General features: G+C 67.7%; 52 protein-coding genes, 1 tRNA gene and 1 riboswitch (2 of these 54 running past the window's edge). Of the genes, 36 read left to right on the forward strand and 17 right to left on the reverse strand.

The features are described from left to right. Positions 1-68, reverse strand: a riboswitch (SAM riboswitch) (it extends 46 nt beyond the left edge of the window). A gap of 108 nt (positions 69-176) precedes the next feature. From hisN to ACZ5Z0_RS14980, 4 genes are all read right to left on the reverse strand, one after another. Next, a complete protein-coding gene (hisN, locus tag ACZ5Z0_RS14965) occupies positions 177-989 on the reverse strand; it encodes a histidinol-phosphatase (RefSeq protein ID WP_464109103.1) in 813 nt (270 codons plus the stop codon). 95 nt (positions 990-1084) lie between these two features. Continuing rightward, the gene (rsgA, locus tag ACZ5Z0_RS14970; RefSeq protein ID WP_464109104.1) at positions 1085-2200 is read right to left on the reverse strand and encodes a ribosome small subunit-dependent GTPase A; all 1116 of its coding nucleotides are present in this window, start codon (positions 2198-2200) and stop codon (positions 1085-1087) included. Beyond that, positions 2184-3587, reverse strand: coding sequence for a 3-phosphoshikimate 1-carboxyvinyltransferase (gene aroA / locus ACZ5Z0_RS14975; protein ID WP_464109105.1), 1404 nt, complete (start codon positions 3585-3587; stop codon positions 2184-2186). The genes rsgA and aroA overlap by 17 nt, the downstream gene beginning before the upstream one ends. Before the next feature lie 7 nt (positions 3588-3594). Then, a complete protein-coding gene (locus ACZ5Z0_RS14980) occupies positions 3595-4143 on the reverse strand; it encodes a DoxX family protein (RefSeq protein WP_464109106.1) in 549 nt (182 codons plus the stop codon). A 248-nt stretch (positions 4144-4391) separates the two neighbouring features. Between ACZ5Z0_RS14980 and ACZ5Z0_RS14985 the strand changes: the two genes are divergently transcribed. After that, complete coding sequence (locus ACZ5Z0_RS14985) at positions 4392-5210, forward strand: sigma-70 family RNA polymerase sigma factor (RefSeq protein WP_464109107.1); 819 nt, start codon at positions 4392-4394, stop codon at positions 5208-5210. Beyond that, positions 5207-5479: a mycothiol system anti-sigma-R factor gene (rsrA, locus tag ACZ5Z0_RS14990; protein WP_464109108.1), complete on the forward strand. Its 273-nt coding sequence runs from the start codon at positions 5207-5209 to the stop codon at positions 5477-5479. The genes ACZ5Z0_RS14985 and rsrA overlap by 4 nt, the downstream gene beginning before the upstream one ends. A 90-nt stretch (positions 5480-5569) precedes the next feature. Here the strand turns inward: rsrA and ACZ5Z0_RS14995 are convergent, their stop codons facing one another. The 5 genes from ACZ5Z0_RS14995 to ACZ5Z0_RS15015 form a co-directional block, all read right to left on the reverse strand. After that, positions 5570-5644, reverse strand: coding sequence for a 50S ribosomal protein bL37 (locus ACZ5Z0_RS14995; RefSeq protein ID WP_369299106.1), 75 nt, complete (start codon positions 5642-5644; stop codon positions 5570-5572). 96 nt (positions 5645-5740) lie between these two features. Further along, positions 5741-6352, reverse strand: a complete 612-nt coding sequence (locus tag ACZ5Z0_RS15000) for a PadR family transcriptional regulator (protein ID WP_464109109.1) — start codon at positions 6350-6352, stop codon at positions 5741-5743. Next, positions 6352-7179 carry a DUF4097 family beta strand repeat-containing protein gene (locus tag ACZ5Z0_RS15005; protein ID WP_464109110.1) on the reverse strand — a complete coding sequence of 276 codons (828 nt, stop codon included), beginning with the start codon at positions 7177-7179 and terminating at the stop codon, positions 6352-6354. The genes ACZ5Z0_RS15000 and ACZ5Z0_RS15005 overlap by 1 nt, the downstream gene beginning before the upstream one ends. A 101-nt stretch (positions 7180-7280) precedes the next feature. Beyond that, complete coding sequence (locus tag ACZ5Z0_RS15010; protein ID WP_186372146.1) at positions 7281-7880, reverse strand: GDSL-type esterase/lipase family protein; 600 nt, start codon at positions 7878-7880, stop codon at positions 7281-7283. Between the two features lie 132 nt (positions 7881-8012). Next, positions 8013-11831, reverse strand: coding sequence for a multifunctional oxoglutarate decarboxylase/oxoglutarate dehydrogenase thiamine pyrophosphate-binding subunit/dihydrolipoyllysine-residue succinyltransferase subunit (locus ACZ5Z0_RS15015; protein ID WP_464109111.1), 3819 nt, complete (start codon positions 11829-11831; stop codon positions 8013-8015). A 261-nt stretch (positions 11832-12092) separates the two neighbouring features. On the opposite strand from ACZ5Z0_RS15015, the gene ACZ5Z0_RS15020 reads away from it, so the two are divergent. The 6 genes from ACZ5Z0_RS15020 to ACZ5Z0_RS15045 all read left to right on the forward strand — a co-directional run bounded on the left by ACZ5Z0_RS15020 (position 12093) and on the right by ACZ5Z0_RS15045 (position 19080). Continuing rightward, complete coding sequence (locus ACZ5Z0_RS15020; protein ID WP_464109112.1) at positions 12093-13565, forward strand: GuaB1 family IMP dehydrogenase-related protein; 1473 nt, start codon at positions 12093-12095, stop codon at positions 13563-13565. A 266-nt stretch (positions 13566-13831) separates the two neighbouring features. Further along, positions 13832-15193, forward strand: coding sequence for a hemolysin family protein (locus ACZ5Z0_RS15025; protein WP_464109113.1), 1362 nt, complete (start codon positions 13832-13834; stop codon positions 15191-15193). Beyond that, positions 15190-16251, forward strand: a complete 1062-nt coding sequence (locus tag ACZ5Z0_RS15030) for a hemolysin family protein (RefSeq protein ID WP_464109114.1) — start codon at positions 15190-15192, stop codon at positions 16249-16251. Before ACZ5Z0_RS15025 ends, ACZ5Z0_RS15030 begins: the two co-directional genes overlap by 4 nt. A 104-nt stretch (positions 16252-16355) precedes the next feature. Then, positions 16356-17312, forward strand: coding sequence for a metal ABC transporter solute-binding protein, Zn/Mn family (locus tag ACZ5Z0_RS15035; protein WP_464109115.1), 957 nt, complete (start codon positions 16356-16358; stop codon positions 17310-17312). A 64-nt stretch (positions 17313-17376) separates the two neighbouring features. Then, complete coding sequence (locus ACZ5Z0_RS15040; protein WP_464109116.1) at positions 17377-18192, forward strand: metal ABC transporter ATP-binding protein; 816 nt, start codon at positions 17377-17379, stop codon at positions 18190-18192. Continuing rightward, positions 18193-19080 carry a metal ABC transporter permease gene (locus ACZ5Z0_RS15045; protein ID WP_464109117.1) on the forward strand — a complete coding sequence of 296 codons (888 nt, stop codon included), beginning with the start codon at positions 18193-18195 and terminating at the stop codon, positions 19078-19080. Positions 19081-19225: 145 nt separating this feature from the next. Here ACZ5Z0_RS15045 and ACZ5Z0_RS15050 read toward each other — a convergent pair whose 3' ends face one another. Then, positions 19226-19699 (reverse strand): Fur family transcriptional regulator, encoded by a 474-nt coding sequence (locus tag ACZ5Z0_RS15050; protein ID WP_464109118.1) that lies wholly within the window; start codon positions 19697-19699, stop codon positions 19226-19228. A 105-nt stretch (positions 19700-19804) separates the two neighbouring features. Here ACZ5Z0_RS15050 and ACZ5Z0_RS15055 point away from each other — a divergent pair, with 105 nt between their 5' ends. Further along, positions 19805-20461 (forward strand): MBL fold metallo-hydrolase, encoded by a 657-nt coding sequence (locus tag ACZ5Z0_RS15055; protein ID WP_464109119.1) that lies wholly within the window; start codon positions 19805-19807, stop codon positions 20459-20461. On the opposite strand, the gene cds1 is transcribed toward ACZ5Z0_RS15055, so the two are convergent. Further along, on the reverse strand, positions 20458-21555 hold the full coding sequence (gene cds1, locus ACZ5Z0_RS15060) for an L-cysteine desulfhydrase Cds1 (RefSeq protein WP_464109120.1): 1098 nt from the start codon (positions 21553-21555) through the stop codon (positions 20458-20460). The two genes, ACZ5Z0_RS15055 and cds1, sit on opposite strands and share 4 nt — an antisense overlap. Before the next feature lie 48 nt (positions 21556-21603). Between cds1 and ACZ5Z0_RS15065 the strand changes: the two genes are divergently transcribed. Then, entirely contained in the window at positions 21604-22464 is an 861-nt protein-coding gene (locus ACZ5Z0_RS15065; protein WP_464109121.1) for a sulfurtransferase, read from the forward strand. A gap of 6 nt (positions 22465-22470) precedes the next feature. Here the strand turns inward: ACZ5Z0_RS15065 and ACZ5Z0_RS15070 are convergent, their stop codons facing one another. After that, on the reverse strand, positions 22471-23820 hold the full coding sequence (locus ACZ5Z0_RS15070) for an HNH endonuclease (protein WP_464109122.1): 1350 nt from the start codon (positions 23818-23820) through the stop codon (positions 22471-22473). A 236-nt stretch (positions 23821-24056) separates the two neighbouring features. Here ACZ5Z0_RS15070 and ACZ5Z0_RS15075 point away from each other — a divergent pair, with 236 nt between their 5' ends. Together ACZ5Z0_RS15075 and ACZ5Z0_RS15080 are read left to right on the forward strand one after the other, a co-directional pair. Continuing rightward, complete coding sequence (locus ACZ5Z0_RS15075; protein ID WP_464109123.1) at positions 24057-25217, forward strand: NAD(P)-dependent alcohol dehydrogenase; 1161 nt, start codon at positions 24057-24059, stop codon at positions 25215-25217. Beyond that, on the forward strand, positions 25214-25642 hold the full coding sequence (locus tag ACZ5Z0_RS15080) for an HIT family protein (protein WP_464109124.1): 429 nt from the start codon (positions 25214-25216) through the stop codon (positions 25640-25642). The genes ACZ5Z0_RS15075 and ACZ5Z0_RS15080 overlap by 4 nt, the downstream gene beginning before the upstream one ends. A 13-nt stretch (positions 25643-25655) precedes the next feature. On the opposite strand, the gene hrpA is transcribed toward ACZ5Z0_RS15080, so the two are convergent. Continuing rightward, a complete protein-coding gene (gene hrpA / locus ACZ5Z0_RS15085; protein WP_464109125.1) occupies positions 25656-29642 on the reverse strand; it encodes an ATP-dependent RNA helicase HrpA in 3987 nt (1328 codons plus the stop codon). Between the two features lie 114 nt (positions 29643-29756). Then, complete coding sequence (locus ACZ5Z0_RS15090) at positions 29757-29924, reverse strand: hypothetical protein (RefSeq protein WP_464109126.1); 168 nt, start codon at positions 29922-29924, stop codon at positions 29757-29759. Between the two features lie 81 nt (positions 29925-30005). Between ACZ5Z0_RS15090 and ACZ5Z0_RS15095 the strand changes: the two genes are divergently transcribed. Continuing rightward, on the forward strand, positions 30006-30971 hold the full coding sequence (locus ACZ5Z0_RS15095) for a GlxA family transcriptional regulator (RefSeq protein ID WP_464109127.1): 966 nt from the start codon (positions 30006-30008) through the stop codon (positions 30969-30971). Here the strand turns inward: ACZ5Z0_RS15095 and ACZ5Z0_RS15100 are convergent. Further along, positions 30968-31264, reverse strand: a complete 297-nt coding sequence (locus ACZ5Z0_RS15100) for a protealysin inhibitor emfourin (RefSeq protein WP_464109128.1) — start codon at positions 31262-31264, stop codon at positions 30968-30970. The genes ACZ5Z0_RS15095 and ACZ5Z0_RS15100 overlap by 4 nt on opposite strands. 42 nt (positions 31265-31306) lie before the next feature. Continuing rightward, a complete protein-coding gene (locus tag ACZ5Z0_RS15105) occupies positions 31307-32368 on the reverse strand; it encodes a M4 family metallopeptidase (protein ID WP_464109129.1) in 1062 nt (353 codons plus the stop codon). 113 nt (positions 32369-32481) lie between these two features. Here ACZ5Z0_RS15105 and ACZ5Z0_RS15110 point away from each other — a divergent pair, with 113 nt between their 5' ends. Together ACZ5Z0_RS15110 and ACZ5Z0_RS15115 are read left to right on the forward strand one after the other, a co-directional pair. Further along, positions 32482-33456 (forward strand): cation diffusion facilitator family transporter, encoded by a 975-nt coding sequence (locus ACZ5Z0_RS15110; protein WP_464109130.1) that lies wholly within the window; start codon positions 32482-32484, stop codon positions 33454-33456. Between the two features lie 109 nt (positions 33457-33565). Continuing rightward, on the forward strand, positions 33566-34171 hold the full coding sequence (locus tag ACZ5Z0_RS15115; RefSeq protein WP_464109131.1) for a cysteine hydrolase family protein: 606 nt from the start codon (positions 33566-33568) through the stop codon (positions 34169-34171). A gap of 84 nt (positions 34172-34255) precedes the next feature. Here the strand turns inward: ACZ5Z0_RS15115 and ACZ5Z0_RS15120 are convergent. Then, a tRNA-Arg gene (locus tag ACZ5Z0_RS15120) sits at positions 34256-34331 on the reverse strand. Between the two features lie 170 nt (positions 34332-34501). Here ACZ5Z0_RS15120 and argS point away from each other — a divergent pair. The 21 genes from argS to ACZ5Z0_RS15225 all read left to right on the forward strand — a co-directional run. Beyond that, on the forward strand, positions 34502-36166 hold the full coding sequence (gene argS / locus ACZ5Z0_RS15125) for an arginine--tRNA ligase (protein WP_464109132.1): 1665 nt from the start codon (positions 34502-34504) through the stop codon (positions 36164-36166). A 5-nt stretch (positions 36167-36171) separates the two neighbouring features. Beyond that, entirely contained in the window at positions 36172-37662 is a 1491-nt protein-coding gene (gene lysA / locus ACZ5Z0_RS15130) for a diaminopimelate decarboxylase (protein ID WP_464109133.1), read from the forward strand. After that, entirely contained in the window at positions 37663-38979 is a 1317-nt protein-coding gene (locus ACZ5Z0_RS15135) for a homoserine dehydrogenase (RefSeq protein ID WP_464109134.1), read from the forward strand. Beyond that, entirely contained in the window at positions 38980-40086 is a 1107-nt protein-coding gene (thrC, locus tag ACZ5Z0_RS15140) for a threonine synthase (protein WP_464109135.1), read from the forward strand. 2 nt (positions 40087-40088) lie between these two features. Next, positions 40089-41075, forward strand: coding sequence for a homoserine kinase (gene thrB / locus ACZ5Z0_RS15145; protein WP_464109136.1), 987 nt, complete (start codon positions 40089-40091; stop codon positions 41073-41075). A 309-nt stretch (positions 41076-41384) separates the two neighbouring features. Next, the gene (gene rho, locus ACZ5Z0_RS15150; RefSeq protein WP_464109137.1) at positions 41385-43514 is read left to right on the forward strand and encodes a transcription termination factor Rho; all 2130 of its coding nucleotides are present in this window, start codon (positions 41385-41387) and stop codon (positions 43512-43514) included. 202 nt (positions 43515-43716) lie between these two features. Continuing rightward, entirely contained in the window at positions 43717-44790 is a 1074-nt protein-coding gene (gene prfA, locus ACZ5Z0_RS15155) for a peptide chain release factor 1 (protein ID WP_138768890.1), read from the forward strand. Positions 44791-44824: 34 nt separating this feature from the next. After that, a complete protein-coding gene (gene prmC / locus ACZ5Z0_RS15160; protein ID WP_464109138.1) occupies positions 44825-45724 on the forward strand; it encodes a peptide chain release factor N(5)-glutamine methyltransferase in 900 nt (299 codons plus the stop codon). Next, positions 45721-46440: an L-threonylcarbamoyladenylate synthase gene (locus tag ACZ5Z0_RS15165; protein WP_464109139.1), complete on the forward strand. Its 720-nt coding sequence runs from the start codon at positions 45721-45723 to the stop codon at positions 46438-46440. The genes prmC and ACZ5Z0_RS15165 overlap by 4 nt, the downstream gene beginning before the upstream one ends. 1 nt (position 46441) lies before the next feature. Next, the gene (locus ACZ5Z0_RS15170; RefSeq protein WP_464109140.1) at positions 46442-47353 is read left to right on the forward strand and encodes a glycosyltransferase; all 912 of its coding nucleotides are present in this window, start codon (positions 46442-46444) and stop codon (positions 47351-47353) included. Positions 47354-47359: 6 nt separating this feature from the next. After that, on the forward strand, positions 47360-48319 hold the full coding sequence (locus ACZ5Z0_RS15175) for a glycosyltransferase (protein ID WP_464109141.1): 960 nt from the start codon (positions 47360-47362) through the stop codon (positions 48317-48319). Between the two features lie 99 nt (positions 48320-48418). Then, on the forward strand, positions 48419-50287 hold the full coding sequence (locus ACZ5Z0_RS15180) for a polysaccharide biosynthesis protein (RefSeq protein ID WP_464109142.1): 1869 nt from the start codon (positions 48419-48421) through the stop codon (positions 50285-50287). Continuing rightward, positions 50287-51309, forward strand: a complete 1023-nt coding sequence (locus ACZ5Z0_RS15185) for an MraY family glycosyltransferase (protein WP_464110800.1) — start codon at positions 50287-50289, stop codon at positions 51307-51309. Before ACZ5Z0_RS15180 ends, ACZ5Z0_RS15185 begins: the two co-directional genes overlap by 1 nt. An 81-nt stretch (positions 51310-51390) precedes the next feature. Then, the gene (locus tag ACZ5Z0_RS15190) at positions 51391-51876 is read left to right on the forward strand and encodes a hypothetical protein (RefSeq protein ID WP_464109143.1); all 486 of its coding nucleotides are present in this window, start codon (positions 51391-51393) and stop codon (positions 51874-51876) included. Then, a complete protein-coding gene (locus ACZ5Z0_RS15195) occupies positions 51869-52198 on the forward strand; it encodes a hypothetical protein (protein WP_464109144.1) in 330 nt (109 codons plus the stop codon). The genes ACZ5Z0_RS15190 and ACZ5Z0_RS15195 overlap by 8 nt, the downstream gene beginning before the upstream one ends. A 91-nt stretch (positions 52199-52289) precedes the next feature. Continuing rightward, positions 52290-53090 carry a F0F1 ATP synthase subunit A gene (atpB, locus tag ACZ5Z0_RS15200; protein ID WP_138768899.1) on the forward strand — a complete coding sequence of 267 codons (801 nt, stop codon included), beginning with the start codon at positions 52290-52292 and terminating at the stop codon, positions 53088-53090. A gap of 80 nt (positions 53091-53170) precedes the next feature. Further along, complete coding sequence (atpE, locus tag ACZ5Z0_RS15205) at positions 53171-53389, forward strand: ATP synthase F0 subunit C (RefSeq protein WP_211882710.1); 219 nt, start codon at positions 53171-53173, stop codon at positions 53387-53389. Between the two features lie 53 nt (positions 53390-53442). Then, positions 53443-53994 carry a F0F1 ATP synthase subunit B gene (locus ACZ5Z0_RS15210; protein WP_138768900.1) on the forward strand — a complete coding sequence of 184 codons (552 nt, stop codon included), beginning with the start codon at positions 53443-53445 and terminating at the stop codon, positions 53992-53994. Beyond that, entirely contained in the window at positions 53994-54821 is an 828-nt protein-coding gene (locus ACZ5Z0_RS15215; RefSeq protein WP_464109145.1) for a F0F1 ATP synthase subunit delta, read from the forward strand. The genes ACZ5Z0_RS15210 and ACZ5Z0_RS15215 overlap by 1 nt, the downstream gene beginning before the upstream one ends. An 83-nt stretch (positions 54822-54904) precedes the next feature. Continuing rightward, positions 54905-56542, forward strand: a complete 1638-nt coding sequence (gene atpA, locus ACZ5Z0_RS15220) for a F0F1 ATP synthase subunit alpha (RefSeq protein ID WP_138770419.1) — start codon at positions 54905-54907, stop codon at positions 56540-56542. A 76-nt stretch (positions 56543-56618) separates the two neighbouring features. Next, positions 56619-56858, forward strand: partial view of a F0F1 ATP synthase subunit gamma gene (locus tag ACZ5Z0_RS15225; protein WP_138768902.1) — the beginning only. 654 nt of this gene lie beyond the right edge of the window; only the first 240 of its 894 coding nucleotides appear in the window; its start codon is at positions 56619-56621; its stop codon lies beyond the right edge, outside the window.

The following is a 56858-nucleotide window of genomic DNA, read 5'->3' on the forward strand; positions in this document are numbered from 1 at the left end:
GGGGCACCCCACCGCGAATGGAGGGTTGCCGGCCAGCAAACCGGGGTTTTGCGCTGGCACTCGTGACCTGTTTCGAGCGTAGGCCATGGCCGCTGCCGCAGAAAAGGAGCGGCAGGAATGTGAAGCGTTTTGTTACGGGATGCGCCCGGGAGCCGCCCGGGAGCCGCCGGAATGCCCTAGAGCAGGTCGTCGAGATCCGGGTTGAGGCGCTTGAGGACTTCTGAGTGCAGGATCGAGTTGGTGGCCAGGGCGTTGCCGCCGAAGGGGCCGTCCTCGCCCTCGAGCGAAGTGAAGCGGCCGCCGGCTTCCGTGACGATCGGGACCAGCGCGGCCATGTCGTAGAGGTTGAGTTCTGGCTCGCAGGCGATGTCGACGGCGCCTTCTGCCACGAGGCAGTAGGACCAGAAGTCGCCGTAGGCACGGGTACGCCAGACTTCCTCGGTGAGGCCGAGGAACTCGTCGAGGTTGCCGCGCTGCTTCCAGCCGCCCAGGCTCGAGTAGGACAGCGAGGCGTCCGAGAGCTGGGAGACGTTGGAGACCTTCAGCCGGGTGGCGGCCGCCAGGGACCGGCCCGTGTACGCACCGGCGCCCTTGGCGGCCCACCAGCGCTTGCCCAGCGCGGGGGCGCTGACAACGCCGACAACGGGCTCGCCTTCGTCGACGAGGGCGATCAGGGTGGCCCAGACGGGGACGCCGCGGACGAAGTTCTTGGTGCCGTCGATCGGGTCGATGATCCAGCGGCGCGAGCCGTGGCCCGTGCTGCCGAATTCCTCGCCGAGAACCGCGTCGCGCGGGCGGGAACGGGACAGCTGCCCCCGAATGGCTTCCTCGGCGGCTTTGTCGGCGTCGGTGACGGGGGTAAGGTCCGGCTTCGTCTCGACCCGAAGGTCGAGCGCCTTGAAGCGGCTCATGGTCTGGGAATCTACGGAATCTGCCAGTACATGGGCAAGGCGCAGGTCATCGTTGTAGCTCGAAGCGGGTTGGCTCATAGTTCCAAACTACCGTCAAAAGCCGCCGTAGACCGGGAGGCCACGTCGCTGCCTGCTGAGGAGACCCTGCGAGGAGACCCTGCTAGGAGACGCTGCTAGGAGACGCTGCCGAGTTCTTTGGTTTCCTGCGCTTCAAGCCGGGGGTCGGTGCCGAGCAGCCGGCGCAGCGAGGCGAGCCGCGCAGGACCGGACGCCCCCGCGTGGCCGTCCTGCACCCATGCGTCCACCCCGCAGTTGACGGCGGCGGAGTCGTGTTTGCAGCCGCGTTCGCAGTCCTCGGTGCCGGGCGCCAGGTCGGGGAAGGACCGCAGGATCCGGTCCGGGTCCACATGGGCCAGGCCGAAGGAACGGATCCCGGGGGTGTCGATGATCCAGCTGCCGGCGGGCGCGTCGTTGACCTTCAGCGCCAGGGCGGAGGAGGAGGTATGGCGGCCGCGCCCGGTGACGGCGTTGACGCCGCCGGTGGCACGTTCGGCCCCGGTCAGGGCGTTGACCATGGTGGATTTTCCGACGCCGGAATGGCCGAGCATGACGGTGACTTTCCCGTCGAGGTAGGCCCGCAGCTGGGAGACGGCGGCCTTGTCGAGCCTGGCGGACAGACCGTCACCGGAGCGGGCGTCGATGCCGGAGGCCGCCGAATCCGCGGTCTTGGAAATGATCACCGGGAAGTCGAGGTGCTGGTAGTTGGCGAGGAGTTCCGCGGGATCCTTGACGTCGGCCTTGGTGACGAGCAGCAGCGGCTCGATCCCGGCGTCGTAGGCCGCCACCAGCGCACGGTCGATGAACCCGGTGCGCGGTTCCGGGTTGGCTGCGGCGACCACGACGACCAGCTGGTCGGCGTTGGCGACGACGGCGCGTTCAATCGGGTCGGTGTCGTCGGCGCTGCGGCGCAGCAGCGTCCGGCGGTCCTGGATCTTGACCAGCCGCGCCAGGGTGTCGGGTTCGCCGCTGACGTTCCCGACCAGGGAGACGAAGTCGCCAGCCACCACGGGGTTGCGGCGCAGTTCCCGGGCGCGGGCGGCGATGATCTTGCGTTCGTCCGCGGTGCCTTCGCCGACGACGGCGGTGTACCGTCCGCGGTCAACGGTGACGATCCGCCCGGTGACTGCGTCGTCGTGGCTGGGCCGGTCCTTGGTGCGGGGCCGGGTGCCCTTTTTGTTGGGGCGGATCCGGACATCGGACTCGTCCCAGGAGTCAGTGCTGCGTGCCACCGGCGGCGTCCTTCTCTGCTGTGGTTCCCTGCGCCAGCATGGCTTCCCAGAGTCGCGGGAAGTCGGGCATGGTCTTCGCCGTGGTTCCGATGTCCTCAACCTCGACGCCGGGCACGGCCAGGCCCAGGATGGCACCGGCGGTGGCCATGCGGTGGTCGGCGTAGCTGTGCACGACGCCGCCGTGCAGCGTGGCCGGCCGGATGATGAGGCCGTCGGCGGTTTCTTCGGCGTCGCCGCCGAGCCTTGTAATTTCCGCGACGAGGGCGGCGAGCCGGTCCGTTTCGTGGCCCCGGAGATGGGCAATTCCGCTCAGCCGTGACGGTCCGGTGGCCAGGGCGCAGAGCGCGGCGACGGTGGGGGCCAGTTCGCTGGTCTGGTCGAAGTCGCCTCCCTTGATCTCATGCCCGCCGGTGACGGTCAGGGTGCCGGAGTCCAGCGTCACCGTCGCGCCCATGGCGGCCAGGATGCCGCGCCAGAGGTCACCGACCTGCGTGGTCTCGGCCGGCCAGTTGGGGATCCGTACGGTCCCGCCGGTGGCGAGGGCGGCAGCGAGGAACGGCCCGGCATTGGAGAGGTCCTGTTCGATCCGCTGGTCAAAGGCGCGGATCGGACCGGGGGAGACAACCCAGTGGTTCGGGACGGAATCGTCCACCGCCACGCCGACGCCGCGCAGCACGGCCACCGTCATGTCAATGTGGTCCAGGCTCGGCACGGGCGTCCCCGGGTGTTCGGAGCTGCGGTGCTCCAGGTGGAGTCCCTCGGTGAACCGGGCGCCGGCCAGCAGCAGGGCGGAGACGAACTGGGACGAGGCGCTGGCATCGATGATGAGGTGTCCGCCGCGGACCTCCCCAGTGCCCCGGACCGTGAACGGCAAGGACGCTGCGGCGCCGCCATCGGGGGCGCTGACCGCCACGCCGAGTCCGGCCAGGGCCTCGATGATGGTGTCCATCGGGCGTTTGCGGGCGTGCGGGTCGCCGTCGAACCGGGCCTCGCCCCGGCGCAGTGCGGCCAGTGGCGGCACAAAGCGCATGACCGTCCCGGCCAGCCCGCAGTCAATCGCGGTGTCCGCTGCGGCCGCGCCGCCGGTGATGGGGCTGATCTCTAGGTCCGGGCCGTAGGCGCCGTCTCCGGGCACCTCCGTAATGGTGGCCCCCAGGTGCCGCAGGGCCTCGATCATCAGCGCGGAGTCCCGGGAGTGCAACGGGGCGCGCAACCGGGAGGGGCCGTCCGCGAGGGCGGCCAGGACCAGGTACCGGTTGGTCAGGGACTTGGAACCCGGCACGGTGACGGTGGCATCGACGGGGCGCTCGGCGAAGGGCGCACGCCAGTGCGGACCGCCGCCGGCCGGAATGGAAGAGGCTGCTGCGGTGGGGGTGGTGCCAGTCATTGCCGCGCTAGGCTCCGACGGCGTGGTCGACGGCCTTGCGGACCGCCTTGTCGGCCTTCTTCAGCTTCTTGCCGGTGGTCTTCCGCGCATCGGCGGCGAGGTGGGAGGTGGTCTTCCGGGCGTCGGCGGCGAGGTGTTCCGCACGCCAGGCCAGGCTCGGCTTGCCCGCGGTGTCCACCGAAGCCAGCAGCACGCCGCCGGTCAGCGTGACGTTCTTCAGCAGCTGCTTGCGCCGGGCGTCGCGGCCCTCCTTGGAGGAGATGTCCGCACTGCGCCATTCCACGTACCCGTTAAGCGCAGAGATGACGGCCAGCACGGTCGCGGAGAGACGGGCGGTCTTGCCGAGGGCGAACAGGACGCCCGCGCCCACCTGGGTGCCGCCGATCACGCGGGCGAGGACCTTCTCATTGGTCTGGAAAGGCAGCGACTCGGCCGCACGGCGCAGCAGGGGAGACAGCTGTGTCGCAGTGTCATCCGCGTTCCGTAGCTTGTCCATGCCTGCGAGCACGAAACTGGAGGCGAGCATGGGGCGGGCAAGAAAGCGGACAAAGGACATGAATTTCCTCCTGGATGGACGAACCGCGGACGCTGTGCGGGAGAACCGGTTCTAGTCTTGCACTTTTGCGGAATATTTGCCCGTTCTGCGGGGTTGTGCAGATAGTCCCGATACGAGTTTAGGAAGGCGGAATTTTGGTCCTGGTGAAGGAACCCGGGCTGCTGGAAGCGGCCGACGCGGACCCGTGGGAACTGGCCCTGACGGGGGCAATCAGCGCGCCCCGGAAGGTGACAGTAGACTTGAACGCAATGAGCACCATGGATCCGGCCGTAGCGGCCATGCACGAGGTTGCCGGAAACGACGACGCCCAGCCCGCCGAAACTTCTGCCGCCAAAACTTCCGCGGCCAGGACAGCCGCCGCCCGTGCGGCGGCGGAGTCCGCAGCCTCGGACGCCGCCGCCGTGGAAACGGTTGCCGCGGACGGCACCGGCCAGCCGCTGGACACCGCTGCGGAGACCGACGACGAGCGTCGCGTCCGCTTCGAGCGGGACGCGATGCAGTACGTGGACCAGTTGTATTCCGCGGCCATGCGGATGGCGCGGAATCCGGCCGACGCCGAGGACCTGGTCCAGGAGGCGTACACGAAGGCGTTCTCCGCCTTCCACCAGTACAAGCCGGGGACGAACCTCAAGGCGTGGCTGTACCGGATCCTGACCAACACGTACATCAACCTGTACCGCAAGCGCCAGCGCGAACCGCTGCAGTCCAACTCGGACACCATCGAGGACTGGCAGTTGGCCCGCGCCGAATCGCACACCTCCACCGGACTGCGCTCGGCAGAAGCGGAAGCGCTGGACCATCTGCCGGATTCAGACGTCAAGCGGGCCCTGCAGTCGATCCCGGAGGAGTTCCGGCTGGCCGTCTATTTCGCCGACGTCGAGGGCTTCGCGTACAAGGAAATTTCAGACATTATGAACACCCCGATCGGGACCGTCATGTCCCGGCTGCACCGCGGCCGGCGCATGCTTCGCGACATGCTGGCCGACTACGCGGCGGAGCGGGGATTCAAGGCCGCGGGCGAACACGCCGCTGAGGCCGAAAGCAAGAATCAGGAGAACGGGAAATGAGCGACTGCCAGGGACTGGGCGACTGCGACGACACCAGGATGCAGCGCATCTACGAGTACCTCGACGGTGCCCTGACGCACGACGACATCGCCGAGATCAAAGAGCACCTTGACGAGTGCCCGGAGTGCCATGAGCAGTACGACCTTGAATGCGTCATCCGGGTCATGGTGAAGCGCTCCTGCACCGAGGCCGCGCCGGAGAACCTCAAGAACTCCATCCTGGACAGGATCCACTCGATCCGCCCGGCAGAGGCCGACGCCGGGGCCTGAGCCCCACGAAGACCCAGAACAGCGAAAGACCCCGGCAAACCTTGAGGTTGCCGGGGTCTTTCGTTTAAAGCTGTCAATCCAAGCCGTGGCTTAGGTGTTGGGGCGCTTACCGTGGTTCGCGCCGCCACGCTTACGGTCACGACGTTTACGTGCACGCTTGCTCATAGCTGGCCTCCTTAATCTTGGTACTCAAAAGAGCTGCCCTCAAGTCTCCCACATCAGCGGACCCGCCGCGAACCGGGGCCGGCCGCGGGTGGTGCCTTAGCCGTCCAGGGAGTTCCGAATGGAGATCCGGGCCTGGTCGAGGACCGTTTTGACGGTTTCGAGGGTGACCGGAGTGACGGGTTTGGCGCCGGCGTGCCGGCGCAGTTCCACGCGGATGTCGTCCCGGAACGACTGCACGAGCATTTCCGCTTCCCGGAGCCTGCGGTCGCCCTCCTTGGTGTAGCGGGCCCCGGCGGGGGAGGCGGCGCTGCGGGCCGTCAAGCGGGCCGCTTCGGCCGTGGCGGCCAGGTCCGCCCGCAACCCCTGCATATTCACCCGGATGTCCTGCCGCAGCTGGTCGGCCAGCCGCCGGACCGAGGCGGAAATGTCATTTTCGACGCCCGCCAGTTCCTCGCGCCGCCTGTTGAGTTCGACCAGTCCTGCCGGGGTGATGCTGTAGTTGGTCCGCCTGCCCTCCGTGTGGGTGGCCACGAGCCCCTCCTCCTCGAGCTTCGCCAGCCGCGGATAGATGGTTCCGGCGCTGGGGGAGTAGGTGCCGCCGAAGCGGTCGCTCAGGGCCTTGATTAGCTCGTAGCCGTGCTTGGGCCCGGGCTCCAGCAGGGCCAGCAGGTACAGCCGCAGGGCGCCGTGGGCAAAGACCGGCGGCATCACAGGCCCGCTTCGGTGTCCGAGCCGGGCTGGCGGTGGAAGATCGAGGTCTTCCCCGATACCGAGTTGGTGCGGACCAGCATGAGCTTGGCATCGGGACCGGCGATGGTCTGAACGGACCCGCCGGGCTGGGCATACTTCAGCTCGTCGATCACGACCGCGCCGCTGGCCGACTTGGCGATGATGTCTACGCCGACGTCGTGCGGCAGCCGGATGGTGACGTCGCCGGAGACCGAGTTGGCGCCGAAGTCCTGGGTGAAACCGTGGAGGTCGAAGCTCAGGTCCCCGCTGACCGTGTTGGCGCGGATGTTGCTGAACTCGCCCGAGGCGGTGACTTCGCCGGAGACGCTCTTGGCGGTCAGGACGCCGCGGTGGTTGCGGGCGATAACTTCGCCGCTGACGGTGCTGACGGCCAGCTCGCCTGCGGTGCCGTCGGCCAGCACCGAGCCGGACACGGTGTTCAGCCGGGTGTGGCCGGTGAGGCCGGAAACCATGCCGTCGCCGCTGACCGTGCCGGCCTCGACGTCGACGCCGGCAGGCAGGGCAATGCTGATGACCACGCTGTTGCTGGAGTTGTTGTTGACCGTGCCCATCAGGTTCTTGAACCAGCCCTGCGGTCCGTGGAGCTGGTGGCGCACCTCGAGGCGGCCCTCGGTGAGGCTGACCGCCAGCGGGTCGCCGTCGACCTCGGAGACCTCGATCCGGGCCACATCCTCGTCGTGGGTGACGATGTCGAAGCGGCCGCGGACAATGCCGAGCTTGAGCGAGCGGACGCCGTCGACGTCGATCGTCTGGGGGCCGGTAACGGTCCACGAATTCTGTTCCATGCTTCCTCCGGATGCGGACGGTGCGACCAGGCGAGCCGCGTTGCTCGCGATATATCGCGACTATGGAAACACGTTATATCGCGCCGCAGGGGCGGTCAAGCCTACGCCGGGGCGTCCATGCCAAGCCACTGGAACCAGCCGCGGTGCAGCACCAGCCAGGCCATCAGTCCGTAGCCGGCCTGGCCCGGCGTCCCGCCGTTGGCAGCGAGGTCCTGGCGCCACTGCTCGTGGTTCAGCAACGGGGAAAACGTGTCCACATAAAGGTGCTTGCGGCGGGTGGTGACGTCGGCGAAGGCGGTGTTGAGTTCGCCCAGCCGGCGGTTCTGGGCCGGATCCAGCGTCGGCGGAGGACCGACGACGAAGACCTCGATCTTGTTCTGCGAAGCGGAGTCCAGGATGTTGGCGAGGTTGAGCCGGCTGCGGGCCGTGGAGAGGCCGAATTCGATGTCTCGGCCGGACAGGCCGATCACGAGGCGGTTCTCGTGCTGCGGACCGAAACGGCGGCCGGCCTCCTCGAGCCACCGCTCGGCGAGGCCCTCGGTGCCCTCCTGCGGGCACGGCAGCGAGTAGCTCTCAAGGCTCAGGCCGTCCTGCGGCGTGCGGGCCAGCACGCGTCCCAGCCAGCCCAGGGCCCGGGGGTCACCCAAGCCGGCCAACAGCTCATCTCCAACGGCCGCGATCCGCAGCTTCCGATCTTCCACGACTACCTCTTCATTCCCAATGCCGGTCACCGGGCGGATCCCGGCATTCTGCCTGGTGCGCCCGGCGGATGCGTTAAACACAGCTGCCCGGCCGGAGTCGTGGTGATCCACTTCCGGCCGGGCAGCCTGGCCCTACTTCCGTGCGAAAGCCTGCTTGAGCAGGGCGTCCTGCTCGGCTGCGTGGCGCTTCATTGACCCGGCCGCGGTGGAAGCCGAGGCCGGGCGGGAGACCAGGCGCACGCGGCGGTCCAGCGCATCCGGCAGGTTCAGCCCGATGAACGGCCATGGTCCCTGGTTGGCAGGCTCGTCCTGGGCCCAGACAACGTCGGCGTTCGGGTACTTGGCCAGCTCGGCGGCAATCTCCTCAGCCGGCAGCGGGTAAAGCTGCTCGACGCGGACGATCGCCGTCGTGGTGTCGCCGGTCTTCTGCCGGGTGGACAGCAGATCGTAGTACAGCCGCCCGGAGACCAGCAACACGCGTTCGACGGCGTCGGCCTGCAGCTGCTCGTGCTCGGGGATGACCGGGCGGAAGGTGCCCGTGGTGAAGTCCTCCACCGAGGACGCGGCGGCCTTGAGGCGCAGGAGCTGCTTCGGGGTGAAGATGATCAGCGGCTTGCGCGGCCTGCTGTAGGCCTGGCGGCGGAGCAGGTGGAAGTGCGAAGCCGGCGTCGTGGGGTTGGCCACGATCATGTTTTCCTCGGCGCACAGCTGCAGGAAGCGTTCGATGCGTGCGGAGGAGTGGTCCGGGCCCTGGCCTTCGTAGCCGTGCGGCAGCATGAGCACCAGCGACGAGCGCTGGCCCCACTTCTGCTCGGCCGAGGAGATGAACTCGTCGATGATGGTCTGCGCGCCGTTGACGAAGTCACCGAACTGCGCCTCCCAGAGCACCAAGGCGTCCGGGCGCTCCACCGAGTAGCCGTATTCGAAGCCCATGGCCGCGTATTCGGACAGCAGGGAGTCGTAGATCCACAGCTTGGCCTGGTCCTCGGAGAGGTTGCCCAGCGGCATCCACTCGTCGCCGTTGGCGCGGTCGTGGAACACGGCGTGGCGCTGCACGAAGGTGCCGCGGCGCGAGTCCTGGCCGGCGAGCCGGACCGGGACACCCTCCATGGTGAGCGAGCCGAAGGCCGCGAGTTCGCCGAAGCCCCAGTCGATGCCGCCCTCGCGGGACATCAGTTCACGCTTCTCAAGCAGTTGCTTGAGCTTGGCGTGGACGGTGAAGCCCTCGGGGAACTCGACGTGCGCCTTGCCGATCCGGGCCAGCATCTCGGCGGAAATCGCGGTGGATTCCGGGGCGCTGACACCCGAGTCGGACTGCTGGGCGGACGGCCGTTCGAGGTCGGACACCGCGGCGGAGTCGGCGGTGACGATCGGGATCGGCGAGGTCTGCGCCGCGTGGGTCTCGGCGAAGACGCGCTCGAGGCGTTCCTGGTAGTCGCGGAGCAGCTGCTCGGCTTCTTCCTCGGTGATGTCCCCGCGGCCGATCAGCGACTCGGTGTAGAGCTTGCGGACCGAACGCTTGGCTTCGATCAGGTTGTACATCAGCGGCTGCGTCATCGAGGGGTCGTCGCCCTCGTTGTGGCCGCGGCGGCGGTAGCAGACCATGTCGATGACAACGTCCTTGTGGAAACGCTGGCGGAACTCGTAGGCGAGCTGGCCGATGCGGACCACGGCCTCCGGGTCGTCGCCATTCACATGGAACACCGGCGCCTGGATCATCTTGGCGACGTCCGTGGAGTAGGTGGAGGAACGTGAGGACGACGGCGCCGTGGTGAACCCGACCTGGTTGTTGACCACGACGTGGATGGTGCCGCCGGTGCGGTAGCCGCGCAGCTGGGAGAGGTTCAGCGTTTCCGCCACCACGCCCTGGCCCGCGAAGGCCGCGTCGCCGTGGACCATGATGGGCAGCACGGGGAAGGCCTCGCCCTGGTCCAGACGGTCCTGCTTGGCGCGGACGATGCCCTCGAGCACGGAGTCCACGGCCTCAAGGTGCGAGGGGTTGGCGGCGAGGTAGACCTTGGTCTCCTTGCCGTTGTCCGAGGTGAAGGTGCCCTCGGTGCCCAGATGGTACTTCACGTCGCCGGAACCCTGGACGGAGCGCGGGTCCTGGGTGCCCTCGAATTCGCGGAAGACCTGGGCGTAGGTCTTGCCCGCGATGTTGGTGAGCACGTTCAGGCGGCCGCGGTGGGCCATACCGATGGCCACTTCGTCGAGTCCGTCGTCGGCCGCGTCGGAGATGATGGCGTCCAGCAGCGGGATCAGCGATTCGCCGCCCTCGAGCGAGAAGCGCTTCTGGCCAACGAACTTCGTCTGCAGGAAGGTCTCGAAGGCCTCCGCGGCGTTGAGCTTGGACACGATCCGGAGCTGCTCGTCACGGCTCGGCTTGGAGTACGGGTGCTCCAGCTGGTCCTGGAACCACTTGCGCTCCGCAGGGTCCTGGATGTGCATGTATTCGATGCCGGTGGTGCGGCAGTAGGCATCGCGGAGCACGCCGAGGATGTCGCGGAACTTCAGCATCGGCTTGCCGCCGAAACCGCCGGTGGGCCATTCGCGGTCCAGGTCCCACAGCGTCAGGCCGTAGGTCAGGACGTCGAGGTCCGGGTGCTTGCGCTGGACATACTCGAGCGGATCGGTGTCCGCCATCAGGTGGCCGCGGACGCGGTAGGAGTGGATCAGCTGCTGGATCCGGGCGACCTTGTTAATCTCGTCCGCCGGGTCCACCTGCAGGTCCGGGCTCCAGCGCACGGGCTCGTACGGGATGCGCAGGGACTCGAAGATCTCGTCGTAGAAGTTCTGCGCGCCGAGCAGGAGTTGGTGCACGAGCTTGAGGAACTCGCCGCTGCCGGCGCCCTGGATGACGCGGTGGTCATACGTGGAGGTCAGCGTGAGGACCTTGCTGATGGCGTTGTGCGCGATGATCTTCTCGCTGGCGCCCTGGAACTCAGCCGGGTAGTCGAGCGCGCCGACGCCGATGATGGCGGCCTGGCCCTTGGAAAGGCGGGGGACCGAGTGCACGGTGCCGATGCCGCCGGGGTTGGTCAGCGAGACGGTGGTGCCCGAGTGGTCGTCCGCGGTCAGCTTGCCGTTGCGGGCTCGCTTGATCAGGTCCTCGTAGGTGTGCCAGAACTCGGAGAAGTTGAGGGTCTCCGCCTTCTTGATGTTCGGGACCATCAGCAGGCGGGTGCCGTCCGGCTTGGGCATGTCGATGGCGATGCCGAAGTTGACGTGGGCCGGCTGGACGGCGACGGGCTTGCCGTCAACGACGTCGTAGTACACGTTCATCGAGGGGAACTGTGCCAGCGCCCGGATGACGGCGTAACCGATCAGGTGCGTGAAGGAAACCTTGCCGCCGCGGGCGCGGGCCAGGTTGGAGTTGATGACCACACGGTTGTCGATCAGCAGCTTCGCCGGGATGGCCCGGACGCTCGTCGCGGTGGGCACCTCCAGGCTGGTCACCATGTTGGCGGCGATGGCCTTCGCCGGTCCGCGCAGCACGGAGACGACGTCTTCCTCCGGGGCGGTGGGGGCCTTGATGTTCTTGGGCAGCTGGGCCGGGATGGGCTGGGTGCCGGCGCCGGACTCGGCGGACTTGGCGCCGTCGCGGGCGACCGTGGCCGGGGCCTTCTGTGCCGCGGCGGGGGCGGAAGCGGGGGCCGGGGCTGACGGCGCAGAAGCAGCCGGCGCGGCGGGCGTCGGAGCGGCAGTTGCGGGCGCGGGTGCCGGGGCGGCCGGGGCTACCGTCGGAAGTTCACGGGTGGACGGGTGCGCGACGGCCGTTGCCGAGGCGCCGTTGGTCGAAGAACCGTCGCTGGCATCGAAGGATTCGAAAAGCGGCCACCACTTGGCGTCGACCGTGTTCTTGTCCTGCTGGTACCGCTCGTACAGTTCGTCAACGAGCCACTCGTTTCCGCCAAATTCCTCGGGTAGACGGTGGCTTGGCTGCTCTGGCACTTGAAATACGCCTCTTCCATGAGTTTGATTCCCGCTGGTTTCCACGGTGCCGCAGCACGTCAATCGAACCAGTTCTCCGCGTCCAGTGAACCCAGACCTCTGCCAGTCTAGTGACGATTCCGGCCAAACCGCCAATAAGGGTGACTCAAATCATCCAGCAGTCGCGAAGGCGTCCCGCCGGGCCTGCTGGAGCCGTCGTCGGGCCGCCGCGGGGCTCGCCTAGAATCACAACAGAGAACCCCTTTTCAGCGAGGAGCAAACGTGCGTTTCCTGAGTGAGCCGACCACCGACTTGACCTATTCCGACATCTTCCTGGTGCCGTCGCGCTCGGACGTCACCTCGCGGCTCGATGTGGACCTGGCGGCCGACGACGGGACCGGCTCCACCATCCCGCTGGTCGTCGCGAATATGACGGCAGTGACCGGGAAGAGGATGGCCGAGACGATGGCGCGTCGCGGCGGCCTGGCGGTGCTGCCCCAGGACGTGCCGCTGGACGTGCTCCGGAGTGTGACCGCCTGGGTCAAGGCACGCCACGCCGTGTTCGAGACGCCGGTCAGCCTGCGGGCGTCGAACACGGTGATTGATGCCCTGCACCTGATGGGCAAGCGGCCGCACGGTGCGGTGGTGGTCGTCGACGACGCCGGCGCCGTCGCCGGCGTCGTCCGGGCCGCGGACTTCGAAGGGCAGGACCGTTTCGCGTCGCTGGCCTCCGTGATGCGCCACCAGCCGCTCGTGCTGGACGCCGCCGAGTTCGACGCCGGCGACGATGCCGGCTTCGGCGCCTCCGCGCCGTCCCTGCGCCGGGCTTTCGACGCCATGGACGCCGCTGGCACCGACTTTGCCCCGGTGCAGCGGGACGGGGTCCTCGTCGGTGTCCTGACGCGCAAGGGCGCCCTGCGCTCCACCCTGTACCGGCCCTCCCTCGACGCCGGCGGCGCGCTCAAAGTGGCCGCCGCCGTCGGCATCAACGGCGACGTCGCCGGCCGCGCGGCCGAGCTGCTCGCCGCCGGCGTCAATGTGCTGGTGCTGGACACGGCCCACGGCCACCAGCAGAAGATGTTCGATGCCCTTGCCGCGGTTCGGAGCCTGGACCCGGGCGTCCCGGTTGTGGCCGGCAACGTCGTCACCGCCGAGGCAACCCGCGAGCTCATCCAGGCCGGGGCGGACATCGTCAAGGTCGGCGTGGGGCCCGGCGCCATGTGCACCACCCGGATGATGACGGCCGTCGGCCGCCCCCAGTTCTCGGCGGTGCTGGAGTGCTCGGCGGCGGCGCGTGCCGCCGGCGGCCGCGTCTGGGCTGACGGCGGGGTCCGTTACCCGCGCGACGTCGCGCTGGCCCTCGCCGCCGGCGCGAGCCAGGTGATGATCGGCTCCTGGTTCGCCGGAACGCATGAGAGCCCCGGGGACCTGCAGCTTGACGCCAGCGGCCGCCAGTTCAAGGAGAGCTTCGGGATGGCCTCGGCGCGGGCCGTGCAGAACCGCAACCAGCGCGAGGGCGCCTTCGAGAAGGACCGCAAGGCCCTGTTCGAGGAGGGCATCTCCACCTCCCGGATGTATCTGGATGCCGCCCGGCCCGGCGTGGAGGACCTGCTGGACATGATCACGGCGGGGCTGCGCAGTTCCATGAGCTACGCCGGAGCGGCCGACTTGGCGGCGTTCCGGGAGCGGGCTGTGGCCGGAATCCAGTCCGCCGCGGGCTACGAGGAAGGCCGCCCGGTCCCGCAGAGCTGGTGACCTGAAACCTGTAGACTGAAATTCTTATGGACAGTAAATCTAGGTGCCGGCCTGGGGGCTGTCAGCGCGGAACGGAATCCGTTCCCGCCCAGTCCACCCGCAGAGCCGGCAAACCCCGTTCACGCGCCCATCACTCCTCCGCTGCCCGGCAGCGGTCTTTCCCCGGACAGAGTGCCTTCCAGGAAAGAGGGTCGGCCGCGGCTGACCATCCTCCGCCGGGACGTTCCCCCCGGCCGGCACTCCGGCACTCCGAAGCGGGCCGCTAAGTGGAGTGGCTACTGCTCGGAGCAGGACTGCTCCTCATCCTCGGCACCGGTTTCTTCGTCGCCGTCGAATTCTCCCTTGTCGCCCTCGACCAGGCCACCGTGCAGCGCGCCGTGGACAACGGCGACACCGCCGCCGCCCCGCTGCTCAAATGCCTCAAATCCCTGTCCACCCAGCTTTCCAGCTGCCAGCTCGGGATCACCTTGACCACGCTGCTCACCGGCTACGTGATGGAACCGTCGGTGGGCAAGCTGCTGGAGGGCCCGCTGACCGTACTCGGCCTGCCCGCAGCCGGCGCCACCTCAGTCTCGCTGGTCCTGGCCATGGCGTTGGCCACGCTGCTGTCCATGCTGATCGGCGAACTGGTCCCGAAGAACATGGCCATCGCCCTGTCATTCCCGGTCGGGAAGGCGCTGGCCCGGCCGCAGCTGGTGTTCACCGCAATCTTCAAGCCGGCCATCGTGGTCCTCAACGGCTTTTCCAACAAGGTCCTGAACGTCTTTGGCCTTGAAGCCAAGGAAGAGATCTCCGGGGCCCGCACGCCGGCGGAGCTTGCCTCGCTGGTGCGCCGCTCGGCCGCGATGGGAACCCTGGACGAACGGACAGCCAACTTCATCTCGCGGACCCTGAAGTTTTCCGGGCGGACGGCCGCGGATGTGATGACCCCCCGGATCCGGGTGGAAACCATCGACAGCCACCAACCGGTTTCGGACATTGTCGAGGCCGCCAAACGCACCGGCTACTCACGTTTCCCCGTGATCGGCGAGTCATCGGACGACATCCGCGGTGTGGTCCACATCAAGAAGGCCATCGCCGTTCCGGTGGACCGGCGGGCCAACCTGGAAGCCGGCGCGATCATGACCGAGGTGCTCCGCGTGCCCGAGACTATCCACCTGGACGGCCTGCTCGCCGAACTGCGCGAGGGCAACCTGCAGCTTGCGGTGGTGCTCGACGAATACGGCGGAACGGCCGGGATCGCCACGCTGGAGGACCTCGTGGAGGAAATCGTCGGGGAAGTCGCCGACGAACACGACAAGGTCCGCCCCGGGCTGCTGCAGAGCGCCTCGGGGGACTGGTACTTCCCGGGCCTGCTGCGCCCGGACGAACTCTCCGAACAGATTCCGGGCCTCACCGTGCCGGACGAGGCGGCGTACGAAACCGTCGGCGGGTACGTGATGAGCCAGCTCGGCCGGATCGCGGCCGTGGGCGACACGGTCGACGTCGTCGGCGGAAAACTCAGCGTGACCCGGATGGACGGACGCCGGATTGACCGCATCTGCTTCAAACCGGCTCCGCCGGGGCCCGAGCGGCCCATCGGACGCAACGGGCGCATTGATGCTGCCGGAAAGGCCGGTGCCGCGTGAACGACTGGCTGGGAATCCTGTGGCTGGCAGTGCTGCTGCTGGGCAATGCGTTCTTCGTGGCGGCCGAATTCGCCGTTATGTCCGCCCGCCGCAGCCAGATTGAGCCCCTCGCCGAGTCCGGATCCAAGCGGGCCCAGACCACGCTGCGGGCGATGGAAAAGGTCTCACTCATGCTGGCCTGCGCCCAGCTGGGCATCACGGTCTGCTCCCTGCTGATCCTGCAGGTGGCCGAGCCCGCCATCCACCACCTGATGGCGGCCCCGCTGGAGGCGGTCGGCGTGCCGACCGAGATGGCCGACGTCGTCGCGTTCGCCATCGCCCTGCTGGCGGTCACGTTCCTGCACGTGACCTTCGGCGAGATGGTGCCGAAGAACATCTCGGTCTCGGTCGCGGACAAGGCAGCCCTGCTGCTCGCGCCACCGCTGATGTTCATTGCCCGCGCGGTCAGGCCGGCTATTGCAGCCTTGAACTGGTCCGCGAACCACATCCTGAAACTGATGCGGATCGAACCGAAGGACGAGGTGACGTCCTCCTTCACGCTCGAGGAAGTCCAGTCGATCGTGCAGGAATCCACCCGCCACGGCCTGGTGGACGACGACGCCGGCCTGATCACCGGTGCGCTGGAGTTCTCCGAACACACGGCTTCCCAGGTCATGGTGCCGCTGGAGAAGCTCGTGATGCTCAAGGCGGCGACAACGCCGGAGGAGTTCGAGAAGTCGGTGAGCCGGACCGGGTTCTCCCGGTTCCCGATGCTCGACGAGGACGGCATGCTCTCCGGCTACCTCCACATCAAGGACGTGCTCTCGATCCCGGAAGCCGGCTACCAGCACCCGATCGCCGAGAGCCACATCCGGTCGCTGGCCAACCTGGCCATGGAAGACGAGATCGAAAAGGCGATGTCGGTCATGCAGCGCACCGGCTCGCACCTCGCGCGGGTGATCGGTCCGGACGGGCACACCCAGGGCGTGCTGTTCCTGGAGGACGTGATCGAGCAGCTGGTCGGAGAGATCCGCGACGCCACGCAGGCCACCGGCTACCGCAGGCTCGGGCAGGAGTAGGGGAGCGGGCAACACGGGTCCGACCCTAAATAGGAATGATTCCTATCTAGGGTTAGACTCGTTGTGTTGCTAACGCTTCTCAATAACAGATCCGAGGTATCCCTGTGCGCCGTTCCGCCGCCGCTGTTGTCCTTGCCGGACTCAGCAGCCTCCTGCTGACCGCCTGCGGCCCGACGTCGGGCGGCGACCGGCCCGGCGCCGGCGATGGCGTGGTGGAGGTGGTTGCCTCCACCAGTGTGTATGGCGACATCGTCCGCAGCGTCGGCGGAGGCAAGGTCCGGGTGACCTCGATCATCAACCGGACAAGCCAGGACCCGCACTCGTACGAGGCCACCACGCAGGACAAGCTGGCCGTCTCCAAGGCCGAGCTGGTCGTGGAGAACGGCGGGGGATACGACGACTTCCTTCACAAGCTGGCCCAGGACACCGGGCTGCAGGACAAGAACCTGCTCAACGCCGTGGACGCCTCCGGGCTGGCCTCCGCCGCCGGATCGGCCTCGCCCGACGCCGACGGCCACAGCCACGCCCCCGCGGGATTCAACGAACACGTCTGGTACAGCACGGCCGCGATGGGCCGGCTGGCGGACGCGCTGGCGGACAAGCTGGGCGCACTCGAGCCGTCCTCGGCCGGGGACTTCCGCAACAACGCGGCAGCCCTGAAGCAGGAACTCGCGGGCTTGGACACCCGGCTCTCCGGACTCAAGGCGACGGCGGCCCACGGCGGGGTCGCCGTCACCGAGCCGGTCCCGCTCTACCTGCTGGAGGCGGCGGGACTTGAGAACCGGACACCACCCGGATACAGCGCCGCGATCGAATCCGGCTCGGACGTTCCGCCCGCCGTGCTGCGGTTGGCGGTCGACGTCGTGAAATCCGGTGGCATCCGCCTGCTTGCCTACAACCCGCAGACGGAAGGCCCCCAGACGCTTGCGCTCAAGGACGCGGCCGTCGCCGCCGGCGTTCCCGTGGTGGACTTTAGCGAGACGCTGCCGGACGGCAAGGGCTACCTGGAGTGGATGTCCGACAACGTGGACGCGCTGGCCAAGGCCCTCGGCCAGCGCTAGCCCGGCCTAAAATATTCGCAACGGCGTGGCCGCCAGGCCCGCGCAGAAATTGAGGAAAACCCAGTTGACACCCGTAGTGAGCCTGCGCGGAGCCTCCCTGAAGTTCGGCACGAGGACCCTGTGGGAGAACCTGGACCTGGACATCAATCCCGGGGAATTCTTCGCCGTCCTCGGCCCGAACGGCAGCGGCAAGACCACGTTTCTCAAGGTCCTGCTCGGCTTGCAGGAGCTCACGTCTGGCACAGCAGTCCTCGCCGGCCAGCCCATCGCCCGGGGCAACCCGCGGATCGGCTACATCCCGCAGCAGGAATCCCTCGACCCCGACACGCCGCTGCGCGCACGGGACCTCGTGGGCCTCGGGGTGGACGGCCACCGCTGGGGGATCCGGCTCGGCGGGGCCAAGGTGAACCGCAAGATCGACCGGCTCCTCGAACAGGTGGGCGCGCTGGATTATGCCAAGGTTCCGGTGGGCCAGTTGTCCGGCGGGGAGCAGCAGCGGCTGCGGGTGGCGCAGGCCCTCGCGACGGACCCCAGCGTCCTGCTCTGCGACGAGCCCCTGCTGTCCCTGGACCTTCAACACCAGCAGGCCGTCAGCGCCCTGATCAACGAGCAATGCCACGAGCAGAACACGGCCGTGGTGTTCGTGACGCACGAGATCAACCCGATCATGGACTATGTGGATCGGGTCCTCTACCTTGCCGGCGGGCGCTTCCAGGTGGGCACCCCCAGTGAAGTCATGACCACCGAGGTCCTCTCGAAGCTCTATGGCAGCCGGGTGGAAGTGGTCCACGCCAACGGACGGATGATCGTAGCCGGCATTCCGGAAGCCGCCACCCACCATCACGAGGACGCCCATGCGGTTGCCGGGGAGGTCGGCTAGATGGATCTGGACAGCGTGCTCCATTCAATCTTCAACTTCGAGAACTACGGCGAACTGCTCGTGCTGGTGCAGAACTCCATCTGGGCCGGCGCGGTGCTGGGCCTGCTCGGTGGCCTGGTGGGCACCTTCGTGATGAAGCGCGACCTGGCCTTCGCGGTGCACGGCATTTCCGAGCTCTCCTTCGCCGGCGCGGCCTTTGCCCTGCTGGTCGGCGCCGACGTGGTGCTCGGCTCGCTTGCCGGTTCGGTGGTGGCGGCGCTGCTGCTGGGGCTGATCGGTGTGCGGGCCCGGGACAAGAACTCGACCATCGGGGTGCTTATGCCCTTCGGCCTGGGCCTCGGCATCCTTTTCCTCTCGCTCTACGAAGGCCGGGCGGCGAACAAGTTCGGCCTGCTTACCGGCCAGATCGTGTCCGTCGGCACGGTGCAGCTGCAGGTGCTCGCCGGCGCCGCCGTCGTCGTGATGCTGGCCCTGGTGGCCATCTGGCGTCCGCTGACTTTCGCGAGCGTGGACCCCGCCGTCGCCGCAGCCCGGGGCGTCCCGGTCCGCGGCCTTGCCCTGGGCTTCATGCTGCTGCTGGGGGTGAGCGTGGCCCTGTCCATCCAGATTGTCGGCGCCCTGCTGGTGCTGGCGCTGCTGATCACCCCGGCCGCCGCGGCCCTGCGGGTGACTTCATCGCCGCGGCTTGTGGTGCTCCTGAGCATCGTCTTTGCCGTGACCGCGACGGTGGGCGGCATCCTGCTGGCCCTCGGCGGCCGGCTTCCAATCAGCCCGTACGTGACGACGTTGTCGTTTCTGATCTACGTGGCGTGCCGCGTGATCGGTGGCATCCGGGCGAAGCGGGGTCTCAACGGCCGGGTGGTGCGGCCCGCACGAGCGCCGGCCTAGCCTCGGTCACCGGTCACCGGTTCCTCGCCCGGGGAGCCGATGGTCTACCGGCTCGATTCCTCGGAGCTCGTGCTCACCAGTGACCTCGGCCAGATCCGTTTCAAGCAAGACTGAGGGGCGGGCTTAAGGCTGGCCGCGGGATGCGCTAGCTGCCCGCGCGCAGGGCCGTGCACTCGGGGCACAGCCCGAAGATCTCCACGGTGTGCTCCACCGCGGTGAAGCCGTGCTCGCTGGCGATCCGCGCCGCCCAGGCTTCGACGGCGGGTGCCTCGACCTCAACGGCCTTGCCGCAGTTGCGGCAGAGCAGGTGGTGGTGATGGCCGGTGACCGCGCACCGTCGGTAGACCACCTCGCCGTCGGCGTTTCGCAGCACATCCACCAGGCCGTCGTCGGCGAGGGACTGAAGGATCCGGTAGGACGTGGCGAGGGAGACCGAAGTGCCCCGCTCCTGCAAGATGCGGTGCAGTTCCTGGGTGCTGACGAAGTCGTCCAGTTCGTCGAGGGCGGCGCTGACCGCCAGCCGCTGCTTCGTGACGCGCTGTTCCTTGCCGGCCGGCTGTTCCTTGGCACTGGCCTCGGCCGGTGCCTGGCTGCCGCCGGTGGTGGCGCCCTGGGACATGGAGAAACTCGCTTCGCTGGGGTCATGCTGCGGGTAAGAGCAGGGTCCCAGATTACCAGCCGGGCACCGTGGACACGGCTTCGGACCGCGCCATAGGCTGGCCGGATGAAGCTGACGAAATTCACCCACGCCTGCGTCCGGATCGAAAAGGAAGGACAGGTGCTCGTGCTGGACCCGGGCACCTTCTCCGAAACGGACCGGGCGCTTGACGGCGCGGCCGCCGTGCTTGTCACCCATGAACACGCAGACCACATCGACGTCGACGCCGTCTCCGGGGCCCTGCTGGCCAGTCCGGAACTGCAGCTGTTCGCTCCCGCGGGCGTGGCCACCGAGCTGAGGGGCAAAGCGCCCGAGGCCGCCGGGCGGATCCACACGGTGGCCGCCGGCGAGTCCTTTGAGGCGGCCGGCTTTGCGGTCCGGAGTTTTGGCGGGCAGCACGCGCTGATCCATCCGCAGATCCCGGTGGTCGCCAACGTCGGCTTTCTGGTGGACTCCAACCTCTACCACCCGGGGGATTCCTTTGCGATCCCGGACGGCATCGAGGTGCAGACCTTGCTGGTGCCGATTCACGCGCCGTGGAACAAGGTGGGCGAGGTCGTGGACTTTGTCATCGGGGTGCGCGCGCCGCGGGCGTTTCAGATCCACGATGCCCTGCTGAACGACACGGGACGCGGCCTGATCGAGGGGCACGTGACCAGGATCGGCGCCAGGTACGGCACCGAATACCGCCATCTGGCCAGCGGCGAGTCCGTGGAGGTTTAGCTCGCCGGCCAGGCTCCGCTGGCGAAGAATTCCCGGATGGTGGCTTCGTGGGGCGCCGGGTCAAGGCCCTGGGACTGCAGCCACTCGGGGCTGTAGTAGTTGCCCGAGTAGCGGTCGCCGGCGTCGCACATCAACGAGACGACGCTGCCGCGGCGGCCCTCGGCGATCATCTGGGCGATGAGCTGCCAGACGCCCCAGAGATTCGTGCCGGTGGACGGGCCTGCGTGCAGCCCGGCGTGCTCGCGCAGGTGCCGCATGGCGGCCACCGAGGCGGCGTCCGGCACTTGGATCATGTGGTCGATCACGGCGGGGACGAAGCTCGGCTCCAGCCGCGGCCGCCCGATGCCCTCGATCCGGGAAGGCAGCCCGGTGGCGTCCGACGCAGCGCCGCCGTCGCGGCTGGCCAGCCAGCCCGGGAAGAACGCGGAATTCTCCGGATCGACGACGGCGAGGCGGGTGTCGTGCCGCTGGTAGCGCAGGTATCGGCCGATCGTGGCGCTGGTTCCGCCGGTGCCGGCTCCCACGACGATCCAGCGCGGGACCGGGTGCTCCTCGAGTGCCAGCTGGCCGAAGATCGACTCGGCAATGTTGTTGTTACCCCGCCAGTCGGTGGCGCGCTCGGCGTAGGTGAACTGGTCCATGTAGTGGCCGCCGGTGCTGCGGGCCAGATCCTCGGCCGCCGCGTAGACCTCCGAGGCATGGTCCACCAGGTGGCAGGAGCCGCCGAACTGTTCGATCAGCGCGATCTTCTCGCGGCTCGTGGTCCGGGTCATCACCGCGATGAACGGCAGGCCGAGAAGTTGGGCGAAATACGCCTCGGAGACGGCCGTGCTGCCGCTGGAGGCCTCCACGATGGTGGTGCCTTCACGGATCCAGCCGTTGACCAGCCCGAACAGGAACAGCGAGCGGGCCAGGCGGTGCTTGAGGCTGCCCGTGCGGTGGGTCGATTCGTCCTTGAGATACAGCTGGACGCCCCAGTGTTCGGGCAGCGGCACCGAGTAGAGGTGCGTGTCGGCGGATCTGTTGTTCTCGGCATTGATCCGGCGGATGGCTTCGTCGGCCCAAACCCGGTCCTGCTGGCGCACTCTCGTCACCGCACCAGCCTACCCGGGGCGTCGCCAGGCCACGGTTAGAGTGGACGGATGGACACCCTCATGACTGTGGCCGAACTCAAGGACCGGCTGGACGCCGGCACACGGACGGTGCTGCTGGACGTCCGCTGGGCCCTCGGCGACCTGCACGGCCGCGAGCATTATCTGGAGGCGCACATCCCTGGCGCGGTCTTCGTGGACCTCGCCACCGAGCTTGCCGGACCGGCCGACCCCAGCCGTGGACGCCATCCCCTGCCGCCGCTGGAGCAATTTCAGCAATCCGCGCGCTCCTGGGGCATCCGGAACGGCGACGTCGTGGTGGCCTACGACAACACCGGCAACCTGGCTGCAGCCAGGCTCTGGTGGATGCTGCGCAACGGCGGCTTCCCCTCCGTGTCACTGCTCGACGGCGGCCTGGCCGCCTGGCGGGACGCCGGATTCGACGTCGACAGCGGCGATTCCGGCGCGGAACCCGGCGACGTCGTACTGTCCGACGGTTCGATGCCGGCGATCGACGGTGCCGGGGCTGCCACGTGGTCCCGCAAAGGTCTGTTGCTCGATGCCCGAGCCGGCGAACGGTACCGCGGCGAGATCGAACCCATAGACCCCCGCGCCGGGCACATTCCCGGGGCCGTCAGTGCGGCCACCACCGGGAATCTCGCGGCGGACGGCCGGTTTCTTCCGGCGACAGAGCTGCGCGAACGCTTTGCCGCCCTAGGTGTTCGGGCCGGATTGCCCACCGCCGTGTACTGCGGTTCCGGCGTGACAGCGGCCCATGAGATCGCGGCGCTGGAGATCGCCGGGGTTTCCGCGGCCCTATACCCGGGGTCGTTCTCGGAATGGTCCAACAATCCCGCGAACGACGTCGTGACGGGCGCTGCTCCCGACGGCGATGCAGTCGCGGCGAACTAGCGCAGGCTAAGCGGCAGGGTGCGCTGCCGGGCGTCTGTCCTTACCGGAGCGCTGTTGTGGCCGCAGGGTGGGGCCCGTTCCGGGCAGGGGTGGGGCGGTGGAGTGGTAGTTGTGGCCGGTCGGCGTTGTGAGTTCGAGGGTGTGTCGGGGTCCGGGGCGGGGTTGGGCGTTCCAGCCGGGAACTTCCTTGGTGTGGTTGCAGGCTTCGCAGAGTCCGGCGCCGTTGCCGAGGCTGGTGGTGCCGCCGTCGTGCCAGGGGATGATGTGGTCCAGGTGGCGGATGGGGGCGTCGCAGTACGGGGTGCGGCAGGTGTCGTCGCGGGCCTGGATGAAGCGGCGCAGTGCGGGCGGGAAGAGCCGGGCGCGGGAGTCCATGGCGACGAGTTCGCCGGTGGCGGGGGCGGTGTAGAGCCGCCGGAGCCAGACCCTCAACGACTGGTCCTGGTTCCGGTCCAGATCCGGGCCGGCCAGTGTGCGCGCCCACCCGGCGGGCACGATCCCGTAGCCGGGGAGTCGGGCGGCTTCGCTGTCGCCTTGGAAGAGGGCCCGGTCGGTCATGACCAGCTGGATTTCGACGCCGCTGATCCCGCCGGCCTTGCCCGTTACACGTTCGACGAGGGCGTCGGCCATCAGCTGGCCGCGGGAGCGGGTGTCGCCGTCGGAGCGGGCGGCGTCGGTGTGCCGGGTGAGGGCGGCGTGCACGGCAACACCCTGGGCGACGGGGAGCAGGGCGGTGAGGTAGCACATGGTGTCCGGTGCCGGGCGGAGGCTGACGTGGCGTTCGGCCTCGGCATGGGCGGCGCGGTCGGTGGCGGAGCGGGGATCGCGCCGGTAGGCGGCGGCACGGGCCGCGGCGACGATGGCCCGGTCGCCGGCGCCATCGAAGGCTCCGGTATCGGGGGCGAGTTCCTCGTCCACGGCAGTCCGGTCCACCGCGGACAGGCACGCCGTCTCGCGCACCAGGAGGGTGGCGCGCCATTCGTTGAGCCGGCCGGTTTCCAGGGCGGCGAGGGTGTGCGGCATTTCGGTGACGAGGGCCTTGGCGAGGCCGAGGAGCCGGCCGCCCTTGGCGGGGGATTCGCGCCGTGCCAGGGCAATCTGAGCCCCGACGCCGGCGCCCAGCTGCTCGGCCGGCAGACCGGCGGCGGCTTGTTCCCGGCGCTGGAGCAAATCGAACGTGCCGGACAAACGGGCCTGACGGGCGGCCAGGGCTGACGTCAGGTCCTCCAGCTCGCGTATTTCGTCGATGAGCGCCGCGGCACTGGCCGGTACCGGGATTCCGGCCACGATCCGCGCAAGATCCGCGACCGTCACGCCCGCCGTCAGAGCCACGTCAGGCCCTTGCTTGCCGTCCATGATTCAAGTGTCCCGCAGGGCTATGACATTAATTGCCCTGCGGAGCCGCTCCACCGCATTGGAATGCATCGGGCACGCGGTGGGCCCGGACGTGACTCCAGGAGCGCCGGCCAGAACAATGGAGGGTCGGCACCGCGTCTCCAACGCGTCCAGCGCAGGATTCAACTCGGCCACGGCCCCCCATTCCGCGCCACCCCAAGTGGCATCGAAACCGCTCCCGGGGGTAGCGTCAAACCATGACTCCCGGACGCCCCGTACCGCCGCCGCTCGCCAAGCCGCTTCCCGACCTCAATGACAGTACCGGCGCCGCCTCCACCGGTGCCACGCTCGCCGCCGCCTACGGTGCCACGTCCAGCGGCAGCGGCCTCGTGCCGCTGACCGTCGCCCGGCGCGCGCCCAAGGAGGACGACGTCGAGATCGCGATCGAGTTTTGCGGGCTCTGCCACTCGGACGTGCACGCCACCCGCGGGGAATGGGGCGCCCAGAACTATCCCCTGATCCCGGGACACGAAATCGTCGGCCGCGTCAGCCGTGTGGGCTCGGCCGTCGACGACTTCGCCGTTGGCGAGCGTGTCGGCGTCGGGTGCCTGGTGGATTCCTGCCGTGAATGCGACAGCTGCCTCGACGGCCTGGAACAGTACTGCGAAAACGGCACAACCGGAACCTACGGCGCCAAGGATGCCCGCAACGGAGACTCGATCACCCAGGGCGGCTACTCCACCTCAATCGTCGTGGACCGCAACTACGTGCTGCGCATCCCGGAGGGCATGGACCCGGCCGCGGCGGCGCCGCTGCTCTGCGCAGGCATCACCACCTATTCGCCGCTGAACCACTTCGAGGTCGAGGAGGGCGACGCCGTCGGCGTCGTCGGGCTCGGCGGCCTCGGCCACATGGCAGTCAAGATCGCCAAGGCCATGGGCGCGGAGGTGACAGTCTTTACGACGTCGGAGGCGAAGTTTGCGGCCGCCCGCGAACTCGGCGCCGGCCACGTCATCCTCTCCACGGACCCGGCCGCGATGGATGCCGCGGACCGCAGCCTTGACGTCATCATCGACACCGTCGCCGCACCGCACGACCTCAACCCCTATTTCCGCACCCTGCGCGTCGACGGCGCCCTCTTCCAGCTGGGCCTGCCCTCGGAGGCGATGCCGCCGGTCAACCCCGGGGCCCTGATCCGGCGCCGGATCGCCTATGCCGGCTCGCTGATCGGCGGCATCGCCGAGACCCAGGAGATGCTGGACTTCTGCGCCGAGCACGGTGTGGTGTCCGACGTCGAGGTGGTTGGCGCGGACCAGCTGAACGAGGCCTACGACCGCATGGTGGCGGGCGACGTGAAGTACCGATTTGTCCTGGACGCCAGCACCCTGGGGTCCCCGGCGGAAAAGGCGGATGTATGAGCACCCTGTTCACCAAGATCATCAACGGCGAGATCCCCGGCCGCTTCGTCTGGCGCGAGGACGACGTCGTCGCGTTCCTGACCGTGGGCCCGCTCGCCGACGGGCACACGCTCGTAGTGCCGACCGAGGAAGTGGACCGCTGGACGGATGCCGCTCCTGAGGTCCTTGCCCGGGTGATGGAGGTGGCCCGCAAGATCGGCGCGGTCCAGGTGGACGTGTTCGACGCCGCCCGGGCCGGCCTCATCGTCGCCGGCTACGAGGTCAACCACCTGCATGTCCATGTGTGGCCCTCCAAGTCGATGGCGGACTTCGACTTCGGCTCGGTGGACCAGCACCCGGACCCGGCCAGGCTGGACGCCAACGCGGAGAAGCTGCGCGCTGGCCTGCGCAAAGCCGGCCACGCGCAGCACGTCCCGGACGCCTAGGCGCCCGGAAACACTAAGCCGGCGCCAGCGCCTTGTTCAGGACGATCCGGATCCGCTTTTCGGAGACCGAATAGGCCGTGCCGAGTTCGACGGCGAAGAGGCTCACCCGCAGTTCCTCAATCATCCAGCGGACCTGGGTTAACTCGGTCCCAGCCCGGCGCCCGGGCAGCAGCGCGGAAACGGCGTCGTCGTAATCGTCCTCAAGTGCCTGGATGGTCGCCATGTGCTGCGCGTCCCGCTGGACGTTGCCGGGCAGCTTCTCAAGGCGTTTCTCGATGGCCGCAAGGTAGCGGGGTAGCTGGCTGAGCTGGGCGTAGCCCGTCCGTGCCACGAACCCGGGGAAGACCAGCTGCTGCAGCTGGCTTTTGACGTCGTTGAGGGCGCTGATCAGGGCCAGGCTCGTGGTGCCCTTGAGCTGCTTCTCGATCCGCCGCGTGCTGGCGAGGATGCGTTCGACGACGGCGGTGACCGTGAAGACCGTGTCGATCAGCTCGGCCCGGACCTGCTCGTAGAGCGCCTTGAAGGAGGTCTCGTCCCACGGCAACTCGGCCGGGGTGAGCTTGTCGATCGCGGCCAGGGCGCAATCCGCGATCAGCGCGGAGACCGAGCCGTGCGGATTCTGGCTGAAAGTCAGTTTCTCGGTGTTATTCAGGTGCTCGAGCACATAGCGGTCCGGCGGCGGCACCTTCAGCGCGAGCAACCGGATCACCCCGCCGCGCATGGCCTGCTCCTGCTCGGAACGCGTCTGGAAAAGCCGGAGCGCCACCGAGCCGCCCTCGTCGACCAGGGCAGGGTAGCCCGTGACGGTGTGGCCCTTGACGGTGCCCTGGACCTGGCGCTGGACGGTGCCAAAGGTCCAGTCCTTCAGGCCCGACAGTTCGGTGAACCCCGCCGGGGCGGCCGCGGGCTGCGCCGGTGCGGCGGTAGGCCCGGCGGCGGTGCCGTTGGCGGTGCCGTTCGCGCGGTCGGTGGCCTTGCCGCCGGCCTTCGGCGCAGCTGTTGACGGGGTGGCGCCGAGGGACTCGGCGATGGCGCGGCGGGTGGCGGGCGCGAGCTTTTCCTGCAATACAGCGAGATCCTTGCCCTCGTCGAGGACCTTGCCGCGGGAATCGACTACGCGGAAGCTGACCCGCAGGTGCGGCGGGACGGCGTCCCAGTTCCAGGACCCGGGCGGGATCACCTGGCCGCGGATCCGGCGCAGCACGAGTTCCAGCGAGGCCTCCAGCTCGTCCGTGGCGGGATCGAAACCGGCCTCCAGCGCGGCCACGGCCTGGCGTGCGACATCGGGTGCGGGGACGAAGTTCTTCCGCACCTGCTTCGGCAGTGACTTGATCAGGGCCGTGACCAGTTCCACCCGCTGGCCGGGGATCAGCCAGCGGAACGCGGCGTCGTCCAGCTGGTTCAGGAACAATACCGGGACCTCGGCGGTCACGCCGTCCGAAGGGTTCGGCGGGGAGCCGGGGGCGACGGGATGGAATTCGTAGCTCAGCGGCAGTTCGAAGCCCTTGTGCTGCCAGGTCTTCGGGTACGCGGAATCATCCAGCGCATCGGCGTCCTCGCTGATCAGCAGCGCCTGGTCGAAATCCAGCAGGGTGGGGTCCTGCTGGCGCGCGTCCTTCCACCACTTGTCGAAGTGGCGTTCGGAGACCACGTCCTTGCCGATCCGGGCATCGTAGAACTCGAAGAGGGTCTCGTCGTCGACCAGGATGTCGCGGCGGCGCATCCGAGCCTCGAGCTCCTCGACTTCCTGGAGCAGGGCACGGTTGCGGTGGAAGAACTTGTGGTGGGTCTGCCAGTCGCCCTCCACCAGCGCGTGCCGGATGAACAGTTCCCGGCAGAGTTCCGGATCCACCTTGCCGTAGTTGATCCGGCGGCTCGGAATAATGGGCACGCCGTACAGCGTGACCTTCTCATGCGCCATCACCGAGCCCATCTTCTTGGACCAGTGCGGTTCGCTGTAGCTGCGCTTGACCAGGTCCGGTGCCACCTGCTCGGCCCAGAGTGGATCGAACTTCGCCGCGACGCGCGCCCAGAGCCGGCTGGTTTCGACCAACTCGGCCGCCATCACGAAGGTGGGGGACTTCTTGAACAAGGCCGAGCCGGGGAAGATCGCGAAGCGGCTGCCGCGGGCACCCGCGTACTCGCGCTTGCGCTCGTCCAGGATGCCGATATGGCTCAGCAGCCCCGAGAGCAGGCTGATGTGGATGCCCTCGTGGTGGCCCACCGGATCAGTGAGCCGCTTATTGTCGAGGCTGATCCCCAGCGGCCGGGCGAGCTGGCGCAGCTGGGCGAAGAGGTCCTGCCATTCCCGCACCCGCAGGTAGTTGATGAACTCGTTGCGGCAGAGCCGGCGGAAAGCCGTCGAGGAGAGCTCCTGCTGCTTCTCCTGCAGGTAGTTCCACAGGTTCAGGTAGCCGGTGAAGTCCGAGTTCTCGTCCCGGAACCGCGCGTGTTTCTCCGCGGCAAGCTGCTGCTTGTCGGTTGGACGCTCGCGCGGATCCTGGATGGTCAGAGCCGCGGCCAAAATCATCACCTCGCGGACGCAGCCGCGCCTGCCGGATTCGACGATCATCCGGCCCAGGCGGGGGTCCACCGGCAGCTGGGCGAGCTGCTGCCCGACGGCGGTGAGCCCGCTGCCGTTCCTGTTCCGTGCGCCGCCGTCGCCCGCGGCGCCGGCCGGACGCAGGGCGCCGAGCTCGCGCAGCAGCGAGACGCCGTCGTTGATCGCACGGGAGTCCGGCGGTTCAACGAAGGGGAAGTTTTCCACGTCCTTCGGACCGCGGGCCACACCCATGGCGGTCATCTGCAGGATGACGGCGGCGAGATTGGTGCGCAGGATTTCCGGATCGGTGAACAGCGGCCGCGACTCGAAGTCCTCCTCCGAGTACAACCGGATCGCGATGCCGTCGGATACACGGCCGCAGCGGCCCGAACGCTGGTTGGCGGAGGCCTGGGAGACCCGCTCGATCGGCAGGCGCTGGACCTTGGTCCGGTGCGAGTAACGGGAGATGCGGGCGGTGCCGGTGTCGATGACGTATTTGATGCCGGGGACAGTGAGGGAGGTTTCGGCGACGTTGGTGGCCAGCACGATCCGGCGCTTGCTGCCGGGGTGGAAGACCTTGTGCTGCTCCTGCAGGCTGAGCCGGGCGAAGAGCGGGAGGACCTCGGTGCCGGCCAGCCGCCGGTTGGCCTGGATCCGCGCGTTGAGCGCCTCAGCGGCGTCGCGGATCTCCCGCTCGCCGGAGAAGAAGATGAGGATGTCGCCGGGCGCCTCCAGCGCGAGTTCGTCGACGGCGTCGCAGACGGCATCCAGCGGGTCGCGGTCCTCTTCGAGTTCGTCGTCGGAGGAATTGTCCGCATCATCACCAATTGCGCCGGGGCCGCCGGCCGGCGCCGAGAGCGGGCGGTAGCGGATCTCCACCGGGTAGGTGCGGCCGGAGACTTCGATGATGGGGGAGGGCGCCTCCTCGCTGCCGAAGTGCTTGGCGAAGCGCTCCGGGTCGATGGTGGCCGAGGTGATGATGATCTTCAGGTCGGGGCGCTGGGGGAGGATTTGTTTGAGGTAGCCCAGGATGAAGTCGATGTTGAGGCTGCGTTCGTGCGCCTCGTCAATGATGATCGCGTTGTATTTGCGCAGCAGTTTGTCGCGCTGGATCTCCGCCAGCAGGATGCCGTCGGTCATCAGCTTGACCTTGGTGGAGCGGCTGACCTCCCCGGTGAAGCGGACCTGGAAGCCGACCTCCTGGCCGATCTCGACGCCGAGTTCCTCGGCGATGCGCTCGGCGACCGTGCGGGCGGCGAGTCGGCGCGGCTGGGTGTGGCCGATCAGGCCGTTCTCGCCCAGGCCAAGCTCCAGGCACATCTTGGGGATCTGGGTGGTCTTACCGGAACCGGTCTCGCCGGCGATGATGGTCACCTGGTTCGCTGCGATGGCGGCCATCAGGTCCTCGCGGCGCTCGGAGACCGGCAGCTCGGCGGGGTAGGAGATATGCAGTGTCATGGCTGCACTCAGTCTACTGGCCCGGCTTACTGTCCCGGCGCCGGACATAGGGTTGCCCGGTCCCTGGTGGGGCCGGGCAGCGGCGGGTAGCGAGGGCAGCGGTGCGGTGATGGTTTAGAAGAACCTCAGGCTGTAGCCGGTGCTGGGGAGGTCGTGAGCCATCCAGTAGTCCTCCGAGCGGACAGGCGGGTTGTGGCCAAGGCCGTCCTTCCGGAGGGCCCGGAGGGTGGCGGCGACGGCGGCGAGGACCAGGACAATGAGGGCGATTCCGATGAGTTCCATAACTCCATGGTTCTCCGGAGCGCGGGGTAAAAAAAGTGGCAGAAATGCCCAAAAAGCTCAAATTTCTGCCACACTGGATTCATGATCAATTCAGTGGCGATGATCGTCGTTCCGCACTTCTCGATCTTCGAGTTCGGGACGGCCTTCGAGGTGTTCGGCGTCGACCGCTCGGACCGGGGCGCCGGTGTGCCGGCCTTTGATTTCCGCGTCTGCACGCCGGTTCCGGGGGACGTGCCGATGAAATCAGGGCTCTCGATGCATGTGGGGCTAGGACTGGAGGCGGCGGCGGATGCGGACCTGGTCATCATGACCCCGTTCGGCCGGGACGAGGACGTTCCCGAATCCGTCCTCGAGGCGCTGCGTGACGCGCATGCGCGGGGAGCGTGGGTCATGTCGATCTGTTCCGGTGCCTTCGCGCTCGCACGGGCCGGGCTGCTGGACGGCCGCCGCTGCACCACGCACTGGCACTACTCCCAGGAGCTGGCCAGCCGCTATCCGTCCGCGCTGGTTGACGAGAACGTGCTGTACGTCGAGGACGACCGGATCATCACCAGCGCCGGCACCGCGGCCGGCATCGACGCCTGCCTGCATCTGGTGAGGGTGGAGCTGGGGGCGAACGTGGCCGCGAGCATCGCCCGGGACATGGTGGTGCCGCCGCACCGGGACGGCGGCCAGGCCCAGTTCATCGACCGGCCGATGCCGCGGTGCGGTTCGCAGCCGATGGAAGAGCTGCTGCGCTGGATGGTGGCGAACCTGGAGGAGGACCACTCCGTCAACGAGCTCGCCGCCCGCGTGCACATGTCGCCGCGGACCTTTGCGCGCCGGTTCCGGGCCGAGACCGGCGCGACCCCGGCAGCCTGGCTCAATTCGCAGCGGGTGCTCCGGGCGCAGGAGCTGCTCGAGACGACCGACCTCAACATCGACGAGATCGCCCGGGAATCCGGGTTCGGCCACTCGGTGCTGCTGCGGCACCACTTCGCCAAGGTGCTGGACACCAGCCCGCAGTCCTACCGGCGGACCTTCCGCGGGCACCTCGCAGCCGTCTAACCGGGCTGGCCGTTCGGCCCGGGCGACTCGGCGGCAGCGCGGGCGCATTCGACAAGCTCGCGCCACGGACCGGTCAGCTCGTGCTCCGGCAGGACCGCCCGGCGTTGATCGGCCCGGATGCTGTACATGAACCGGTCCGGCTGGCCGGCCCCGCTGAGCCCGGCGACGGCGTCCCATGGGCACGCTTCGATGAGCGGTTGCCAGCGGTCGATGTCCTCAGGCGGTTCGGGACTGACGGTCCACGTCCGCTTCATGCCGGCCACGCCGCCGCTGCGCTGGACAGTAATTTTCATCGGACTCGGATCTGGATCGGGCTGGTCTCTGCCGGAACGCGGCTAGCGCCTCACTCCCGGGTACTTTACCTTCACAGTTTCCCACGCCTGCCGCACGGCGTCATGCTCCCGGGATTCGGACCCGTAGAGTTCCCTGGCGGACGCCGCAGTGGCCTTGGCGAAGGCGCTGAACGTGGCCGCCGCCGGCAGCGACCCTCCCGTCAGGGTGTCGTACCAGATGTGTCCGGGGGCTTCCCAAGCGTTGCCGCCCAGCGTGGTCGCGACAACGCAGAAGGCGCGGTTAGGGATGCCCGAGTTAAGGTGCACCCCGCCGTTGTCGGCGCTGGTGTGGACATAGCCGTCCATCGAGTCCGGCTGCGGATCCTTGCCCAGTACGTCGTCGTCGTACGCCGTTCCCGGGGCCTTCATGGAGCGCAGTGCCGTGCCCTGCACCTGGTCGGTGAAGAGGCCTTCGCCGATCAGCCAGCTGGCCTCGGCCGCGGACTGCTGCCTGACGTATTGCTCCACGAGGGCGCCAAAAACGTCCGAGAGGGATTCGTTGAGGGCGCCGGCCTGGTTGCGGTACGCGAGCCCGGCGGAGTACTGGGTGACGCCGTGGGCGAGTTCGTGGCCGATCACGCTGAGGGAAGCCGTGAAGCGGTTGAAGACCTGGCCGTCGCCATCGCCGAAGACCATTTGCCGGCCGTCCCAGAAGGCGTTGTCGTACAGATGGCCGAAGTGCACCGTGGCGTCCAGGGGCAGGCCGTTGCCGTCAACGGAGTTCCGGCCGAACGCCTCCGCATACAGCCGGTGCGTGTGGCCCAGGCCGTCGTAGGCCTCATCCGCGGCCGGATCACCGGTGGCGGGTTCTCCTTCCTTGCGCAGCAGCACGCCCGGGAGTTCCTCGGAGGCTTTCGCATCGTAGATAGTGCGCTGGGGCGGCCCCGGCGTGAGCTGCCGCAGCCCCGGAGGTGCGGCGGCCGCCGGTGCCGCGCGCGACGCCTGGAAACTCTTGACGTGCTGCAGGGCTTCCTTCGCGGCGCGGGCCGCCATTTGGAGCCGTGGTTCGTGGTGCTGTGCCGCCAGCCGGCGCAACAGGTAGGGCGGGATGATGGAGCAGTACATATGAGACCCCTTAGCTTCTGCCGATGCCAACAGACTACGAGGGGCAGCCGACATTTGGCAGGGTTTGGGAACCCTGGGCCTGCAGGAGCCTGCCGGTTGGATACGGTAGGCCAATGGCGCAATCGGAGAAGAAGAAGCCCGGGTCGACCCTGCTGACGGTGATCATCGCCTTCGCGGCGAATTTCCTTGTGGCCGCGGCAAAAACGGTGGCCGCGCTCCTCACCGGGTCGGCCTCGATGACGGCAGAGGCCGCGCACTCCTGGGCGGACACCGGGAACCAGGTGTTCCTGTTCTTCGCCGAACGGCGGTCCGCCCGGCCGCGGGACAAGGGCCACCCCATGGGCTACGGCCGGGAAGCCTACGTGTGGTCGATGTTTGCGGCCTTCGGGCTCTTCACCGCCGGCGCGGTGGTCTCCATCATGCACGGCATCCAGCAGCTCATCACCCCTGAGCCTGCCGCCGACTTCGCGGTGGCCTACGTGGTCCTGGCCGCCGCTTTCGTCTTCGAGGGAATCTCCTTCACGCAGGCGTTCCGCCAGACCCGGAAGGCGGCGCACCAGCTGGAACGGCACACCCTGGAACAGGTCCTGATCAGCTCCGATCCCACCCTGCGCGCCGTGTTCGCGGAGGACGCCGCGGCCCTGATCGGCCTGGTCGTCGCCTTTGCTGGCGTATTCCTTCACCAGCTCACGGACTCGCCGGTGCCCGATGCCGTGGGCTCGATCATCGTCGGCGTGCTGCTGGCCGTCGTCGCCGTCGTGCTGATCGATCGCAACCGGCGCTTCCTGGTGGGCCAGGGCGTCACCCCGGACATCGAAAGGTCGATGGCCCGCCGGGTGCTGGAACACCGGGAGATTGCCCGGCTCACGTACCTGCACCTGGAGTTTGTCGGACCGCGCAAGCTGTACCTCGTCGCCGCCGTCGACCTGCAGGGCGACCACCCGGAACATGAAGTCGCCGTGGCTCTGCGCCGGATAGAGCGCGAGCTGGAGGACCACGCGACGGTGGAGGAAGCCGTGCTGACCCTCGCCACACCGGACGAGGCTGCCCTGGAGTTCGGCGCGGGGGAGAGCCGCGCCGGCGCCTGAACGGCGGAGGATCCGGGGGTGCACCCTTGTCCTGGGCAGGGGCGGCGGCTACTCTGGCCTCGACCGTCGGCAGTGCCGCCGGCGGTCCACCGCCCACCAGGAGGATGCCTTGACGTTCGATCCGAACACCACCGCCGTTGTACTCATCGAATACCAGAATGACTTCACGTCCGAGGGCGGCGGCCTGCACGACGCGGTCCGGCCGGTCATGGAAAAAACGGACATGCTCGCCAACACGGCCCGCGTCGTAGAGGCGGCGCGCGCGGCCGGTGCCACGGTCATGCACGCGCCCATCACTTTTGCCGAGGGATACAACGAGCTTGGCAAGCATCCATACGGGATCCTCAAGGGGGTCGTGGACGGGGGCGTGTTTGTCAAGGGAACCTGGGGTGCGGCCATCATCGACGAACTGGCGCCGGCCGAGGGCGACATCGTCATTGAAGGCAAGCGGGGCCTGGACACCTTCGCCAGCACAAACCTGGACTTCATCCTGCGGAGTAAAGGCATCACCACGATTGCCCTGGGCGGGTTCCTGACCAACTGCTGTGTCGAATCGACCATGCGCAGCGGCTACGAGAACGGGTACCAGGTGGTGACGCTCAGCGACTGTGTCGCCGCGACCTCGGTTGAGGAACACGACAACGCAATCGCGTACGACTATCCGATGTTCTCCACCCCGATGACCGGAGAGGAATTCTCCAGCCGGCTGACCTAGTCCGGCGGACAAACGAAGGCCGCACCGGCGTCTGGGGATTGACCGCAAAAACCCCGCCGTTTCGCTGAAACGGCGGGGTTTTGGTGGTGCCCTCGATAGGATTCGAACCTACGACCTTCTGCTCCGGAGGCAGACGCTCTATCCCCTGAGCTACGAGGGCAATCAGGGATCCTGCCGTTACCGGCGGGACGTCCTAGAGCTTAGCAGGAAGGTGGGCTCCAAAGGAAAACCGCCCGCCCGGGTCCGCCGGGAGCCATCCCGGGAGGCGCGCGGGAGAAGATGACGGCGGGAAAATTCCGCGGTACTGCGGGCCCCCGGTAGGCTGGAACCGTGACCCCAGAAGAACTCTCCCTCGCCATATCCGCCTGCCTGAAGGACGCCGTCGCCGCCGGTGAAATCGCCCTTGCCGCCGCCGACATTCCGGACGCGGTGCGCGTGGAACGACCCAAGAACAGGGACCACGGCGACTGGGCCACCAATATTGCCCTCCAGCTGGCGAAACCGGCGGGGACCAACCCGCGTCAGCTCGCCGGGCTGCTGAGTGAGCGGCTGGCATCCATCGAGGGAGTCTCCGCCGTCGACATCGCCGGGCCGGGCTTCCTGAACATCACCGTCGACGCCGCGGCCGCCGGTGCGCTCGCGAAAGCCATCGTCGAGGCGGGCGCCGCGTACGGGACCAACACCGCGCTCGCCGGCCGCACGGTCAACATGGAGTTCGTCTCGGCCAACCCCACCGGCCCGCTGCACATCGGCCACACCCGCTGGGCCGCCCTGGGCGACTCGATCGCCCGCGTCCTCCGGGCCTCCGGCGCCAACGTCACGGCGGAGTACTACATCAACGATGCCGGCTCGCAGATGGACGTCTTCGCGCACTCCGTGCTCTCCCGGCTGCACGGCCGCGGCGTTCCGGAAGGCGGATACCCGGGCGAATACATCGCGGACCTCGGCTATGAGGTGCTGACCCAGCACCCGGACATTCGGGAACTCACCGACGTCGCGGCGCTGCCGGTGATCCGCGGGGCCGCCTACAAAGCCCAGCTGAAGGACATCCAGCAGACGCTCGCGGAGTTCGGCGTCGAGTTCGACGTCTTCTTCTCCGAGCAGGAACTGCACGACGCCGGCGCCATTGCGGACGCCGTCGCCCGGCTTCGGGAACAGGGCCACGTCTACGACGACGGCGGCGCGGTCTGGCTGCGCACCACCGACTTCGGCGATGACAAGGACCGCGTGATGATCCGCGCGAACGGCGAACCGACGTACTTCGCGGCCGACGCTGCCTACTACCTGTCCAAGAAGGACCGCGGCTTCACCGAGAAGATCTACCTGCTCGGGGCCGACCACCACGGCTACATCAACCGGCTCAAGGCGATCGCGGCCGCGGCCGGCGACGATCCCGAGGTCAACATCGAGGTGCTGATCGGCCAGCTCGTCTCCGTCAACGGCGCCAAGCTTTCCAAGCGTGCCGGCAACATCATCGAGCTCAAGGACCTGATCTCCTGGCTGGGCAAGGACGCCGTCCGGTACTCCCTGGCCCGCTTCCCGGCCGACTCGCCGCTGACCCTGGACCCGGAACTGCTCAAAAAGCACAGCAACGAGAACCCGGTGTTCTACGTCCAGTACGCGCACGCACGCTCCCGGGGCGCCGCGCGCAACGCCGTGGCCGCCGGGGTCGAGCGCCGGGTGGATGGCCAGGACAGCTTCGACGCCGCACTGCTGGACCACGCGACGGAAAACGAACTGCTCTCGCACCTGGGCAGCTACCCCTCAATTGTGGCCAAGGCCGCCGAACTGCGCGAGCCGCACCGCGTCGCCCGGCACCTGGAGGTCATCGCCGGCGCCTACCACCGTTGGTATGACGCCTGCCGTGTCGCCCCGCTCGGCGATGAAGCCATCACCGACCTTAACCGCACCCGGCTGTGGCTCAACGATGCCACCAGCCAGGTACTGGCCAACGGACTGGAACTGCTGGGCGTTTCGGCGCCGGAACGGATGTGAACGCCATGACCGCGAACCCGAACAACAGCACGGCCGGGTCACCGCTCGCCCCGGACTGGCTCGCCGTGCCGGAGGACCTCAACGCCCTGCACACGCCGATGTGGGCCGCCGGTGTGGAACGCAACGACGGCGGCGAGCTCGCCATCGACGGCATCCCGGTCAGCGAACTGCAGCGTCAATTCGGGACCCCGCTGTTCGTCATGAGCGAGACCGACTTCCGCGCCCGCGCGCGGGCGTTCCAGGATGCCTTCAACGAGGCATTCGCGGACATTTGCGGGGGAGTGGACGTCTACTACGCCGGCAAGTCGTTCCTGTGCACCGCCGTCGTCCGCTGGGTCGAGGAGGAAGGGCTCCGGCTCGACACGGCCTCTGGCGGGGAGCTGGCCGTCGCCGCCCGGGCCGGCATTCCCGGCGCCGCCGTCGCGCTGCACGGCAACAACAAGTCCGACGGCGAGATCCACCGCGCCCTGGACATGGGGCTGGGCCGGATCGTGGTGGACAGCCTCGCGGAGCTGGAGCGGGTGGCCGCCATTGCGGCGAACCGCGGCGAAAGGGCGAAGGTCATGCTGCGGCTGACCCCCGGCGTGCACGCACACACGCACGAATTCATCGCCACCGCGCACGAGGACCAGAAGTTCGGCCTCTCGATGGCCGGCGACTCGACCGAGCAGGCCGGGCTGTCCGCAGCCGAGGAGGCCGTGGCCGCCGCCGCCGGGCACGACAGCATCGAACTGCTGGGCCTGCACTGCCACATCGGCTCCCAGATCTTCGAACCGGACGGCTTCGCCCTCGCCGCCGAGAAGTTGCTCGACTTCCTGGCCGCGATGCAGGCCAAATACTCCATCGTGCTGCCCGAACTGGACCTGGGCGGCGGCTACGGCATCGCCTACACCCCGGTGGACACCCCGCGCCCGCCGGCGGAGATCGCCCAGGCGATGGCCGCCGTCGTGCGGGCCAAGGTGGCCGAACTGGGCATCACCGCGCCGCGGATCTCGATCGAACCGGGCCGCGCGATCGTGGGCACCAGCACCTTCACGCTCTACGAGGTCGGCACCGTGAAGACCGTGCGGGTGGACGCCCCGACCGGAAAAACCGGCGGAGAGACGGAAAACGCAGCGGAAAACGTTACGTACCCCCGGCGGTATGTGTCGGTGGACGGCGGCATGAGCGACAACGCCCGCCCGGTGCTGTACGACGCGGATTATTCGGCGATTCTTGCCTCGCGAGCGTCAACCGCGGCTCCGCAGCTGTCCCGAGTGGTGGGCAAACATTGCGAGAGCGGCGACATAGTTGTTAGAGATGTATACCTGCCCGAGGACGTGGCAGCCGGTGATCTGCTCGCTGTACCGGGGACCGGCGCCTACTGCTGGGCCCTCTCAAGCAACTACAACTATCTGGCCCGGCCGGGCGTTGTCGCGGTACGCGATGGATCAGTCCGGCTCATTGTCCGCGGCGAAACCGAACAAGATCTGCTGAACCGCGACATGGGAGTCTGAATGACGGAATTGCGAACCCTGAAAGTGGCCCTGCTGGGCTGTGGCAACGTTGGGGCCCAGGTTGCGCGGATTCTCATTGACGACGCCGAGATGCTGGCCGCGCGCGCCGGCGCCCGCCTGGAGCTGGCCGGCATCGCCGTGCGCAACGTCGACGCCCCCCGCGAGGTCGACCTGCCCCGCGAGCTGTTCACCACGGACGCCGAGGCCCTGGTGAAGGACGCGGACCTGGTGATCGAACTGATGGGCGGGATCGAACCGGCCCGAACCCTGATCCTGGCCGCCATGCGCAACGGCGCCTGCGTCGTCACCGGCAACAAGGCCCTTGTTGCCAAGGACGGCCCGACCCTCCACGAAGAAGCCGACAAAGCGGGCGTGCAACTGTCCTACGAGGCGGCCGTCGCCGGCGCGATCCCCATACTGCGGCCCATCCGGGACAGCCTCTCCGGCGACCGGATCACCCGCGTGCTGGGCATCGTCAACGGGACCACCAACTTCATCCTGGACCAGATGGACACCACCGGCGCGCAGTTCGCCGACGCCCTCGCCGAGGCCCAGCGGCTCGGCTACGCCGAAGCCGACCCGACCGCCGACGTCGAAGGCCACGACGCCGCCTCCAAGGCCGCGATCCTCGCCTCGCTGTCCTTCCACACCCGCTTCGCCCTCGAGGACGTCCACTGCGAGGGCATCAGCTCCGTCACGGCGGCGGACATCGCCGCGGCAAAGGAGGCCGGATTTGTCATCAAGCTGCTGGCGATCGCGGAAAAGCTGACCGATCCCGGGAGTGCGGAAGGGGTCTCCGTCCGCGTGCACCCGACGCTGCTGCCGCGCGAGCACCCGCTGGCCGCGGTGCACGGCGCGTTCAATGCCGTCTTCATCGAGGCGGAAAACGCCGGCGAGCTGATGTTTTACGGCCAGGGCGCCGGCGGGAAACCGACGGCATCGGCCGTGATGGGGGACCTCGTCTCAGCCGCCCGCAGCATCGTCCTGGACGGCCCCGGCCGGACCGAGACCACGACGGGCCAGGTCCCCGCGGCGCCGATCAGCGCGGCGGTCACGAGCTACTACATCGGCCTCGATGTCGCGGACCAGCCCGGTGTCCTTGCCCGGATCGCGCAGCTCTTCGCCGAGCACGGCGTCTCCATCGAAATCATGCGGCAGACCATCCACCGCGGCCCCGACACCCAGTCAGAGTCGGCGGAGCTGCGGATCGTCACGCACCGCGCGAGCGAAGCCGCACTGGCAGCAACCGTCCAGGCCGTGAAGGGCCTGGACGTCATCAATACCGTCACATCCGTACTGCGGGTAGAAGGGGTCTAAGTGGCTCACCAATGGCGCGGGGTCATCCGCGAATACGCTGAACGCCTGCCGGTCACCGAGGCCACCAAGGTCATCACCCTGGGCGAGGGCGGCACCCCGCTGGTGCACGCACAGAAGCTCTCCGAGCTCACCGGCTGCACGGTCTACCTCAAGGTCGAGGGCATGAACCCGACCGGATCCTTCAAGGACCGCGGGATGACCATGGCCATGACGGCGGCCGTTGACGCCGGTGCCAAGGCCGTGGTGTGCGCCTCCACCGGCAACACCTCCGCCTCCGCTGCGGCGTACGCCACCTCGGCCGGGCTGCAGTGTGCCGTGCTGGTACCCGAGGGCAAGATCTCGATGGGCAAGCTCAGCCAGGCGATCGCGCACGGGGCAACCCTCCTCCAGGTGGACGGCAACTTCGACGACTGCCTCGACATCGCCCGCAAGCTGGGGGAGTCCTACCCGGTGTTCCTTGTCAACTCAGTCAACCCGGCCCGGATCGAGGGCCAGAAGACCGGTGCGTTCGAGGTGGTTGACGCCCTCGGCGACGCCCCGGACATCCATGTCCTCCCGGTTGGCAACGCCGGCAACATCAGTGCGTACTGGAAGGGCTACAAGGAGTACGCGGCGCCCTACGAATCCGCCACCGCCGGGACCCTGTCCGCCGTCGCCACGAAGACGCCGGTGATGTGGGGCTTCCAGGCCGCCGGCGCCGCGCCGTTCGTTGCCGGCCACCCGATCACCGAGCCGGACACCATCGCCACCGCCATCCGGATCGGCAACCCCGCGTCCTGGGATACCGCCGTCGCCGCCCGCGACGAATCCGGCGGCGTGATCGAGGCCGTCACCGACGAGGAAATCCTCGCCGCGCACCGCTGGCTCTCCGCTCGCGAAGGTGTGTTCGTGGAACCCGGCTCCGCCGCCGGCGTCGCCGGGCTGATCAAGAAGCACGCCGCCGGCGAGGTTCCCTCCGGCAAGACCATCGTCATCACGGTCACCGGCCACGGCCTCAAGGACCCGCAGTGGGCCCTCCGCACCGAGGACGGCAGTGACGTGCAGCCGGTCAAGGTTGCCAACGACGTCGTCACGGTGGCCGCTGAACTGGGACTGGAAGAAAAATAACCGTGGAAACCACCCTCACCGTCCCCGCCGAATCACCCGCCGACACGCCGGCGGTTCCGGCGGGGCAAGTAGTCACCGTCCGGGTCCCGGCCACCAGCGCCAACCTGGGTCCCGGCTACGACAGTCTGGGGCTTGCGCTCTCGCTGCACGACACGCTGACGGTGGAGACCCTGGCAAGCGGCGAACTGGAATTCGACCTGAGCGGCGAGGGCGCTGACACGCTGCCCCGCGATGCGAGCCACCTGGTGGCCAGGGCCCTTACCGAGGCGCTGCACCTGCTGGGCTACCGCCACGAGGGGCTGCGGATCACGGCGGACAACGTCAATCCCCACGGCCGCGGACTCGGATCCTCCGCGGCCGCGGTGGTGGCCGCCGCCACCGCCGCGAATGCACTGATCCCTGCGGCGTCGCAGCGCGGCAAAGACTGGATCCTGCAGTTCACGTCAAAGCTGGAGGGGCATCCGGACAACGTGGCTCCGGCCATTTTCGGCGGACTGGCACTGTCCTGGCAGGACAGTGACCAGTACAGCAGCACCTGCGCTGCGGTTGCCCCTGCGATCATTCCGGTGGTCGCCGTTCCTGACTTCGAGCTCTCCACCGAGGCTGCCCGGGCTCTGCTGCCTGCTTCCGTGGGGCACCACGCGGCAGCCATGAACTCGGGACGCGCGGCCCTGCTGATCCATGCGCTGACGCAGAAGCCCGAATTCCTGCTGCCCGGCACCGAGGACTACCTGCACCAGAGCTACCGGGCCGAGGCCATGCGGCCCAGCGCCGAGCTGATTGCTGCGCTGCGCGGCGCCGGCCACGCCGCCGTCGTCTCCGGCGCGGGACCCACCGTGCTGGTCCTGGCCGCCGGTGAACAGGAAGCGGCCGACGTCGTCGACTTCATCGGCTCGTTCACCGCCGCCAACACGCCGGAGGTTGCCTGGCGTGTGATGAAGCTGGCTGTGGACACTGAAGGTGCTAAAGTGGAAGTGCACCGGCGGTAATCACGCAAGCTTTTTCTAAGACCGCGATGTTGGCCAAGTTGCCTCTCTCATCTTTCACTGCGCAATATTTTCCGGTGCCACCTGCTTTCGGTCTGACGCAGGAAGCTGCAGAATTCCTCTGTACCCCCTGAAGTGTCAGCCGGCCGTTCCTCAATTCCGGAGCGTGACCTGGTGTAGCAGTATCCGGCCCTGCCGGCCGATATCCAACCGGCAAGGCCGAAATCCCGGCTGCAGATCTGAACTGCAGCCCAGATCAAATCACCGCGTCCAGCTCCTAGCCTGGACGCCGTCGAGGGGGAAGGATCCTTCGTGACCGAAACCACTGAGCTGTCTTCAGCTGTGGAAACATCATCTTCTGCTGCCGCAACGGCAGCACCCGCCAAGAGCAGCGGCCTCGCAGGCCTCAAGCTCGCCCAGCTCCAGGCCCTGGCCAGCCAGCTGGGGATCTCCGGGGGCTCCCGGATGCGTAAGGGCGATCTGGTGACCGCCATTTCCGCCCACCGGGCCGGCACTCCGGTCAGTAAGGCACCTGCCCGTGCCGCCGAAAAGGCGAGCGACAACGGCACTGCTGCCCACGCTGCGGCTCCGGCCGCCGCACCGGCAGCCGCCGCGTCCGAGGCTCCGGCCCAGGAAAATCCGCGGGCCCGGACCCGGGGCCGCAGCCGCCGCGCCGGCAGCGACGGCGTCGTCACCACCCCCGCCGCAGAGGCACCCGCCGCAGCTGCGGTGGAGGCACCGTCCGCCGTTGCGCCGACGCAGGCGCCGACGCAGGCACCGGCTGAACAGGGCTCCGAGGGCAGCGACCGCACCCGCCAGCCGCGGACCCGCAACCGCCGCCGCGGCGAGGCCGCCCAGACCGAAGCGCCCGCCGTTGCAGCAGGCGAAGCCCCGGCCGAGCCGGCAGCCGTCGAACAGCGCCAGGCTGAACAGCGCACCGAGCAGCGCCAGTCCGAACCGCGCCAGTCCGAGCAGGGCAGCGACGACGGCCAGCGCCGCGAGAACACCCGCGGCCGGGACACCAGCCGCGACAACGCCTCGGGCAACCGCGACAACAACCGCGACAACGCCCGCGATAGCGACGACAATGACGGCGGCAGCCGCCGCAACCGCCGCAATCGCCGCGACCGGAACGACCGCAATGACCGCTCCGGTGGCCAGGACAACCGCGACAACAGCTCGCGCAACGACCGCTTCCGCGACCGCAACGAACGCCGCCGCGGCCGCTCCCAGGGACCCGACGTCGACGACGTCGAGGTCACCGAGGACGACGTTCTGCTGCCCGTCGCAGGCATCCTGGACGTGCTGGAGAACTACGCGTTCATCCGCACCTCCGGCTACCTGCCGGGCCCGAACGATGTCTATGTGTCCCTCGCCCAGGTCAAGAAGTACAACCTGCGCAAGGGCGACGCCGTCGTCGGCGCCATCCGCGCACCCCGTGAGGGCGAAAGCCAGCAGAGCAACCAGCAGCAGTCGGCACGCCAGAAGTTCAACGCCCTGGTACGCGTCACCTCTGTCAACGGCAAGACCCCCGAGGAACTTAAGGACCGCGTCGAATTCGCGAAGCTCGTCCCGCTGTACCCCTCCGAGCGCCTGCGCCTCGAGACGGATCCAAAGAAGATCGGTCCGCGCGTCATTGACCTGGTCGCCCCGATCGGCAAGGGCCAGCGCGGCCTGATCGTCTCCCCGCCCAAGGCCGGCAAGACGCTCATCCTGCAGTCCATCGCCAACGCCATCACCACCAACAATCCTGAGGTCCACCTCATGATGGTGCTCGTTGACGAACGCCCCGAAGAAGTCACGGACATGCAGCGCACCGTCAAGGGTGAGGTCATCGCCTCCACCTTCGACCGTCCCGCCGACGACCACACCACCGTGGCTGAACTTTCCATCGAACGTGCCAAGCGCCTCGTGGAAATGGGCATGGACGTTGTGGTGCTGCTGGACTCGATGACCCGCCTGGGCCGCGCGTACAACCTGGCAGCACCGGCCTCCGGCCGCATCCTGTCCGGTGGTGTGGACTCCGCCGCGCTGTACCCGCCGAAGCGCTTCTTCGGTGCAGCCCGCAACATCGAAAACGGTGGCTCGCTGACCATCCTGGCTACCGCGCTCGTCGAGACCGGTTCCAAGATGGACGAGGTCATCTTCGAAGAGTTCAAGGGCACCGGCAACATGGAACTGCGCCTGTCCCGCCAGCTCGCTGACAAGCGCATCTTCCCGGCCGTAGACGTCAACGCGTCCGGTACCCGCCGCGAAGAGAACCTGCTTTCCCCCGAGGAAGTCAAGATCATGTGGAAGCTGCGCCGCGTCCTCTCCGGACTCGAAACGCAGCAGAGCCTTGAGCTGCTGACCAACAAGATCCGGGAGACCCAGAGCAACGTCGAGTTCCTCATGCAGGTGCAGAAGACCACGCTTGGTGCGAAGTCCGATAACGACAAGTAGCTGAGCAGGGGGTGGGGCCGTCGCATATTTTTGCCGGTCCCGCCCCTTCGCGTTGCGCCTGACGTACTGCGTACGCCAGCCGCAACGCTCCGACAGGCCCGATGCCACTCCCGGGGCCGGCAAAATATGCGACGCCGGCCGCCAGGTCACCCGCCGCTGCATGCGTCATTAGACTTGGTACCAAGTCGAAAGAGGTTTTGAAATGTTTGAGTCCGTACAGGGTCTGTTGGATGAGCATGACTCCATTCAGGCGCAGCTTGGGGATCCTGCTGTCTATGCTGACCAGAAGCTGGCCCGGAAGCTGGGGCGGCGTTCGGCGCAGTTGAACGGCATTGTGGAGGCCTACCACCGCTGGGAAGGCATCCGCGATGACCTGGCGGCGGCCAAGGAGATGGCGGACGAGGATCCGGAATTCGCCGCCGAGGTGCCCGAGCTTGAGGCGGCCCTGGATACGGCGGCGGCCAAGCTGCGCCGGCTGCTGATCCCGCGCGACCCGGACGACGCCCGCAACGTGATCCTCGAGGTTAAGGGCGGCGAAGGCGGCGACGAGGCTGCCCTGTTCGCCGCGGACCTGCTGCGGATGTACACCCGGTACGCGGAATCCCGCGGCTGGAAGACCGAGCTCATCTCCGCCACCGAATCGGATCTCGGCGGCTACAAGGACGTCCAGATGGCCGTCAAGGGCAACTCCAACGACCCGGCCGAAGGCGTCTACGCGCGGCTCAAGTTCGAAGGCGGCGTGCACCGCGTCCAGCGCGTTCCCGTGACCGAGTCGCAGGGCCGCATCCACACCTCCGCCGCCGGCGTGCTGGTGCTGCCCGAAGTGGACGAGCCCGAGGAACTCGAGATCAACCAGAACGACCTCAAGATCGACGTCTACCGTTCCTCCGGCCCTGGCGGCCAGTCCGTGAACACCACCGACTCGGCCGTGCGCATCACCCACCTTCCCACCGGGATCGTTGTCGCGATGCAGAACGAGAAGTCCCAGCTGCAGAACCGCGAGGCCGGCATGCGCGTGCTGCGTGCCCGCATCCTGGCCCACCAGCAGGAGCAGATCGACGCCGAGAACTCGGCCCAGCGTAAGTCGCAGATCCGCACCATGGACCGCTCCGAGCGCATCCGCACCTACAACTACCCGGAAAACCGGATCGCCGACCACCGCACCGGCTACAAGGCGTACAACCTGGACCAGGTCATGAACGGCGACCTCGAACCGGTCATCCAGTCCGCCATCGAGATGGACGAACAGGCCCGCCTCGACGCCATCGGCGACTAGCCCGGATCCGGCCCGCCGATGACACCTGAGCCTGATGATTCCTGATCCTGCGCCGCGCCTCGCGGACGCCGTCCGCGAGGCCACGGCCGTACTCGCCGCCGCTGGCGTGCCTAGCCCGAAGGTCGACGCCGAACTGCTCGCCGGGCACCTGCTCGGCGTCGGTCCGGGCCGGGTCAGGGCCCTGGTGCTCGGCGACACGCCGGCGCCCGCCGGCTATGCCGAGCTGGTGGCCGAGCGCGCGCAACGGATCCCGCTGCAGCACATCACCGGCGTGGCGCACTTCCGCTACCTCGAGCTCGCGGTGGGCCCCGGCGTGTTTATCCCGCGGCCGGAAACCGAGTCCGTGGTCCAGCTCGTGATCGACTGGCTCAAGGACGCGGCACCGTCGGCGGACCCCAAAGTAGTGGACCTGGGCACCGGCTCGGGGGCGATCGCCGGCTCGATCGCGCACGAGGTTCCCGGCGCCGAGGTCCACGCCGTGGAATTCAGCGAGTTCGCGCACGCCTGGGCGGCGAAAAACCTGCTGCCGCTCGGCGTCCGCCTGGTGCGCGGCGACCTCCGGGACGCACTGCCCGAACACAACGGAACGTTCGACGTCGTCGTCTCCAACCCGCCGTACATCCCCGCCGAAGCGGTCCCCAACGAACCAGAAGTGGCGCTGCACGACCCGCCCGAGGCGCTGTACGGCGGGGGAGCGGACGGAATGGAACTCCCGGCGGCGGCGGCGGCGTCCGCGGCGAGGCTGCTGGTCCCCGACGGCTACTTTGTGATGGAACACGCCGAGGTCCAGGCCAGCTGGATTGCCGCGATGCTGGAGCGCTCCGGCCTCTGGTCCGGGGTTACGACACATCTGGATCTCAACGGCCGCGAACGCGCCACCAGCGCCGTACGCAGACCGGCTCCCACCCGCAGTGATGAAAGGATGTCCCAGTGACGACCAGCTACGATTGCGCCGACGCGGACCAGCGCGCCGCAGGACTCGAACACGCCCAGCGCGCCATCCGGGCACACAAATGCGTGGTGCTCCCCACCGACACCGTGTACGGAATCGCCGCGGATGCCTTCTCGCCGCAGGCCGTGACGTTGCTGCTCGCCGCCAAGGGCCGCGGCCGGTCGATGCCGCCGCCGGTGCTCATCCCGCGGCTGAACGCCCTCGACGGCCTCGCCACCGATGTCCCGGCCGAGGCCCGGCGCCTTGCCGAGGCGTTCTGGCCCGGGGGGCTGACGCTGATCCTGCACGCCCAGCCCTCGCTGGACTGGGACCTTGGCGAGACCAAGGGCACCGTTGCCCTCCGGCTCCCGGCCGACGACGTCGCCCAGGACCTGCTCACGCTCACCGGGCCGCTGGCGGTTTCATCCGCCAACCGCACCGGCCAGGCCGCCGCGCAGAGCGCCGCCGAAGCCGAAGCGCAGCTGGCGGAGTCGGTGGAGGTCTACCTTGAAGGCGGCCACCGGCCGGTCGAGGGGGACGGCGCCGAGCCCTCCACCATCATCGACGCGACCTCCCTGCCGCTGCGCGTGGTCCGACAGGGCGCCATCAGCCTGGAGCGCCTGCGCGAAGTGGTGCCGGGCGTGCTCGGCGCCGGCGAAGAGGCTCCGGCCGAGGACAGCAGCGCCGACTCGGCCCCCGACGATTCCCAAAGGAACTGACATGCAGCCCAAAGTCGCCGTCGCGGCCGTAACCTTTGACCGCCACGAGGAACTTGCCCTGCTCCTGAAGGGCCTGGCCGAACAGACCGCCCCGATCCACTCGATCGCGCTCGTCGACTCCGGCACGGCGCCGGCCACCGACGTCGTCGAGTCGCAGGGAGCGGACAACATCAACTACCTGCGCTCCGAAGCGAATCTCGGCGGCGCCGGCGGCTTTGCCTACGCGATCCTGGCCGCCATGGCCAGCGGCGCCGAGTGGATCTGGATGATGGACGACGACGGCCACCCGGAGGACGCCAGCTGCCTCGCCGAGCTGCTCAAGACCGCCGAGGAGCACCAGCTCGACATCGTGAGCCCGCTGGTCGCCGCCACGGCCGACCCCAACCGGCTCTCCTTCAACTTCCGGATCAACGGGCTGCTGACCAACGACCGCTCGCGGCTGGCGCCGATGGGCTACCTCCCGGACATGGTGCACTTCTTCAACGGCGCGTTGATCCGGACCGAGGTCTTCTACACGATCGGCATTCCGGATGTGAAGTTCTTCATCCGGGGCGACGAAGTCGACTTCCTGTCGAGGGTGAAAAAGGCCGGCCTGAAGTACGGCACGCTCGCCACCGTGGCGGTGCAGCACCCCGCCACCTGGACGGAAATGAAGCCGGTCTTTGGCGGCTTCATCACCCCCGTCATCCCGGAGGGCGAGTTCAAGCGCTACTGCTACTTCCGCAATCGGGGCTACCTCACCCGCAAGTACCGGAACCTGCGCTGGTTCGGTGCGGACGTCATCGGCTTCCCGTACTACTTCCTGAAGGCCGGCGACCTCAAAGGCCTCGCGCACTGGTTCCGCGCCTACTCCACCGGGTTCCGCGGCAAGGGCTTCGGCTCGCCCGCACAACTTATGTCCACCAACAGCTAGGCCGCCGTGGAGAACCTGTTCGCCGTCGTCGTCACCTACAACCGTGCCGACTACCTTCGCAACCTGCTCGATTCCTTCGCCCGCCTCGGCACCCGCCCGGCGCGGATCATCGTGGTGGACAACGCGAGCAGCGACCACACGGCCGATGTCGTCTCCGCGGCGCTGGCCGGCGGGCTGCCGATTGAGTACGCGCGGTTGGGCGAAAACGTCGGCGGCGCCGGCGGGTTCTCCCGCGGCGTGGAGCTTGCGCTCGCGCGCGGCGCGGAGTGGCTGTGGCTGATGGACGACGACGTCGAGGTGCTTCCCGGCGCTGTGGAGGCACTGGAGAAGTTCACGCCGGACTACTCCTGCCTGATCGGCCGCCGCTACGATGCCGACGGCAAACCCTTCTTCTGGCAGCACCATTTTGTCGAGGCGCTGGGGATCTTCCTCCCGGTCTCCCGCGATGTGTTCAAGCATTCCGAGGTGTTCCGCACCAATGTGGGAAACTTCGAAGGCATGCTGATCAAGGCGTCTCTGGCCCGGAGCATCGGGCTCCCGGACCCACGCTTCTTCATCACCTGGGACGACCTGATCTACGGCTGGCTCGCCGCGCAGCAGACCCCGGTGGTCTACGTCAACGCGTTCGTGATCAAGAAGGTCCGCGCGCAGCGCCAGGTGGACCTGGGCCTGCGCCACCTCAACGATTCCTCCGACCTGAGCCGCCGCTACGTGATGCGGAACCGCGGCCACGTCGCGCACTACCTCAGGGCCCACGGCAAGTTCAACCGGCTCGGCTTCGGGGCAGGGACGGCGCTGACATTCCTGAAGGAAATAGTCCGCCTGGTCCTCGTCGAACGGACGCTGAAGGGTACCGGTGCGCTCTGGCGCGGATGGCGGGAATCACGCGCCATCCTCGCCGACAGCGGCTGGAAACCCATGCCGCCGCTGCCCGCGGACCCGGGCGGCGGCCGCGAAAGAGATTAGTATCGTTCTAGGCCCCGACGCCGTCCGACAGTTGCGACGGGGTATTTTCTGAAACAGGCGCATGGCCGCCGTGGTAGTGGAAGTCGGTTGCAATCTCTGTTGACTACGAAATCTGAAGCGCGCGAATCAGCCGCACAACGGGACGAGAAGCCCGCCCTCTGGATCTGGATCCAGCTGTTCCTCGACTCGATGTCGTGGATTGTGGCGATTGTCCTCGCCCTGCTGCTGCGCTACGAGATGGGTATCCGGGTAGAGCAGTTCACCGGCGCCTTCGTCATCGCCGCCATCGCCGTGGTCGCGCAGATACTGGCCGGCTATGCGTTGGCCCTGTACCGCGGCCGGTATCCGTTCGGCAGCTTCCAGGAGGCCCGGGCACTGGTTTTCGTCACCGTGATTGTGGCCGCCTCGATCACCGCGGTCCTGCTGGTGCTGTACGAGGCCATCAACATCGGCCGCAGCGTGGGCCTGATCGCCTTCCCCTTCGCCTGCCTCTTTATGGGCGCGGCCCGCTATGCCAAACGGCTCTACGTCGAGGGAAAGACGCGTCCCGGCGACGAGGCGCAGAACACCCTGATCTACGGCGCGGGATTCCTCGGCAACTCACTCCTGACCCGGATGCTGCAGGACCCGGAGTCCCCGTACTTCCCGGTCGGCCTGATCGATGACGATCCGGCCAAGAAGCACCTCCGCCTCTCCGGAGTCCAGGTCCTCGGCCGGGGAGAAGACCTCCCGGCGATCATCCGCCGGACCCGCGCGAGGGTGCTGGTGCTGGCCTTCGCCAACGTCGAGGCCTCGGTGGTCCGCCGCATCTCGGACGCCGTCGACGGCCTGAACATTCGCGTGCTGGTGCTGCCTCCGCTGCGCGACATGCTGGGCGGCGGGGCACCCGACGGCTTCTCCGATTTCCGCGACGTCGCGGTCGAGGACCTGATCGGCCGGCGGCCTGTCGACATCAAGGTCGACGAAATCGCGGGCTATATCAAGGACAAGCGTGTGCTCGTGACCGGCGCCGGCGGCTCGATCGGCTCGGAACTCTGCCGCCAGATCGTGCAGTTCTCGCCGGCGGAACTGATCATGCTCGACCACGACGAGACCGGGCTGCAGCAGACCCAGATCTCCATTACCGGCCGGGGCCTGCTGGCCGGCCGCGATACCGTACTTGCCAATATCCGCGACGGCGAGGCGCTGGCAGACATCTTCGAGGACCGGCGCCCCGAAGTGGTCTTCCATGCGGCCGCCCTCAAGCACGCGCCCCTGCTCCAGCAGTACCCGGTCGAAGCCTGGAAGACCAACGTCTGCGGGACCCTGAACGTGCTGCGCGCCGCCCAGCGTGCCGGCGTCTCGCATTTCGTGAACATCTCCACCGACAAGGCTGCCAACCCGACCACGGCCCTCGGCCACTCCAAGCGCGTCGCGGAAAAGCTGACCGCCTGGATGGCCGGCCAGACCGGCGGCAAGTTCGTCTCCGTCCGCTTCGGCAACGTGATGGGCAGCCGCGGCTCGATGCTCCCGCTCTTCACCGAGCAGATCCGCGTGGGCGGCCCTGTCACGGTCACCGATCCCGACGTCACCCGCTTCTTCATGACGATTCCGGAGGCCTGCCAGCTGGTGATCCAGGCCGGTGCGATCGGCGCAGGCGGCGACGTGATGATCCTGGACATGGGCGAGCCGGTACGGATCCTGGACGTGGCGCAGCGCATGATCGCCATGTCCGGCAAGAAGGTCGACATCATCTACACCGGACTGCGGCCGGGGGAGAAGCTGCACGAGGAGCTGGTCGGCACCGGCGAACTGGACCAGCGGCCCCTGCATCCGAAGATTTCCCACACCAAGGCCTCCCAGCAGGACCCGGACAAGCTGGACCTCAACGTCTGGCTGGCCCGCTGCGAAGCGGAACAAGGCGCCAGCATCGCGGACATCCCCGACGATGAGGCCGACGAAGCGGGAGAGATCCGGGTGGCGTCGTGATGCCGCTGGCCGTGGTGGCCGGCATCACGCTGCTCGCCAGCCTGCTGCTTCCCCTTGCGGTGAAGCCGTGGCTGGTCCGGATGGGCGTGGTGGACATTCCGTCCGCCCGCTCCTCGCACCGCACGGCGACGATCCGGGGGATGGGCGTGGCCACCGCCCTGGCCAGCGGCGCCGGCTACCTGGCGGCGGTCTTCCTGGGCGTCGTCACGGTGGACCGTTCGGTGTTCGCCGTGGTGCTGGCGATCATCGCCGCGTGTTCGGCGGTGGGCTGGATCGAAGACCTGCGGGGCCTGTCCATCCGGGGCCGCGCCGCCGCGCAACTCGGCATCGGGGCCGCCGGCTCGGCGGCGCTGATCGTGCTGACCGCGCAGTCCTTCTGGTGGCTCCCGCTGGCCGCCGTGGCGATTGCGGCCTACGTCAACATTGCCAACTTCATGGACGGCATCAACGGGATCTCGGGCCTGCACGGGGTCACCGCCGGCGGCGCCTACGCGATGGCCGGCGTGCTGTCCGAACAGCCCTGGCTGACGGCCGGCGGCGCGGTGCTGGCGATGTCCTTCCTCGGCTTCCTGCCCTGGAACCTCGGCCGCGGGTCGGTCTTCCTGGGCGACGTCGGCAGCTACCTGCTGGGCGCCTCCATCGCCGCCCTCGCCGTGGCCGGGTTCCTCTCCGGCGTCTACGTCGAATACGTGCTCTCGCCGATCCTCGTCTACGCCGCGGACACCGGCTACACCCTGCTGCGCCGGATCAAGGCGGGGGAGCGCTGGTACGCGTCCCACCGCGAGCACGTTTACCAGCGGCTCACCGACGTCGGGTTTACACATCTGCAGTCAGCCGCGACAGTCACGGCGTGCACCGCCGCGGTGATTGTCCTCGGATTCGTCGCCGCCACGGCACCCCTGCCCGCCGTCGCCCTCTGTGTAGCCGGCAGCCTCCTGATACTCGGGCTGTACCTCGCGTCCCCCGATCTGATCCGCAGGTTCCGCCGCCGTTCCAAGGTCACCCGCATCCCCGTGGCCTAGCCGTGTTCTATCTCGTGTAGAATTCAGGGGCGGCATGTCGCCGCGCCCCCTGCCCTTGACAGCACCGACGATTGGGATCCCATGAGCTCCAGCGCCGAGTCCGGACGCGCGTCCGGCAGCGGACCCGTTGGCGCTTCCGGCCCCACAAAATCGCTGTGGTTGAGGCTGCTCGCCATCAGTTCTGCGGCCGCCGGGGGAGCGCTCCTGGTGACCGCGGCCCTCGCTTTCGTCTTCAACGGCGGCTTTGGGTCCCTGTCGAGCCTCTTCGGCGGCGCACTCGTGATGGCGTTCTTTGCGATCAGCCTGGCGATCGGCCACTTCGTCGGACGCAACAACCCGTCCGGAGCGATCGGCTTGTTTGTCGCCACCTACTTCGTGAAGGTCGTCGGCTTCGCCGTTGTGCTCTTCGTCATCGGCGCTCCGGGCTGGCTGCACGAACGCTGGTTCCTGATCGGCGCCGTCGTCAGCGTTGTCGCCTGGCAGGCGGCCGAGATCATTGGCTTCGGCAAGGCCCGGCTGCAAATCTACAACGACCCCGAACGGACGGAAGGCGGCCCGCGTGCCTAGCCGCGAAGACCCTGAGAAGAACACCCGCAAAACGTCCCGTACTACCGGCGGTGCACCTGGCGTGTCGCAGGACGGCAACGACGGCGGATACAACGCCGGCATCGCCGTCTTCAGCTACATTGTTGGCGGAATCATCGTCTGGAGTTTGATAGGGTGGGGTCTGGATAATCTGTGGGGAACCCGCTGGATTGTGCTCGCAGGCGCCCTGCTTGGAGCTGCGGGAGGGTTCTATCTTTCTCATATGCACGGCCTCACCAGTCACCGAAATTCGGCTGGTGGAGACGGCGCTGCACGTGGCCCGTCCAAGGACGCGGAACAGTAATGCCAAAAAATTTCAGAGGGGGAATGGCTGACAGGAATGTCGCCGCTCCCCGCCCAACGCCCAATGATGGACACTGCAGAGAGGAAACGCGTTGATCGCGCTTGCGCTCCCGGCCCAAGATTCAGGAGAGTTCACTCCTCCTGGAATTGAACAATTGCACCTGCCGGCTATCCTGCCCTGGGGTGCGGCCGAAGGATTCTCCAAGCAGATGCTGCTGGTGATCCTCTCGGTCGTCATTATCGCTACATTCTTTGTGCTGGCTGCGCGTAAGCAGCAGCTCGTCCCCGGCAAGCTGCAGTTCGCCGGCGAGGCCGCCTACGGCTTCGTCCGCAACGGGATCGCCAAGGACATCATCGGCGGCAAAGACTTCATGAAGTACGTCCCGCTGCTGTTCAGCCTGTTCTTCTTCATCCTGGTGAACAACATCTACGGCGCGATCCCCGTCATCCAGCTCCCGAGCTTCTCGCACGTCGGCGGCGCCTATGTGCTCGCCGCGATCGTGTACGTCACCTGGATCGCGATCGGCATCAAGAAGAACGGCCTGAAGTACTTCAAGCTGGCCACCGTGCCGAGCGGCGTGCCGATCTACATTCTCCCGATCGTCATCCCGATCGAGATCATCTCCAACTTCCTGGTCCGGCCCGTGACGCACAGCCTCCGTCTGTTCGCCACCATGCTGGCCGGTCACCTGATCGTGATGATTGCCGGCTCCGGCATCGAGTTCCTGGTCATGCAGGAGAATGTCCTGCTGAAGGGCGCCTCGGTACTGGTCCTGGCCGGCTCGCTGGCGATGTACATGCTGGAAGCGCTGATCATGGCGCTGCAGGCCTACGTCTTCACGCTGCTGACCGCGATCTACATCGAAGGCGCACTGCACGCCGACAGCCACTAAGGCACCCCAAAAACTTCCCCTCGCGGGGATGAAGCAAGCCAAACAACCTGCCACCTGGATGGCATCTTGAAAGGAAAAACATGAACGGCTCCATCAACGGTTCCCTCAACCTCATCGGCTACGGCCTCTCCGCCATCGGCGGTGGTATCGGTGTGGGTCTCGTGTTCGCTGCCTACATCAACGGCGTAGCACGTCAGCCGGAAGCTCAGCGCGTGCTGCAGCCGATCGCATTCCTCGGCCTTGCGCTGACTGAAGCCCTCGCCATCCTCGGCCTGGTCTTCGCATTCGTTCTCAAGTAAACCTTCAGAACCCAGCGAACATCCAGAACCGAGTAGATAAGGACGGGTGAAATATGAAGCAGCTGATCATCTCAGCCGCCACCGAGGGTGCACCCAACCCCCTCGTTCCCAACATCTGGGAAATGTTTGTCGTCTTTGTAGGCTTTGCCGTCCTCTTGTTCATCGTGACGAAGTACGTTGTCCCGATGTTCGAGAAGAACTTTGCAGAGCGTGCCGAGGCCATTGAAGGCGGCATCGCCAAGGCCGAGAAGGCCCAGGCAGAGGCTTCTGCAGCACTCGAAGAGTACAAGCAGCAGCTCACCGACGCCCGCACCGAGGCCAACCGCATCCGCGAGGAAGCCCGTGCCGAAGGCGCCCAGATCCTTGCGGATCTGAAGGAGAAGGCAGCTGCTGAGTCTGCCCGCATCACCGCCCAGGCACACGCGCAGATCGAATCCGAGCGCCAGGCGGCCGTCGTGTCGCTCCGCGCCGAGGTCGGCACGCTGGCGACCACGCTGGCTGGCCGCATCGTGGGCGAAGCACTCACCGATGATGCACGTTCGGCCCGTGTGGTTGACCGCTTCCTGGCAGATCTGGAGAACCAGAACGCAGGTGCAGCTAAGTAATGGCAGGTGTATCGAGCGAATCGCTGACCGCGGCACTCGTCGCGTTGGAGGCCAAGCTTCCCAACGCGTCGCTGCAGTTGGCTAAGGAACTCTTCGGAATCCTGGGAACGGTGGACAGCTCGGCTGGCTTGCGCCGTGCCCTGACTGACCCGTCTCGCAGCGGTGACGAAAAGTCGGCGCTGGTCAAGCAGCTCTTTGGCGGAAAAGTCTCCGCCGACGCTGTGGAGATCGCGAGCGGGCTGGCCGGCTCACGCTGGGCGTCGGCTCGTGACATCGGCGATGCACTCGAGACTCTTGCCGCTTCGGTGGTAATTGCCGTTGCTGAAAACAAGTCGGCAGTCTCTGCCTCGGGCATCACCGGACTGGAAGCGCTGGAGAACGATCTGTTCGCCTTCAACCACGCCGTCGATGCCAGCCACGAGGTGCAGCGTGCCCTGTCCGAGCCGCAGGCGAGCCAGGCAGCCAAGGTTGCCCTCGCCGAGAAGCTCGTGCCCAGTGCAAGCGAGGAAGCGAAAGTCCTTATCGGACAGGCAGTGTCGCAGCCCCGCGGGCTCAAGGCCACTAAGCTCGTCAGCCGTTTTGCCGAGCTTGCCGCCAAGCGCCAGCAGCGCTGGATCGCCACGGTCAGCGTCACCCGTCCGCTGACGGAGGCCCAGACCAGTCGTCTGCAGGCAGGGCTCAATGCCCTGTACGGCCGCGAGCTCAAGATCAACATGAACGTTGACCCGGCACTGATCGGTGGCATCCGGATCCAGATTGGCGACGAAGTGGTTGACGCTTCGGTCCTCGCCCGCCTGGGCCAGCTCCACCGCCAGCTTGCTGGTTAGCCGGACAAGCACAACTTACCGACAAGAAACCCCGGTCATCGTGAGCAACGATGATCACGAAAACAGGAGAGCAGGGACTGCAGATGGCCGAATTGACCATCAACGCCGACGACGTCCGTAATGCGTTGAACGAGTTCGCGGCGTCCTACGAACCCGGAAACGCAGAGCGCGTAGAGGTTGGCCGCGTAACAACCGCAGGTGACGGCATCGCCCGTGTTGAGGGCCTTCCCTCGGTCATGGCGAACGAGTTGCTTCGTTTCGAAGACGGCACGCTGGGCCTGGCCCAGAACCTTGACGTCCGCGAAATCGGCGTGATCGTGCTCGGTGACTTCACCGGCATCGAAGAGGGCCAGGAAGTCCACCGCACCGGACAGGTTCTGTCCGTCCCGGTCGGCGACGCCTTCCTCGGTCGCGTGGTTGACCCGCTGGGCCAGCCCATCGACGACCTCGGCGAGATCAAGGCCGAGACCACCCGTGCCCTGGAACTCCAGGCGCCCGGCGTGACCCAGCGCAAGTCGGTCCACGAGCCGATGCAGACCGGGCTCAAGGCCATCGACGCCATGATCCCGATCGGTCGCGGCCAGCGTCAGCTGATCATTGGTGACCGCCAGACCGGCAAGTCCGCCATCGCCATCGACACGATCATCAACCAGAAGGCCAACTGGGCTTCCGGCGACGTGAAGAAGCAGGTGCGCTGCATCTACGTGGCCATCGGCCAGAAGGCGTCGACGATCGCCGCTGTACGCCAGACCCTCGAGGACAACGGCGCGCTGGAATACACGACCATCGTGGCTTCCCCCGCCTCCGACCCCGCAGGCTTCAAGTACCTGGCACCGTACGCCGGCTCGGCCATCGGCCAGCACTGGATGTACGGCGGCAAGCACGTCCTCATCGTCTTCGATGACCTGTCCAAGCAGGCCGAGGCCTACCGTGCCGTGTCGCTGCTGCTGCGCCGCCCGCCGGGACGCGAAGCCTACCCGGGCGACGTCTTCTACTTGCACTCCCGTCTGCTGGAGCGTTGTGCCAAGCTCTCCGACGAGCTCGGTGCGGGTTCCATGACCGGCCTGCCGCTGATCGAGACGAAGGCGAACGACGTTTCCGCCTACATCCCGACCAACGTCATCTCCATCACCGACGGCCAGATCTTCCTGCAGTCGGACCTCTTCAACGCCAACCAGCGTCCCGCCGTCGACGTCGGCGTGTCCGTCTCCCGTGTTGGTGGCGCCGCGCAGGTGAAGTCGATGAAGAAGGTTTCCGGTACCTTGAAGCTGGAACTGGCGCAGTACCGCGACATGCAGGCCTTCGCGATGTTCGCGTCGGACCTCGATGCCGCTTCCCGCCAGCAGCTGACCCGCGGCGCACGCCTGATGGAACTGCTCAAGCAGGGCCAGTACTCGCCGTTCCCGGTCGAGGACCAGGTCGTCTCCATCTGGGCCGGCACCAACGGTTACCTCGACGACGTTCCGGTTGAAGACATCAACCGGTTCGAGAGCGAGTTCCTGGAGCACCTCAAGCACAAGTCCTCCATCCTGACGACGCTGGCCCAGACCAACGTCATGGACGACGACACCGCTGAAGCGCTGAAGACCGCGATCGTGGACTTCAAGAAGGGCTTCTTCGGCGAGGGCGACAGCCTCCTGGTCGGTGCGGGGCACGAGGAGTACGCCCCGATCGACGAGGACCAGGTCGACCAGGAAAAAATCGTCAAGCAGAAGCGCTAGTTTCGCTGGCAGGGACTGCCGGGACCCCCGCGGGTTCCGGCTGTCCCGGCCACCGGGATCTTAGGAAAGGATAAGTATGGGAGCCCAGATTCGGGTCTACCGCCAGAAGATCAGCTCGACGACGTCGATGCGCAAGATCTTCAAGGCGATGGAACTGATCGCTACCTCGCGCATCGGCAAGGCCCGCGCACGCGTAGCGGCTTCACTGCCTTACGCAAACGCGATCACGCGTGCCGTTTCTGCTGTCGCAACTCAGAGCGAAATCGACCACCCGCTGGTTACCGAGCCGGAGCAGATCCGCCGCGCCGCCGTCCTG

The sequence above is a fragment of the Arthrobacter sp. T2-23 genome, assembly GCF_055398325.1.

What these genes read in the sequence shown, in the direction of transcription:
- hisN (WP_464109103.1), bottom strand. Translation starts at nt 989, where the DNA reads ATGAGCCAACCCGCTTCGAGCTACAACGATGACCTGCGCCTTGCCCAT.
- aroA (WP_464109105.1), bottom strand. Translation starts at nt 3,587, where the DNA reads ATGACTGGCACCACCCCCACCGCAGCAGCCTCTTCCATTCCGGCCGGC.
- ACZ5Z0_RS14980 (WP_464109106.1), bottom strand. Translation starts at nt 4,143, where the DNA reads ATGTCCTTTGTCCGCTTTCTTGCCCGCCCCATGCTCGCCTCCAGTTTC.
- ACZ5Z0_RS14985 (WP_464109107.1), top strand. Translation starts at nt 4,392, where the DNA reads ATGAGCACCATGGATCCGGCCGTAGCGGCCATGCACGAGGTTGCCGGA.
- rsrA (WP_464109108.1), top strand. Translation starts at nt 5,207, where the DNA reads ATGAGCGACTGCCAGGGACTGGGCGACTGCGACGACACCAGGATGCAG.
- ACZ5Z0_RS15000 (WP_464109109.1), bottom strand. Translation starts at nt 6,352, where the DNA reads ATGCCGCCGGTCTTTGCCCACGGCGCCCTGCGGCTGTACCTGCTGGCC.
- ACZ5Z0_RS15005 (WP_464109110.1), bottom strand. Translation starts at nt 7,179, where the DNA reads ATGGAACAGAATTCGTGGACCGTTACCGGCCCCCAGACGATCGACGTC.
- ACZ5Z0_RS15045 (WP_464109117.1), top strand. Translation starts at nt 18,193, where the DNA reads ATGGATCTGGACAGCGTGCTCCATTCAATCTTCAACTTCGAGAACTAC.
- ACZ5Z0_RS15050 (WP_464109118.1), bottom strand. Translation starts at nt 19,699, where the DNA reads ATGTCCCAGGGCGCCACCACCGGCGGCAGCCAGGCACCGGCCGAGGCC.
- ACZ5Z0_RS15055 (WP_464109119.1), top strand. Translation starts at nt 19,805, where the DNA reads ATGAAGCTGACGAAATTCACCCACGCCTGCGTCCGGATCGAAAAGGAA.
- ACZ5Z0_RS15065 (WP_464109121.1), top strand. Translation starts at nt 21,604, where the DNA reads ATGGACACCCTCATGACTGTGGCCGAACTCAAGGACCGGCTGGACGCC.
- ACZ5Z0_RS15070 (WP_464109122.1), bottom strand. Translation starts at nt 23,820, where the DNA reads ATGGACGGCAAGCAAGGGCCTGACGTGGCTCTGACGGCGGGCGTGACG.
- ACZ5Z0_RS15075 (WP_464109123.1), top strand. Translation starts at nt 24,057, where the DNA reads ATGACTCCCGGACGCCCCGTACCGCCGCCGCTCGCCAAGCCGCTTCCC.
- ACZ5Z0_RS15080 (WP_464109124.1), top strand. Translation starts at nt 25,214, where the DNA reads ATGAGCACCCTGTTCACCAAGATCATCAACGGCGAGATCCCCGGCCGC.
- hrpA (WP_464109125.1), bottom strand. Translation starts at nt 29,642, where the DNA reads ATGACACTGCATATCTCCTACCCCGCCGAGCTGCCGGTCTCCGAGCGC.
- ACZ5Z0_RS15090 (WP_464109126.1), bottom strand. Translation starts at nt 29,924, where the DNA reads ATGGAACTCATCGGAATCGCCCTCATTGTCCTGGTCCTCGCCGCCGTC.
- ACZ5Z0_RS15095 (WP_464109127.1), top strand. Translation starts at nt 30,006, where the DNA reads ATGATCAATTCAGTGGCGATGATCGTCGTTCCGCACTTCTCGATCTTC.
- ACZ5Z0_RS15100 (WP_464109128.1), bottom strand. Translation starts at nt 31,264, where the DNA reads ATGAAAATTACTGTCCAGCGCAGCGGCGGCGTGGCCGGCATGAAGCGG.
- ACZ5Z0_RS15105 (WP_464109129.1), bottom strand. Translation starts at nt 32,368, where the DNA reads ATGTACTGCTCCATCATCCCGCCCTACCTGTTGCGCCGGCTGGCGGCA.
- ACZ5Z0_RS15110 (WP_464109130.1), top strand. Translation starts at nt 32,482, where the DNA reads ATGGCGCAATCGGAGAAGAAGAAGCCCGGGTCGACCCTGCTGACGGTG.
- lysA (WP_464109133.1), top strand. Translation starts at nt 36,172, where the DNA reads ATGACCGCGAACCCGAACAACAGCACGGCCGGGTCACCGCTCGCCCCG.
- ACZ5Z0_RS15135 (WP_464109134.1), top strand. Translation starts at nt 37,663, where the DNA reads ATGACGGAATTGCGAACCCTGAAAGTGGCCCTGCTGGGCTGTGGCAAC.
- prfA (WP_138768890.1), top strand. Translation starts at nt 43,717, where the DNA reads ATGTTTGAGTCCGTACAGGGTCTGTTGGATGAGCATGACTCCATTCAG.
- prmC (WP_464109138.1), top strand. Translation starts at nt 44,825, where the DNA reads ATGATTCCTGATCCTGCGCCGCGCCTCGCGGACGCCGTCCGCGAGGCC.
- ACZ5Z0_RS15170 (WP_464109140.1), top strand. Translation starts at nt 46,442, where the DNA reads ATGCAGCCCAAAGTCGCCGTCGCGGCCGTAACCTTTGACCGCCACGAG.
- ACZ5Z0_RS15185 (WP_464110800.1), top strand. Translation starts at nt 50,287, where the DNA reads ATGCCGCTGGCCGTGGTGGCCGGCATCACGCTGCTCGCCAGCCTGCTG.
- ACZ5Z0_RS15190 (WP_464109143.1), top strand. Translation starts at nt 51,391, where the DNA reads ATGAGCTCCAGCGCCGAGTCCGGACGCGCGTCCGGCAGCGGACCCGTT.
- atpE (WP_211882710.1), top strand. Translation starts at nt 53,171, where the DNA reads ATGAACGGCTCCATCAACGGTTCCCTCAACCTCATCGGCTACGGCCTC.
- ACZ5Z0_RS15210 (WP_138768900.1), top strand. Translation starts at nt 53,443, where the DNA reads ATGAAGCAGCTGATCATCTCAGCCGCCACCGAGGGTGCACCCAACCCC.
- ACZ5Z0_RS15215 (WP_464109145.1), top strand. Translation starts at nt 53,994, where the DNA reads ATGGCAGGTGTATCGAGCGAATCGCTGACCGCGGCACTCGTCGCGTTG.
- atpA (WP_138770419.1), top strand. Translation starts at nt 54,905, where the DNA reads ATGGCCGAATTGACCATCAACGCCGACGACGTCCGTAATGCGTTGAAC.